Annotated in this window: 46 protein-coding genes and 1 tRNA gene (2 of these 47 cut by a window edge); 30 read left to right on the forward strand and 17 right to left on the reverse strand. The window is 68.9% G+C overall.

The features are described from left to right. Positions 1–176, reverse strand: partial view of an SGNH/GDSL hydrolase family protein gene (locus AC1RL8_RS11815; protein ID WP_492685409.1) — the start only. 1,093 nt of this gene lie to the left of the window's left edge; only the first 176 of its 1,269 coding nucleotides appear in the window; the start codon lies at positions 174–176; its stop codon lies beyond the left edge, outside the window. 110 nt (positions 177–286) lie between these two features. Here AC1RL8_RS11815 and AC1RL8_RS11820 point away from each other — a divergent pair, with 110 nt between their 5' ends. Continuing rightward, positions 287–1,198: a LysR family transcriptional regulator gene (locus AC1RL8_RS11820; protein WP_492685410.1), complete on the forward strand. Its 912-nt coding sequence runs from the start codon at positions 287–289 to the stop codon at positions 1,196–1,198. Here the strand turns inward: AC1RL8_RS11820 and ku are convergent, their stop codons facing one another. Together ku and ligD are read right to left on the reverse strand one after the other, a co-directional pair. Further along, positions 1,199–2,113 carry a non-homologous end joining protein Ku gene (ku, locus tag AC1RL8_RS11825; RefSeq protein WP_492685411.1) on the reverse strand — a complete coding sequence of 305 codons (915 nt, stop codon included), beginning with the start codon at positions 2,111–2,113 and terminating at the stop codon, positions 1,199–1,201. Positions 2,114–2,128: 15 nt separating this feature from the next. Continuing rightward, positions 2,129–4,666 (reverse strand): DNA ligase D, encoded by a 2,538-nt coding sequence (gene ligD, locus AC1RL8_RS11830; protein ID WP_492685412.1) that lies wholly within the window; start codon positions 4,664–4,666, stop codon positions 2,129–2,131. A 215-nt stretch (positions 4,667–4,881) separates the two neighbouring features. Between ligD and AC1RL8_RS11835 the strand changes: the two genes are divergently transcribed. From AC1RL8_RS11835 to AC1RL8_RS11845, 3 genes are all read left to right on the forward strand, one after another. Beyond that, the gene (locus AC1RL8_RS11835; protein ID WP_447743543.1) at positions 4,882–5,157 is read left to right on the forward strand and encodes a hypothetical protein; all 276 of its coding nucleotides are present in this window, start codon (positions 4,882–4,884) and stop codon (positions 5,155–5,157) included. Positions 5,158–5,309: 152 nt separating this feature from the next. Beyond that, positions 5,310–5,534, forward strand: a complete 225-nt coding sequence (locus AC1RL8_RS11840; protein ID WP_062472399.1) for a hypothetical protein — start codon at positions 5,310–5,312, stop codon at positions 5,532–5,534. Between the two features lie 46 nt (positions 5,535–5,580). Continuing rightward, positions 5,581–5,654, forward strand: a tRNA-Gly gene (locus tag AC1RL8_RS11845). 69 nt (positions 5,655–5,723) lie between these two features. On the opposite strand, the gene AC1RL8_RS11850 is transcribed toward AC1RL8_RS11845, so the two are convergent. Then, positions 5,724–6,089: a hypothetical protein gene (locus AC1RL8_RS11850; protein WP_492685413.1), complete on the reverse strand. Its 366-nt coding sequence runs from the start codon at positions 6,087–6,089 to the stop codon at positions 5,724–5,726. Positions 6,090–6,175: 86 nt separating this feature from the next. Here AC1RL8_RS11850 and AC1RL8_RS11855 point away from each other — a divergent pair, with 86 nt between their 5' ends. From AC1RL8_RS11855 to AC1RL8_RS11865, 3 genes are all read left to right on the forward strand, one after another. Further along, entirely contained in the window at positions 6,176–6,355 is a 180-nt protein-coding gene (locus AC1RL8_RS11855) for a hypothetical protein (RefSeq protein WP_492685414.1), read from the forward strand. A gap of 69 nt (positions 6,356–6,424) precedes the next feature. Beyond that, positions 6,425–6,946, forward strand: a complete 522-nt coding sequence (locus AC1RL8_RS11860) for a DUF6680 family protein (protein WP_492685415.1) — start codon at positions 6,425–6,427, stop codon at positions 6,944–6,946. 105 nt (positions 6,947–7,051) lie between these two features. After that, positions 7,052–7,495 carry a hypothetical protein gene (locus AC1RL8_RS11865; protein ID WP_492685416.1) on the forward strand — a complete coding sequence of 148 codons (444 nt, stop codon included), beginning with the start codon at positions 7,052–7,054 and terminating at the stop codon, positions 7,493–7,495. Positions 7,496–7,570: 75 nt separating this feature from the next. Here the strand turns inward: AC1RL8_RS11865 and AC1RL8_RS11870 are convergent, their stop codons facing one another. The 4 genes from AC1RL8_RS11870 to AC1RL8_RS11885 all read right to left on the reverse strand — a co-directional run bounded on the left by AC1RL8_RS11870 (position 7,571) and on the right by AC1RL8_RS11885 (position 9,483). Beyond that, positions 7,571–7,786, reverse strand: coding sequence for a hypothetical protein (locus tag AC1RL8_RS11870; RefSeq protein WP_492685417.1), 216 nt, complete (start codon positions 7,784–7,786; stop codon positions 7,571–7,573). 98 nt (positions 7,787–7,884) lie between these two features. Then, positions 7,885–8,340 carry a DUF6841 family protein gene (locus tag AC1RL8_RS11875; RefSeq protein ID WP_492685418.1) on the reverse strand — a complete coding sequence of 152 codons (456 nt, stop codon included), beginning with the start codon at positions 8,338–8,340 and terminating at the stop codon, positions 7,885–7,887. Between the two features lie 62 nt (positions 8,341–8,402). Next, positions 8,403–8,987 (reverse strand): BPSL1445 family SYLF domain-containing lipoprotein, encoded by a 585-nt coding sequence (locus AC1RL8_RS11880; RefSeq protein ID WP_095744962.1) that lies wholly within the window; start codon positions 8,985–8,987, stop codon positions 8,403–8,405. Between the two features lie 70 nt (positions 8,988–9,057). After that, positions 9,058–9,483, reverse strand: a complete 426-nt coding sequence (locus AC1RL8_RS11885) for a CBS domain-containing protein (protein ID WP_062480639.1) — start codon at positions 9,481–9,483, stop codon at positions 9,058–9,060. Positions 9,484–10,172: 689 nt separating this feature from the next. Between AC1RL8_RS11885 and AC1RL8_RS11890 the strand changes: the two genes are divergently transcribed. Genes AC1RL8_RS11890 through AC1RL8_RS11900 form a run of 3 tightly spaced genes read left to right on the forward strand, consistent with a single transcriptional unit; the run spans position 10,173 to position 16,209 of the window. Further along, positions 10,173–11,450 (forward strand): HlyD family secretion protein, encoded by a 1,278-nt coding sequence (locus AC1RL8_RS11890; RefSeq protein WP_492685419.1) that lies wholly within the window; start codon positions 10,173–10,175, stop codon positions 11,448–11,450. A gap of 32 nt (positions 11,451–11,482) precedes the next feature. Further along, positions 11,483–12,811, forward strand: a complete 1,329-nt coding sequence (locus AC1RL8_RS11895; protein WP_492685420.1) for a hypothetical protein — start codon at positions 11,483–11,485, stop codon at positions 12,809–12,811. Further along, a complete protein-coding gene (locus AC1RL8_RS11900; protein ID WP_492685421.1) occupies positions 12,799–16,209 on the forward strand; it encodes an efflux transporter outer membrane subunit in 3,411 nt (1,136 codons plus the stop codon). The genes AC1RL8_RS11895 and AC1RL8_RS11900 overlap by 13 nt, the downstream gene beginning before the upstream one ends. A gap of 32 nt (positions 16,210–16,241) precedes the next feature. Here the strand turns inward: AC1RL8_RS11900 and AC1RL8_RS11905 are convergent, their stop codons facing one another. The 3 genes from AC1RL8_RS11905 to AC1RL8_RS11915 all read right to left on the reverse strand — a co-directional run bounded on the left by AC1RL8_RS11905 (position 16,242) and on the right by AC1RL8_RS11915 (position 18,529). Continuing rightward, positions 16,242–17,069 carry a transglutaminase-like domain-containing protein gene (locus AC1RL8_RS11905; RefSeq protein WP_493196483.1) on the reverse strand — a complete coding sequence of 276 codons (828 nt, stop codon included), beginning with the start codon at positions 17,067–17,069 and terminating at the stop codon, positions 16,242–16,244. 48 nt (positions 17,070–17,117) lie between these two features. After that, positions 17,118–17,561, reverse strand: coding sequence for an SRPBCC family protein (locus AC1RL8_RS11910; RefSeq protein WP_492685423.1), 444 nt, complete (start codon positions 17,559–17,561; stop codon positions 17,118–17,120). A gap of 68 nt (positions 17,562–17,629) precedes the next feature. Continuing rightward, positions 17,630–18,529 carry a LysR family transcriptional regulator gene (locus tag AC1RL8_RS11915; RefSeq protein WP_492685424.1) on the reverse strand — a complete coding sequence of 300 codons (900 nt, stop codon included), beginning with the start codon at positions 18,527–18,529 and terminating at the stop codon, positions 17,630–17,632. A 100-nt stretch (positions 18,530–18,629) separates the two neighbouring features. Between AC1RL8_RS11915 and AC1RL8_RS11920 the strand changes: the two genes are divergently transcribed. Further along, positions 18,630–19,592: a Bug family tripartite tricarboxylate transporter substrate binding protein gene (locus tag AC1RL8_RS11920; RefSeq protein WP_492685425.1), complete on the forward strand. Its 963-nt coding sequence runs from the start codon at positions 18,630–18,632 to the stop codon at positions 19,590–19,592. Between the two features lie 4 nt (positions 19,593–19,596). Next, the gene (locus tag AC1RL8_RS11925; RefSeq protein ID WP_492685426.1) at positions 19,597–20,826 is read left to right on the forward strand and encodes a CaiB/BaiF CoA transferase family protein; all 1,230 of its coding nucleotides are present in this window, start codon (positions 19,597–19,599) and stop codon (positions 20,824–20,826) included. A gap of 220 nt (positions 20,827–21,046) precedes the next feature. Here the strand turns inward: AC1RL8_RS11925 and AC1RL8_RS11930 are convergent, their stop codons facing one another. Genes AC1RL8_RS11930 through AC1RL8_RS11940 form a run of 3 tightly spaced genes read right to left on the reverse strand, consistent with a single transcriptional unit; the run spans position 21,047 to position 25,476 of the window. Then, the gene (locus AC1RL8_RS11930) at positions 21,047–23,404 is read right to left on the reverse strand and encodes a CHASE2 domain-containing protein (protein WP_492685427.1); all 2,358 of its coding nucleotides are present in this window, start codon (positions 23,402–23,404) and stop codon (positions 21,047–21,049) included. Between the two features lie 15 nt (positions 23,405–23,419). Next, positions 23,420–24,730 carry a FecR family protein gene (locus AC1RL8_RS11935; RefSeq protein WP_492685428.1) on the reverse strand — a complete coding sequence of 437 codons (1,311 nt, stop codon included), beginning with the start codon at positions 24,728–24,730 and terminating at the stop codon, positions 23,420–23,422. Beyond that, a complete protein-coding gene (locus AC1RL8_RS11940) occupies positions 24,730–25,476 on the reverse strand; it encodes a response regulator transcription factor (RefSeq protein WP_062474555.1) in 747 nt (248 codons plus the stop codon). The genes AC1RL8_RS11935 and AC1RL8_RS11940 overlap by 1 nt, the downstream gene beginning before the upstream one ends. Positions 25,477–25,789: 313 nt before the next feature. On the opposite strand from AC1RL8_RS11940, the gene AC1RL8_RS11945 reads away from it, so the two are divergent. From AC1RL8_RS11945 to AC1RL8_RS11955, 3 genes are read left to right on the forward strand one after another with little or no spacing between them, the layout of a single operon-like run. Next, positions 25,790–35,392, forward strand: a complete 9,603-nt coding sequence (locus tag AC1RL8_RS11945) for an ESPR-type extended signal peptide-containing protein (RefSeq protein WP_492685429.1) — start codon at positions 25,790–25,792, stop codon at positions 35,390–35,392. A 26-nt stretch (positions 35,393–35,418) separates the two neighbouring features. Continuing rightward, a complete protein-coding gene (locus AC1RL8_RS11950; RefSeq protein ID WP_492685430.1) occupies positions 35,419–36,279 on the forward strand; it encodes an OmpA family protein in 861 nt (286 codons plus the stop codon). Between the two features lie 2 nt (positions 36,280–36,281). Then, entirely contained in the window at positions 36,282–36,719 is a 438-nt protein-coding gene (locus AC1RL8_RS11955; protein ID WP_095947536.1) for a hypothetical protein, read from the forward strand. A gap of 39 nt (positions 36,720–36,758) precedes the next feature. Here AC1RL8_RS11955 and AC1RL8_RS11960 read toward each other — a convergent pair whose 3' ends face one another. The 3 genes from AC1RL8_RS11960 to AC1RL8_RS11970 form a co-directional block, all read right to left on the reverse strand. Continuing rightward, positions 36,759–37,553, reverse strand: coding sequence for a winged helix-turn-helix domain-containing protein (locus AC1RL8_RS11960; protein ID WP_492685431.1), 795 nt, complete (start codon positions 37,551–37,553; stop codon positions 36,759–36,761). A gap of 3 nt (positions 37,554–37,556) precedes the next feature. Further along, positions 37,557–37,793 (reverse strand): hypothetical protein, encoded by a 237-nt coding sequence (locus tag AC1RL8_RS11965; RefSeq protein WP_095744972.1) that lies wholly within the window; start codon positions 37,791–37,793, stop codon positions 37,557–37,559. Between the two features lie 733 nt (positions 37,794–38,526). Next, positions 38,527–39,348 (reverse strand): ferritin-like domain-containing protein, encoded by an 822-nt coding sequence (locus tag AC1RL8_RS11970; RefSeq protein WP_070060322.1) that lies wholly within the window; start codon positions 39,346–39,348, stop codon positions 38,527–38,529. A gap of 261 nt (positions 39,349–39,609) precedes the next feature. On the opposite strand from AC1RL8_RS11970, the gene alaS reads away from it, so the two are divergent. From alaS to AC1RL8_RS12045, 15 genes are all read left to right on the forward strand, one after another. Then, positions 39,610–42,234, forward strand: coding sequence for an alanine--tRNA ligase (gene alaS / locus AC1RL8_RS11975; protein WP_354343347.1), 2,625 nt, complete (start codon positions 39,610–39,612; stop codon positions 42,232–42,234). Between the two features lie 33 nt (positions 42,235–42,267). After that, on the forward strand, positions 42,268–43,284 hold the full coding sequence (locus AC1RL8_RS11980) for a 2-dehydropantoate 2-reductase (RefSeq protein WP_492685432.1): 1,017 nt from the start codon (positions 42,268–42,270) through the stop codon (positions 43,282–43,284). Positions 43,285–43,337: 53 nt separating this feature from the next. Next, entirely contained in the window at positions 43,338–44,597 is a 1,260-nt protein-coding gene (locus tag AC1RL8_RS11985) for a D-amino acid dehydrogenase (protein WP_159272148.1), read from the forward strand. 191 nt (positions 44,598–44,788) lie between these two features. Beyond that, positions 44,789–45,772, forward strand: coding sequence for a Bug family tripartite tricarboxylate transporter substrate binding protein (locus tag AC1RL8_RS11990; protein ID WP_492685433.1), 984 nt, complete (start codon positions 44,789–44,791; stop codon positions 45,770–45,772). A gap of 20 nt (positions 45,773–45,792) precedes the next feature. Then, the gene (locus tag AC1RL8_RS11995; RefSeq protein ID WP_159272147.1) at positions 45,793–46,608 is read left to right on the forward strand and encodes an SDR family oxidoreductase; all 816 of its coding nucleotides are present in this window, start codon (positions 45,793–45,795) and stop codon (positions 46,606–46,608) included. 43 nt (positions 46,609–46,651) lie between these two features. Next, the gene (locus tag AC1RL8_RS12000; protein WP_095947543.1) at positions 46,652–47,200 is read left to right on the forward strand and encodes a cupin domain-containing protein; all 549 of its coding nucleotides are present in this window, start codon (positions 46,652–46,654) and stop codon (positions 47,198–47,200) included. A 19-nt stretch (positions 47,201–47,219) separates the two neighbouring features. Continuing rightward, positions 47,220–48,089 carry an alpha/beta fold hydrolase gene (locus AC1RL8_RS12005; RefSeq protein ID WP_492685434.1) on the forward strand — a complete coding sequence of 290 codons (870 nt, stop codon included), beginning with the start codon at positions 47,220–47,222 and terminating at the stop codon, positions 48,087–48,089. Positions 48,090–48,125: 36 nt separating this feature from the next. Next, the gene (locus AC1RL8_RS12010) at positions 48,126–48,959 is read left to right on the forward strand and encodes an IclR family transcriptional regulator (protein ID WP_070060330.1); all 834 of its coding nucleotides are present in this window, start codon (positions 48,126–48,128) and stop codon (positions 48,957–48,959) included. A 20-nt stretch (positions 48,960–48,979) separates the two neighbouring features. After that, positions 48,980–49,819: an SDR family oxidoreductase gene (locus tag AC1RL8_RS12015; protein WP_492685435.1), complete on the forward strand. Its 840-nt coding sequence runs from the start codon at positions 48,980–48,982 to the stop codon at positions 49,817–49,819. A 155-nt stretch (positions 49,820–49,974) separates the two neighbouring features. Beyond that, positions 49,975–51,666, forward strand: a complete 1,692-nt coding sequence (locus AC1RL8_RS12020; protein ID WP_492685436.1) for a thiamine pyrophosphate-binding protein — start codon at positions 49,975–49,977, stop codon at positions 51,664–51,666. A gap of 20 nt (positions 51,667–51,686) precedes the next feature. After that, complete coding sequence (locus tag AC1RL8_RS12025) at positions 51,687–52,487, forward strand: aspartate dehydrogenase (RefSeq protein WP_062474588.1); 801 nt, start codon at positions 51,687–51,689, stop codon at positions 52,485–52,487. A gap of 8 nt (positions 52,488–52,495) precedes the next feature. After that, positions 52,496–53,971: an aldehyde dehydrogenase gene (locus tag AC1RL8_RS12030; protein ID WP_062474590.1), complete on the forward strand. Its 1,476-nt coding sequence runs from the start codon at positions 52,496–52,498 to the stop codon at positions 53,969–53,971. A gap of 13 nt (positions 53,972–53,984) precedes the next feature. Further along, complete coding sequence (locus AC1RL8_RS12035) at positions 53,985–54,956, forward strand: VOC family protein (RefSeq protein WP_095947548.1); 972 nt, start codon at positions 53,985–53,987, stop codon at positions 54,954–54,956. A gap of 14 nt (positions 54,957–54,970) precedes the next feature. Continuing rightward, entirely contained in the window at positions 54,971–55,957 is a 987-nt protein-coding gene (locus AC1RL8_RS12040; protein ID WP_492685706.1) for a Bug family tripartite tricarboxylate transporter substrate binding protein, read from the forward strand. Between the two features lie 32 nt (positions 55,958–55,989). Further along, positions 55,990–56,848: the 5' portion of an FAD-dependent monooxygenase gene (locus tag AC1RL8_RS12045; protein ID WP_492685437.1), read on the forward strand. Its footprint extends 311 nt past the window's final position; only the first 859 of its 1,170 coding nucleotides appear in the window; the start codon lies at positions 55,990–55,992; its stop codon lies beyond the right edge, outside the window.

Here is a 56,848-nt window from a genome sequence, read left to right on the forward strand (position 1 = left end):
AAGCGGGCGGGGATGCCGATGGGCAGCACGAAGCTTGGGTCCCACAGTGGCTGGGTGGCGGCCATCCAGCTGGGGCTCCAGTGCGTGGGCGCGGCCATGGAAGCGGTGGCGGCGCCCGCGAGGGAAAGGGCGAGCGCGCCCTGGCGCAGGAGGGAGGTGAGTCGCGAAGCGGTCATATGAATGTCCTCAGGTGAAAGAAGTGTCGATGGGCGAACTTTCTTCCATTCGAATCACGAGGGGTAGAAGGCAGAATGGCATGCATCGCATTCCTGATTCGAATGACCCCATGGACACCCTTCGCGCACTCTCCGCCTTCGTGCACAGCGTCGAACTCGGCAGCCTCTCGGGCGCGGCCCGCGCGCTCGACACCACGCAGCCCACCGTGAGCAAGCTGGTCGCCGGGCTGGAGCGATCGCTCGGCGTGCGGCTGCTGCGGCGCGCGGCCACGGGCCTGAGCCTCACGGAGGAGGGCCAGCGCTTTCACGAACGCGCGCGCCGCATGCTCGAGGACTACGGCGACGCCGTGGCCGATGCGCGCGCCCAGGTGCAACAGCCGCGCGGCCTGTTGCGCGTGAGCGCGCCGGTCACGCTGGGGCAGCGGCACCTCAACGCGATGGCGGTCGAGTTCCTGCGGCTGTACCCCGACATCGAACTGGAGCTGGTGCTCGACGACCGCTTCGTCGATCCGCGCGAGGAGCGCATCGACGTCTCGCTGCGCGTCGGCGGCGCGCTGCCGCCCGACCTCGTCGCGCGCCACCTGGGCAGCTGGCCGCGCGTGCTTGTCGCTTCGCCGGACTACGTGGCCGCACGCGGCAAGCCGCGCACGCCGCAGGACCTGCTGGCGCACGACTACCTGCGCTATGCGGCGGGCGACGACGGCGTGCTGCTCACGGGCCCCGACGGCGCGGTGGCCGTGCCGGTGCGCAGCCGCTACCGCGTCAACAACGCCGTGGCGTTGCTCGACAGCGTGCTGGCCGGCGCCGGCGTGTCGCTGCAACCCACGTGGATGGTCGCGGACCTGCTGGCGCAGGGGCGGCTGGTGCGCGTGCTCGCGCGGCATATGGGGCCGGCGCAGGAGCTGCACCTGCTCTATGCGCCGCGCCGGCAGTTGCCGTTGCGGGTGCAGGTGCTGGTCGACTTCCTGGCGCAGCGCGTGGCGGCGCTGCCGGGGGCAGCGAAGAAAGCGCCGCGGCGTTAGTCAGGCCGCCTTGCGGGCCGCGCTCTTCGCGCGCTTGGCGGCCGCAGGCTTGTGCGCGGTTTTGCGTGCAGAAGCCGTCGACTTCGCCGCACGTTTCTTCGCCGCAGGCGGCGTGCGCTTGCCGCTGCGCAGGCTGCGCGCGAGCAGCTCGGTCAGGTCGATCACCTCGGCGCCGCCCTCAGGTGCTTCTTCTTCCGGTTGCACCACCGTCTCCGTGTCGCCCGCCTTGACCTTCTTCTCGACGATCTTCATCACGGCGTGCTTGAACTCGTCCTTGAACTCGTCGGGGTTCCACGGGCCCGACATGTCGCCGACCAGCTGCTCGGCCATCTTCATCTCGGCGGCCGACAGCTTCGCGCCCTTGATGCCGGCGGCCGGCAGGTCGAGCCCGTCGGCGTCCTTGATCTCGTCGCCCCAGCGCAGCAGGTTGAGCACCAGCACCTTGCCGAACGGAATCAGCAGTGCCAGGTGCTGCTTGGTGGCGATCACCACCTTGGCCAGGCCGACCTTGCCGGTCTTCACCAGCACCTCGCGCAGCAGCGCGTAGACCTTCTGGCCCTTGTTGATCGGCGCGAGGTAGTAGGGGCGCTCCAGGTACACGAAGGGAATCTCGCCCACGTCGAGAAAGCGCTGGATCTCGATGGTCTGCGTGGTGCGCGGGTAGATGGCCTCGATCTCCTTGGGCGAGATCACGACGTACTTGCCGTCTTCGTACTCGAAGCCCTTCACGATCTGCTCGCGCGCGATCTCCTTGCCCGTGCGCTTGTTGATGCGCTTGTAGCCCACGGGGTCCATGCTGCGCTTGTCGAGCCAGTCGAAGTCGATGCCCTGTTCGGTGCTGGCGGTGTGCAGGCCCACGGGGATGTGGACCAGCCCGAAGGTGATGGCGCCTTTCCAGAGGGTTCTCGTGGCCATGGTGTGTCTCCTTGGTTATTTCTTGAAGCCGAGCCGCTTCATCGCCTCGCCCAGCGGCTGCCGCGTGGTCCAGTAGTCGGCCCAGGGGTCTTCGGACTGGAACGACAGGTGCTCGCGCGCGGTGGCAATGGTCCAGTGCGCGCCGCTCTTGAGACCGGCGAGGTCGTCCCAGCGCACCGGCATCGACACGCCCATGCCGGGCCGCGCCCGCGCCGAGTAGGCCGTCACCGTGGTCGCGCCCACGCCGTTGCGCAGGTAGTCGGCAAAGAGCTTGCCGACGCGGTTCGAGGGCCCGCTCTTGGCCACGAACTTCGAGGGGATCACGTGGGCCATGTGCTGCACGATGGCGCGCGAGAAGGCCTTCACCGTGTCGTTGTCGTAGTGCATGCGCAGCGGCACGACCACGTGCAGGCCCTTGCCGCCGCTGGTCTTGAGCCACGACGCCAGTCCCAGTTCGGTGAGCAACGTGCGCATTAGCAGCGCGGCTTCCTGCACATGCGCCCACGGCGTGCCTTTGCCCGGGTCGAGGTCGAAGATCATGCGGTTGGGCCGGTCGAAGTGCGTCGAGGTCGCGTTCGAGGTGTGGAACTCGATCACGTTGAACTGCGCCGCGTTCAGCAAGGCCTCGCGCGTGCCGACCTCGAGCATCGACGGGTGACCGGGCCACAGGGCCGGGTCGAGCTGCTTCACGCCGGCGATGTGGACCTTCTCGGCATGCTTCTGGAAGAAGATCTCGCCGCCCACGCCCTGCGGCCCGCGCACCAGCGCACAGGGGCGGCCCTTCAGGTGCGGCAGCATGTCGTCGGCCACCGATTCGTAGAAGCGCACGAGGTCGAGCTTGGTGCGGCCCGAAGCCGCATCGATCACGCGCTCACCGTGGCTCACGGCGACGCCGCCGACGGTGGAGGCGGTTTTCTTCGATGAGGTCTTCATGGCCTTCGTGCCCTTTGCACGTGAAGCAGGGGCGATGTCGCGGGGTTCTTCATGCACGATCTCCGACGCCGGCTTGTCGTCGCGCATCGCCACGAAGGACGCGTGGCGGATCTGCCCGTCCGGCGTCCATGCGGCGAAGCGCACCTCGGCCACGAGCCTGGGCTTCACCCAGTGCCGCGTGCCGCCCGGCCGGCGGCGGCCGGGCTTGGCCTCGCCGCCGGTGAACGGCGCGTGGTCGGTGTCGAGCGCGGCGAGCTGGCGGCGGATGTCGCGCGCCTCGCGGTCGTTCCAGCCGGTGCCGACGCCGCCGACCGACACCAGCTCGCCGTTCTTCGCGTGCACGCCCAGCATCAGGCTGCCGATGCGCGTCGGGCTGTCGGTGCGCAGCGTGTAGCCGCACACCACGAACTCCTGGCGCCGGATGCACTTGAGCTTGAGCCAGGTGTCGCTGCGGCGCGAGACATACGGCGCGTCGGCGCGCTTGGCGATCACGCCCTCGAGGTTCATGCGGCAGGCCGATTGCAGGATCGAATCGACATCGGCCTCGAAGTCGCTGCTGAAGCGCAGGCGGCGCGTGGCGCGCGCGTCCATCAACTGCCTGAGCAGGCGGCGGCGCTCGGCGAGCGGCGTGTGGCGCAGGTCGAAGCCCTCGAAGAAGGGCACGTCGAACAGGAACATCACGATGGGGTCGGCGCGTTCGCGGTCGAGTGCGTTCTGCAGCGCGTTGAAGTCGGGCGTGCCGTCCTGGTCGGGCACGACGATCTCGCCGTCGAACCAGGCGTTGCCGATGCCCAGGCGCTCCAGCTCGGCCACCAGCTTCGGCAGCTTCGCGCTCCAGTCGTGGCCGCCGCGCGTGAGCAGGCGTGCCTTGCCGTTGCCGATGCGCGCCATGAGGCGGTAGCCGTCGAACTTGATCTCGAAGATCCAGTCGCCGGGGGCGCCTTCGGGCACGCCGGTGGCGAGTGTCGCGAGCTGCGGCGAAAGTTTGGCGGGCAGGCGTGCCTTCACCGCGCCCGTCGCGGGCAAGGCGGGCGATGTGGGCGCGGCCTTGGCCTTGGCGGTCTTGCGCGCCCCGGCCACGCTGTCGGGCAGCGCGGACACCACGTCGTACTCGGCATGCGAGCGCGCAAAGGCATCGCGCTTCTTGAACAGCAGCCAGGGCTCCTGCCGCTCGCCGCCCTTGGCGATCCTGACGAGTTCCCACAGCCCTTCGAGCTTCTGGCCATGCAGCCGGAACGCGAGCTTGCCCGCGGCCAAGCCCTTGCGCGGATCGCCCACGGGTTCCCAGGTGCCGTGGTCCCACACGATGACGTCGCCCGCGCCGTAGTGGCCTTCAGGAATGCTGCCCTCGAAGCCGGCGTACGACAGCGGGTGGTCTTCCACATGCACGGCCATGCGCTTGTGCGCGGGGTCGAGGCTCGGCCCCTTGGGCACGGCCCACGACACCAGCACGCCGTCGAGTTCGAGCCGGAAGTCGTAGTGCAGCCGCCGCGCCGCGTGCTTCTGGACCACGAACGCGGGCGCGTGCGGCCGGGCCTTGCCGCCTTCGGCGGGTTCGTCGGTGACGGCGAAGTCGCGCTTCGCCTGGTAGGTTGCGAGGGGCGTGTCGGAACGGGCCATGGCCTCTGGTGTGCCCGCATTCGGGACACGCCGCATCGGCCAGGTGTCCGGTCTTCGTGTGGGCCAAGGCCGCACGCGTGGGCGAGGCCGGGTGAGGGCCAGGCGCGCGGACCGCAGCTGTAGGCCGCTTCCTTCTTCAACATGCGTGCAAATCCATCACCACGCTGCGCAGCGCGCGCGCCGAATCCTTGCGCTGCGATGAAGGAGACAAGGCGATGGACTTCGAAGGCATCTACTGCTTCGATACGGCCACGGTGCGTTTCGCCGTGTACCCCGACGGTCCCGACGGCGCGCGCGTGCTGGCGCAGATTTCGCAAGACGTGCTGCACGATGCGCTCGGCGCGAAGGAAATCGGCGAGCACACGCTGCATGCCTGCAAGCGGCATTTCGACGTGATCTCGGCGGCGGCGGTGGCGCGCTTCAGGGCCGACCCGCACGGGCCTATCGTGCTGGCCTGCGCCGATTTCGCACGGATGCGTGCACCGCGCTGAGACGCGGGTGGCGAGGCGCTGTCGGGCGAAAGTTCTCGCACGACGCTCCCACCGTGCGACCTGTCGATTTGGTTACAAAAGCGACCTATCTGGACCCGCATTTCGGGGGCGCAACCACCTAGACTGCGCCTCGTTTCCTCAGGAGCCTTCCCATGCCCATGGACTTTCTGGAGCGCATCGAAGACGCGTCGTTCCCGATGGCGGTCCGCGACGAAGCCGACATCCACTGCGCGACGATGCTGGTCGCCGCGCACCTCATCGAAGCCGTGCTGCCACCGGCCGCCAGCGGCACGGGCCCGCGCGTCGCCGTCGTCCTGCTCATCACGCCGCAAGGGCGTGCGGCGCTGCGGCTGCGAAGGGATGCGCTGCAGACCTGAGCGTGCGCCGTGTGCGAGTGAACTGACGTTAGAATTCGCGCCTGCTGCGGGTGTAGTTCAATGGTAGAACGGCAGCTTCCCAAGCTTCATACGAGGGTTCGATTCCCTTCACCCGCTCCAGTTGGTCAATAACTTAGACCGATTTTTGGCGGCTACCCAACTACTGGCCCAACTACGGGCGCACCTAGTTCACTTTCTGGCTGCATAGGTAAGCAGACCCTCCAGCGCTCCCCTCGCTTCCGCAACGTTGTTTTGGTAGGTGCTACCGGAATCCGTTTGCGAGTAGTCAGCCTTGGCCGCTTCGTATCTCTCTTTCGCCCGCGTTAGACCTGCACGCTTCCACCAAGGTGACAACGCGCGTAGCTGATCGAACTCAAAGCCCGATGGGGAGGGGCACATGTAAAAGACTTCAGGACTTTCAGCCATAAGGTGCTCTCGCATCCGGTCGGCGATGTCATTGAACTCTTTTCGCTTTTCGCGCAGCAAGCTGAAGTAGTGGCCACCCCAGAGCCCAAGCAAAAACGTCAAGAGGGATACGGCGAGTGTGATTTCCATTTCAAAGATTGTGTTCTGGTTTCCACTGCGCTGATCAGGCTTGCTAGACCGCACAATCTCGGCGTTACAACTGATGGAGAGCACAAATGGATGTCGATTTGGCGGCTGGCAAGGCCGACGGTATTCTGCTGAAGATTCTTGAGAACTCGCCTGAGGCGATCTATAAAGGCGCGTTCGGCTCGGTACAAAGCGCCGAGGACGCTGCAGAAGCCGTCGCGGCCTTTCGCCGCCGATTGATTGTGAGATTAGCGGAGCAGGGTGAGTAGCTTCTGCTTGGTAGAAATTGTGGCGGCCCTAGCGGCCGCCTTTCTTTTGAAGCTTCGAGGATGGATGCGATGGATTGGACACTCAAACTTAGCGACATTCTGATCATTGCCGCTACTCTGATCAGCCCTTTCGTTGCCGTGCAGGCGTCGGAATATCTCAGAGCGAAAGCTGCGTTAAAGAACGCGCGAGAGAAGGTCTTTCACATTCTTATGAGCACTCGCGGGGCACGTATGTCACCCGAGCATGTGGCTGCGTTGAATCGGATTGACCTTGTCTATCCTGCGGCACAATTCGCTGCGGTCGCGGACGCTTGGAGCCTATATCTCAGAGAGCTATCGAAAGAAGAGCCAGCTTCCGAAGCGGCGCGCGAGGCGGCGTGGGCTGAACACAACCGACTGTTTTATGGCTTGCTGCGAGCAATGGCGGCAGCGTTAAACACGCCTTTTTCGGAAACCACGTTGCAGCACAACGCGTACTACCCCAAAGGCTATGTCTTCAGGGAAACTCAAAGCCAGGAATTTCAGGCTGCCGTGATCAAGGTGCTCAAGGGTGAGCAAGCCATAGCCGTTAGGCCATCGAACGAAGGCTGAAGTTAGCCTGCACCATCTGGTCGCGCTTGAAGATCGCGGATAACTCGCGCGTTCAGGTGTCCGTGTTCATCTATGCTGCCTCGCTTAACAACGGAGCGAGTCAAGATGACAACAGTCCAAAAAGTTCACCCAATAGACGCTCTGAAGCGCTCACTTGGGCGATATGCGGCACTGCAACGCGTGTTCAAAGGGTTTGCTGCGGAGACTGAGGCCGCAAACGATGCTGGTCTTTGGAGTGCCAGCCCGCTCTCAGCCGATGGCCAAAGCTTCGAAATAGCGTTTGCAGGGAGGCGTCTTCGTTGCATCTTTTCAGCGCGACTGCTACAGGACACTGGAGGCGAACTGCAGTTCTTTTTATGTGATCGAGACGAGGGAAAAAAACTCCATCCACTCGGTGCAACAGCCTTCGACGCAAACGGCCAAACGTCGCTCAAGCACTTTGCGGATAGTGAGCGTGCAGACCCGAACCCAATCAACGTAAAGAGCGATGCGGGTGTGCGCGAATTGGTTGCTCACTACATACTGCTGGCACTGGAAGTGGCGCAGTAGGCCGAAAAAAAGCCCGCCAAAGCGGGCCTGTTCGTGGTGCGGCGCATGGACCGTTATCGGTCTATCGGCACCCTGCTAGATAGCGTCCAGCGTATGCCGCACATTCACAAGCGGCGGCATCCTGCTGGTGAGCGCCTGGAACACATCCGCAGCAAGCGCTGTACGTGCGTCGTCGCCGATAGGCTGCCCCGCATGTGGCTCCAGCGCATCGGCCGCCACGCTGGAAAGTTCATCGGCGAGGTTTTGCAGCATCGCAAAGCGAGCGCGGTCGGTATGGGTCAGGTTTTCCATGAGTTTCGTTCCTTGGCCGTGAAGGCATCAGGTAGGCGTGGTGGTAGGTGGGGCGGAGTCCCCGCTCCAGCCAACATCCCTCGGCCCCCAGCAGCCTCTCAACCGATGCCGTGCTGCCGCAGCACCTCGGCCTCATCGCCGGTGATCCAGCCGAACACCTTCGCGGTGCCGCCCTCAAGCCGCACCAGATAGACATTGGTGAAGTCGATCACCTTCTGCGCGCCCTCGACCTTGTAGATCGCTCTCCACGCCACGCGGGCGAGCCCGTGCAATTCGTCGATGGCCGAGATGTCCAGGTTGCGCACGGTCATCCGTTGCACGCCGGTGTCGCGGTAATGCTTGAACCCCTTCGCGGACACGCTCCTGAGTTCTTCATCGTTCCTGCCCGTGAAGACGCCGGCGGGCGAGGCGGCAATGAAGCACGCGGCATACAGCGCCGCCACGGCTTCGAGGTCGGCTTCGCCGGTCAGTCCCGCATTGAATTCCCGCTCATAGCGGTCGAACAACGCGCGCGTCGCAGATTGGATCGGGTGAGCTTCGGCTCCGTTGAGCATGATGACGGGCGCTCCTTGTCGATGGCGCTTCCGACCGGATGCCCGTCATCCGCTGACGGGCATCAAGGTCGAATTTCGGTGACCTTCGCACCCTGCACCGACGCACCCGCCTCCAGGCCCACATTGGTCATCACGAAAGCGACCACGGGCTGCCGGAAGGTGCTGCTGTCGACGACGCCGTTGGCACCGTAGCGTGCCAGCGCCACCGTCGCGTCGACGCCCACCGTCCAGCCCCGGCTCTGGCGGAATTTGTCCAGCGCCTCCCTGGAGGTGAACACGTAGAACACGGCCTTCGACTGCGCACCGGCCTGGAAGCCGATGGAGCCGGCGGTCGTGCTGTAGTAGCTCTGCGTGCGGCCGCCGCTGCGCAGGGCACCGCGACCATAGTCGGCGCCGATGCCGAAGCTTCCGCCCACCACGGACGGGAAGACCAGCACGCCCTGCGCGCCAGCGACGAGGGCGCGCGAACCGGCGACGGTGTCATAGAGGCGGGCCAGCGACGCGTCGACCTGGGCGTCGATGGCCGATGCCGACGACGCCGGGATGTCGTTCGCCGCGCCGGAGGGGCGGGTGACGGTGCAGCCGGTCACGGCGAGGCTCGCCGCGATGGCGGCGGCTGCGAGCAGGTGGAAAGGTGCGACGTGCATGGCAAGTCCTCCAGGAAGAAAGGGAAGGGACAGTGAATCGGGGTGAAGGACCTCGCCTGGTCAGACCTTCTCAGGCCTCGACGGGTTGCGAGATGCCGCACAGCGCCTCGGCGGCCGGCTTGACCTTGGGCTCCTTCACCGCGACGTCGGCCAGCGCCAGGATGCCCACCAGCCGCTTGTCGCGGTTGACGATGGGCAGGCGCCGGATCTGGTGCTCGGCCATGAGCTGCGCCGCATGATCGACGGCGTCGTCCTCGTAGGCCCAGCGGATGCCGTCCGACATGACGTCGCGCACCTTGGCGTTGCCGTCGTGTCCCTCGGCGATGCCGCGCACGGCAATGTCGCGGTCCGAGATCGCGCCGATCATGCGGTCGTTCTCGCCCACCGGCATCATCCCGAAGTCGCCGTCGCGCATGCGCCTGGCGGCCTCCGCGAGGGTGGCGTCGGGACTGATGACCTCGACATCGCGGGTCATCACAGCGTTGACTTTTCGCATCTGGAATCCTTTGAAGAAAAAGTAAGTTGGGCGGCCGTGGTCCACGGCAGGAAATGGGGTGTGCACGGCACTGAACCGGCGCAGCTACAGGTCTAGTCTTCTGCGCGGCCCAAGGTGTAGGACAACCGCCGAAAAGCCGGTGGTGCAAAGGAAGAACGCGCGCATGCCGCAGCCTGGGCGGGCCCTGATGTCGCGCAGGGCATAGAGCTCGCCGGGGTTGATGACCGTCGCTGATGCGTGCCCGCCACAGCGCCCCCGCGGCGGCTGTGACCAATCGCGGCAATATCGTTACGGCCTGTTGAACCCGACGCCGAAGCCGCGTTCTCGACGCCGCGCGCGCAGCGGGCCGCTTCATCGGACCTTGCCCCGTGCGATGCCCGTGGACCTTCGAGACAAACGCGATCACGCGCTGTTCCGCGCGTGCCGACACGCCCAGCCCGTGTCAACCCCCACCGCCGCAACACCTATGTAGGACTTCGCCCGGTCCGCGGCCGAAAAGTAGATGTGAAGTTCGCACATCTTGTTTCTCCCGGAAGCAGGACGGGCCGCGCTTTGGGCGTACCTTTATTGCACCGCAGCACGAAAAATCGAGGCGCGGACCGAGGGGTCGGGAGGTTGATTCGAGTCTCTTTCTTCACCAGACGGCATGCCGTTCGCCGGCATGCCGTCGATGTTTCCAAGAGGTGGTTATGCGAGTGTCCAGACCCATTCCTTTTCCGTCGGAACCGGGCCGACCGCGCGCCCCGGGTGCCGGACGTGCCCGGCGCCAGCGGGGCGCCTTCGTTCCCAAGCTGGCAGCCTATGCGCTGCTGGCCTTCGTGCTGTGGCTGATGGTCGCCACGCTGGTCGAGCCACTCCTGTCCTCGCAGGCCACGCGGGCCGTGTTGCAGGCCCCGGTCGGCATCGTCACCTCGCCGATCAACGGCGTGGTGACGCAGATGGCGGTGCGCACGCGCGATGCGGTGGCGCCCGGCACGCTGGTGGCCACGGTGCGCAACCCGACCGTCAGCCAGGAGATCCTCACCACGCTGACCACGCAGCGCCTGGCCCTGCAAAGCCAGCTGTCGCAGCTGGGCAACCAGTACAAGTCCGACAGCCAGGAGATGCGCTCCATCGGCCAGCAGGCGCAGGTGACCCGCCAGGCCTCGCTGGCGCAGACCTGGGACGCCTGGGAGATCGCACAGCGCCAGCGCGACGTGGCGCACAGCGTGGTCGCCGAGCAGGAAAACAAGGTGCGCACCAACGAAGCGCTGCTGAAAGAAGGCGCCATCAGCGAACAGGTGATGAACGCGTCCGAGGCCCAGCTGAGCACCGCGCGTGCCAATGCAGCGGTGGCCGAGCAGGCCTTCGCGGGACAGGCGCAGACGGTGGCGAGCGCGGGGCAGGGCGCCTTCGTGGGCACCAGCGGCAACAGCCTGTTCCAGACGCTCGCGAGCCGGCGTGAAGCGCTGCGCAACAGCAGCGACCGCGCGCGCCAGGACGGCACCGCGATCGTCAAGCAGCTCGCGCAGATCACGCAGCTCGAGGACGAAGAGCGCCGCCGCGTCGACAAGCTCGCCGCCTACGAGGTCAAGGCGAGCCAGCCCGGCATGGTGCACACGGTGCTTGCGCCCGAGGGCGCGTATGTCACGGCGGGCTCCTCGCTGGTGCGCGTGACCGACTGCAGCCGGATCGGCGTGGTCGCCGTGTTTCCCGCGCGGCTCGCCAAGCGGCTGAGCGTTGGCTCCAAGCTCGACGTGAAGGTGGCGCAGAACGTCGACGTGCCGGCGCGCGTCGAGCAGCTGCTGCCCGTGGCCTCCGACGCACTGCAGAGCACGTACAGCGTGCCCTTCCCCTTTGCCGAGCAGGGCTCGATCTATGCGGTGGCGCGCATCGAGGCGCCCGAGCCGCCGCCCTCGGAAGACGGCAGCCGCCAGACCCTGTGCGTGCCGGGCAAGGTGGTCTCGGCCAGCCTCGCCAAGGCGTGAGAAAGCATGTCGCGCAGCCCACCGAGAACGCCATGTCGATCCCTTTTTCTTTCCGTGCCGTGGCACGGTGCGCCGCCGCATCGATGGCGCTCGCCGGCATCGCTGCTGCAGCTGCTCCTTCACCTTCACCCGGCGCCACGCAGAAGGCCCTTGCGCGCGAGAGCTGCGACGGGTTGCGCCGCGCCGTCGCGCGCGACCAGGGCGGCGCGACGTCGGGGCCGCTGTTCCTGACCAGCTACCGCCCGGCGAATGCACAGGGCGAGCCGCCGTTCGAGCCTGCGCTGGCGGGTGCCGCCTTCACCTACGACAACGCGCTGGCCGGCATCGCGCTCTTGGCGTGCGGCGAGCGCGCCGCCGCGCGGCGCATCGGCGACGCCGTGGTGCGGGCCGTGGCGCACGACCAGACGATGCCCGACGGGCGCGTGCGCAATGCCTACCGCGCCGGCCCGGTCACCGAGGAAAAGCCCGCGCTGCCCGGCCGCTGGGACGCCGGGCGCAAGCAGTGGATCGCCGACGCCTACCAGGTCAGCACCGCCACCGGCAACGTGGCCTGGGCCGCGCTGCTGCTGCTGAACCTGCACCAGGCCGAACCCACGCCCGCCTACCTGGCGACCGCGCGACGGCTGCTGGCCTGGACCGAACAGAACACGCGCGCCCGGAACGGCCCCGACGGCTACAACGGCGGGCGCCACGGCTGGGACAACGCCCAGCGCGCGCAGACCTGGAAGTCGACCGAGCACAACCTGGACATCGCCGTGGCGGCGGCGTGGGCCGCACGCGCGGTGCGCGCCGACGGCCAGCCCGACGCGGCGGAGCAAAGGCAGGCGCGCACCGCGCTCGACTTCGTGGGCCGCATGTGGAACCCGTCGGAGCAGCGCTTTCACATCGGCACCAAGGAGGATGGCGCCACCCTCTCCACCGAAGGCTCCGGCCTCGATGCACAGCTGTGGCCTTTGCTCGCGGCGCCCGAAGGCTCCTGCGCCTGGGTGCGCAGCCTCGACTGGGTCGAGAAGCACCACCGCGTCGGTGCGGGCTACGGCTTCTCGCGCGAGCCCGACGGCATCTGGACCGAAGGCAGCGCGCAGGCGGCCGCCACGCTGGTGGCCCGCAAGGGCGCGGCGCCCGAGGCGCTGTGGCAGCTGCTGGCCTCGCAGCGCGCCGGCAACGGCCTGTACTACGCCACGCCGAGCACGCGCATTGCCACCGGCCTGGCCATCGGCCCCGATTCGACCGGTGCCGATTTCTTCTACTACCGCTGGCCGCACCTGGGCGCGACCGCCTGGATCGCCCTGGCCGCCACGGGTTTCAACCCCTTCACCGGCAAGACCGCCGCATCGGAAGTCCACTCATGTCCAGCCTGATCGCCACACCGGAATTCCAGCTCAACGCCCTGGTCGGGGGGCTCGCCTTGCTCCTCATGACCTGGGCCAGGGTCGAGCGCATCACCCACCGCGTGCTGTTCGGCGCGCTCACGGCGTTGCTGCTGCTGCGCTACGCCGTCTGGCGCGTGGTCGCCACGATGCCGCCCTCCGACCTGGGCTTCGAGACCCTGTTCGCCTGGGTGTTCCTGGGCTTCGAGCTCACGGCCATCGTCTACACGCTGATGTCGATCCACATGCTCATGCGGCGCCGCGACAACCGCGCGCAGGCCGACCGGGGCGAGGCCGCGTTGCGCGAACGCCATGCGCGCGGCGAGGAGGTGCCGGCCGTCGATGTCTTCATCTGCACCTACAACGAAGAGCTGGCCGTGCTCGAGAAGACCATCATCGCCGCGCAGGCCATCGACTACCCGCGGCTGAACGTCTGGGTGCTCGACGACACGCGGCGCGACTGGCTGCGCGCGTACTGCGAGCGCCGCGGCGTGCACTACGCGCGACGGCCCGACAACCGCCATGCCAAGGCCGGCAACCTCAACAACGGCCTGCGCCTGTCCGCGGGCGTGACCGACGCGCCGTTCATCCTCGTGCTCGACGCCGACTTCGCGCCGCAGCGCCAGATCGTCTATCGCATGCTGGGCCTGTTCGAGGACCGCCGCGTGGGGCTGGTGCAGACGCCGCAGTTCTATTACAACGCCGACCCCATCCAGCACAACCTGCGCGCCACCGACAGCTGGGTCGACGAGCAGCGCGTGTTCTTCGACGTGCTGCAGCCCGCCAAGGACGCGGTCGATTCGGCGTTCTGCGTGGGCACCTCGTTCATCGTGCGGCGCGACGCGATCACCGAGGCCGGCGGGTTCCCGGTCGGCAGCGTGTGCGAAGACATCCACACCACCTACCTGCTGCTGCGCCACGGCCGCATCACGCGCTGGCTGGGCGAGCGGCTGTCCAACGGGCTGTCGGCCGAGAGCATCATCGACTACATCAACCAGCGCAGCCGCTGGTGCCTGGGCACCGTGCAGCTCGCGCTGCTGCCCGACGGGCCCCTGCGCGGCCCGGGCTACAGCCTGTCGGCGCGGATGCACTTCCTGCACGGGCTGCTGCACTGGCTGGGCAAGCCCTTCATGGTGCTGGTGCTGCTGGCGCCGGCGCTGTACTGGTATGCCGGCGTCTCGGCCTTCCATGCCACGCCGCAGGCCTTTGCGGCCTACGGCCTGCCGTCGCTCGTGATGTTCTGGGCCTACAGCTACTGGGTCAGCCAGCGGCGCTGCCTGCCCGTGTTCAGCGAGGTGAGCCAGCTGGTGGCGGCGATGGCCGTGAGCGGCACGCTGGCGCGCGCGATGCTGAAGCCCTTCGGCCATCCGTTCAAGGTGACGGCCAAGGGGCTGGACCGCTCGCGCACCGTGGTGCACTGGAAGCTGGTGGCGGTCTTCGGCGGCCTGCTCGTCGCGCTGCAGGGCGCGGCCGCGATGGCGGCCCTGGGCGGCGAGGCGCTGACGCCGGGCGACCAGCTCAACCTCGTGTGGACCGGCATCGCCCTGGTGCTGTGCCTGAGCGCGCTCATGGCCTGCGTCGACCTGCCGCGCCCGCAGCAGGAAGAGCGCTTTCCCTGGCGTGCGCGGGCACGGGTGCGCACGGCCGCGGGCGAGGGCGAGTCGCGCTTCGTCAACATCGCGGCCGACGGCGCGCTGCTCGAAGGCCGGGGGCCGTTGAAGCGCCTGCGCGTCGGGCAGCCGCTGGAGGTGCATGTCGAGCCGGTCGGCTGGCTGCCGGCCCACCTCGCCGCGCGCGGCAGGGCGGGCGCCGAGCTGAAGTTCGCCGCCACCGAGGCGCAGCGCGAAGACCTGGTGCGCCACGTCTTCAACGTGCCGCCGAGCCACGTGGCCGTGCAGGTGCGGCCCTGGCAGGCGGCGTCGGCATTGTTCGCGAGTGCGGGCATGCGCGCGCCGGGCGCGGGCTTCGCGCGGCTGTCGCTGCGCCTGCTCTTCGCGGTGCTGGCCGTGTGCATCGTGCTGGTGACGACCGGGTGCAACCTCACGCCGCCGCTCAAAGACCCCGACCTGTCGGTGCCTTCGCAGTGGCCTGCGGGCGCGACGGCGCCGGGCGCGCAGCCCGTGGACTGGCGCAGCTTCGTGCAGGACGAGGAGCTGCGCGGCCTGATCGCCACCGCGCTCGAGCAGAACCGCGACCTGCGCGCCTATGCCGCGAAGGCCCGCGAGGCGCGCGCGAACTACGCGGGCAACCGCGCTTCGCTGTTCCCGGCGCTGGGCCTGTCGGCGCATGCCCAGCGCGCGCAGACCACGCCGCAGGGCTCGCTCAGCCCGGTCGGCAACCTGCCGTCGGACGGGCGCGTGTCCAACAGCTTCGACGTGCAGGCGGGCGTGATGTCGTACGAGCTCGATTTTTTCGGCCGGCAGCAGAGCACCGCGCAACAAAGCGGCGCGCTCGCCGAGGCCGGCGACAAGGACCACGCGGCCGCGCGCATGAACCTCGTGGGCGAGGTGTCGAACGCCTACCTCACGCTGCGCGCCGACCGTGCCCTGCTCGCGCTGGCCGAGTCCAACGAGGCCGCGCTGAACGCCAATGCCGACACGATCGGTCGCGCCCGCGCCGTGGGCGGCGCCGCGCAGCTCGATGTGTACCGCGTGCAGTCGCTGCTGCAGACCGCGCGCGTGCGGCAGGAGGAATACCGCATGCGTGTCGCACAGGACCTGCAGTGGCTCAACGTGCTGGTCGGGCGCCCCGTGCCGCCCGAGACGGGCGGCGCGCGGCCCTGGCCCGAGCGTTCCACCGCGCAGGTCGCGGCCGGCCTGCCGTCGAGCCTGCTGCAGCGCCGGCCCGACCTGCTCGCGGCCTACGCGCGCGTCGAGGCCGCCAACGCCGGCGTGGGCGCGGCCAAGGCCGCGATGCTGCCGACCATTTCGCTCACGGCGCTGGCCGGCGGTGTGAGCAAGGAGCTGTCGACCTTGCTCAGCAGCGGCAACAGCAGCTGGGCCGGCGTGCTGGGCGTGTCGCTGCCGATCTTCGACTGGGGTCGCCGGTCGGCCAATGTGAGCGCCGGCGAAGAGCGGCTGGCCGCCGCGATGGCCGGCTACGAATCGGCGGCGCAGGTCGCCTTTCGCGAGGTGGCCCACGCGCTGATCGCCAGCGACCACCTGCAGCCGCAGCTGGAGGCGCAACAGGCGCGCGTGCAGGTGCTTGAGAAGGTGGCCGGCATCTCGCGCACGCGCTTTCGCAGCGGCATGGAAGACTACTTCTCGAGCCAGGACGCGCAGCGCGAGCTCTACACCGGGCAGCAGCAGCTGATCGAACTGCAGCTCAAGGCGGCGGTGAACACCGTGAACCTGTACAAGGCCCTGGGCGGGGGCTGGGGCAGCGCGTAGTGCGTGGCGTCGGCGAAGAGCGGCGATTCAGTTCACTGCACCTCGTCGCACCACACCCTGAACCCATCCAGTTCGTTGGGCCCGAAGGTGTTGGACAGTGCGACGTCGCTGGCGTCGCGCCCTTGCGCGATCAGCACGCGGCCGATGCGGGGCACGTTGTTGCGCGCGTCGAAGGTGTACCAGCGGTCACCCAGGAAGGCCTCGAACCAGCCCGCGAAGTCCATCGTGCCGTGCGGCGGCGGCGTGCCGACATCGCCGAGGTAGCCGCTGCAATAGCGGGCCGGAATGTTCAGGCAGCGGCACAGCGTGATGGCCAGGTGCGCGTAGTCGCGGCACACGCCTTGCCCTTCCTTGAAGGCTTCGAACGCCGAGCGGGTGCGCCGCGCATGCTCGTAGCCGAACTCGATGTGCTGGTGCACGAAGTCGCACACCGCCTGCACGCGGCCCCAGCCGGTCGGGCCGTTGCCGAAACGCTGCCAGGCGAAGTCGGACAGCAGGTCGGTTTCGCAGTACCGGCTGCCCAGCAGGTAGAGCAGGGTGGACTCGGGCAGGTACTCCACCGGCACCTGCGGCGCCGAGGGCACGACGATGTCGGGTGTGCCGCTGTCGTGGACCACGGTGTCCGTGCTCAGCACGAAGCGGCCCGCGGGGGCGACCAGGCGTGTGCACCAGTTCCCGAACAGGTCACGGTACGCGGTGGTGGGAACGGCCGGTTTCGTGAGCAGATGGTCCGGGCGCAGGAGGTCCGAGGCGCGCGAGTAGTGAATGCTGAGGGCCAGGATCATCGGCGTCGGCCGGGGAAACTGGTAGGCGATCTCGAAACCGAGCTGGATGTTCATCGGCCCATGATGCGCCTTCATTCGCCAGCGCGCGGGAATTCGCGGTGCGATGCCAGCGCGCGGCGGCTTTCAGGGGGCGTCGGCGGGCCCCGACGTGGCGTGGCGCTGCTCGGCATAGGCCTTCAGCGACCGCATGGTCCGGGGCAGTCCGTGTCGAACCTGCTTGGCGACGCCCGGCCCGAACAGGAAGGCCAGGGCGCCGGTGAACCACACGCGGTGCACCACGTCCGAGCCGCTGTCTGTTGGGGACACCGTGTGCTTGAAGTGCATGCGGAACAAGGGGATGTAGCCCTGCGCGGTGAACGATTGGCCCTCGGAGCGCTCCGTGACCACCATCGGAACACCCATGCCTTTTTGCGGAACGATCCGGCCCTTGGTGCCCACGGCGAAGGGGCCGTCGAGCCGGGCCTGCTTGGTGTCCGGGTCCCACAGGTGCCATCGGTCGACCTCGCTCCAGATGCGGTCGATGACCCGGGGCGGGACGGCGATGTGGATGCGTTCTTCGATGTGCATGGGAGGAGGGGTTGAGGAGGTGGTGGAGCCTAACGCACGCGGCGCGCCATGCCTTGCGCCTGCGGTCGTCAGCGCTCCTTGCGCAGGATGGCTTCCAGCGCCTCCATCGCTTGCGATGCCGAGGGGCTCAGGTAGCCGCCGGCGCGCCGCACGATGCCCACGCGGCGGGTCGATCGCCATCCGCCGACGGGGCTGACCGGCACGAACTGCGCCGCGACCGGCGGCTCTTTCAGGACCGAACGCGGCACGGGCATCAAGGCGCCCAGCGAGCGCACCAACGCCAGCTCGCGCTGGGACGAACGCGACGTGCCCACCGGCGCGGGCGGGTCGAGCCGGTGCGCGCGGAAGTTCGCTTCGAACTCGGTGTGCGTCGAGGTGCCGGGCGCCATGACGATCCACCGCGCCTGCGCGAGCTGGTCCCAGCCCACCTCGCGTCTGGTGCGTGCCAGCGGATGGCCGATCGGCGCCATGGGCAGCAACGGGTCGTCCCGCAGGCCTTCCCATGCCAGCGCGGCCGTCGGCTTCTTGTGCAGGCCGGTCAGGGCGAACTCCAGCTCGCCCATGGCGACGGCCCGCGTGAGCGAGTCGGAGTTGCCACCCGACAGGTCCACGCGGATCCCGCGCTCGATGAGCGCGGCCACCACCGGCAGCACCCAGCGGTCGGGAATGCCGTCGCCGACACCGCAGCGCAGCACGCCGGCGCGCGCCTGCCGCAGGTCGCGCAGTTCCGCATGCAGGTCGGTGGCGTCCAGGTCGATGCGCTGCGCTCGCTTCAGGAAGGCCTGGCCCAGCTCGGTGGGGCGCATGCCCCGGGCCAGCCGTTCGAACAGCTTGACCTTGGTGGCGCGCTCGAGCCGCGTCACGGCCTTGCTCAGGGTGCCCGGTGAAATGCCGAGGCAGGCCGAGGCATGGCTCAGGCCGCCTTCGCGCGCGATCACCACGGCCAGATGGAGGTCGTTCAAGTTCATGGTTTTCCAAAGTGGAAAAGGTCGCCACGGAATGTAGGTTGCTGCGCGCCGGGCGGCAACCTATCGTTCAGCCCGGACACCACCAGGAGACACACCCATCATGCTTCGCAGTTCTTTCTTCCTGGGCGCCCTGTGGGCCCTGGGGACTGCTTCGGCCTGCGCGCAAGCGGCCTATCCTTCGCGCCCCATCACGCTGGTGGTTCCGTTCGCCGCGGGCAGCGGCACCGACATCGGCGCGCGCGTGCTGGCCAAGGACCTGACGGACATCCTGAAGACGCCCGTCATCGTCGACAACAGGCAAGGCGCCAACGGCGCGCTGGGAACGGCGACCGCAGCGCGCGCGAAGCCCGACGGGTACACATTGCTGATCGGCTCGGCCACGACCAACGCCGTCAATTTCTCGTTCTTCCCGGCCAGGCTCGGCTATGAACCCGGGTCGTTCGAGATGGTGGCGGGCCTGGGCACCAGCCCGATCTCGCTGTACGTCGCGGCCAACGCCAAGTGGCGCAACCTGGCCGACCTGATGGCCTACGGCAAGGCCCATCCGAACGCGCTCAGGTGCGGCAGCGGCAACGCGGTGACGCAGGTGGCCTGCGAGATCTTTCGCAAGTCGGCGGGCATCGACGCCGTGACGGTTCCCTACAAGTCGAACCCGCAATCTCTGGCGGACCTGGCCGGCGGGCACATCGACTTCGCGTTTTCCGACGCGTCGGTGGCCAAGGTCTTCATCGACGGGAACAAGCTGAAGCCGCTGGCCGTGGCCGCCGCGCGGCGCTATCCGGCTACGCCGGAGGTCGGCACGTTCCGCGAACAAGGCATTGCCGATTTCGAGATCACCGGATGGACTGCCGTGTTCGTGCCCGCGGGCACGCCCGCGCCCATCGTCGAGACGCTGCATGCGGCCATCCGCAAGTCGTCGGCGTCGCCCGAGTCGGTGCAACTGCGCGCCAGCAGCGGAACGCAGCCACTGGCGTTCAATCTCGAAGAGGGCCGCCGCTTCGCCCGGGAAGAGATCGCCCGCTGGGCGCGCTATGTGAAGAACAGCGGCGTCAAGCCGGAGTGACGCGATGACATCGACCCCCACACCCCTGGCCGGCTTGCGCGTCATCGACTGGACCCATGTGCTGGCCGGCCCCTTCGCCGGCTACCAGCTCGGCCTGCTCGGCGCCGAGGTGATCCGCATCGAGCGCGCCGACGGCGACGACATGATTCGCGCCAAGGGCCTGGACGCCGAACTGACCGCCCTCGGACTGGGCGAGACCTTCGTGACGCAGGGCGCGGGCAAGCGCTCGCTGGCCATCGATGCGCGCGACCCGCGGGCCAAAGAGGCGCTGAGCGAACTGATCGGCGGCGCGGATGTGCTGCTGGAGAACTTCCGGCCCGGCAAGCTGGCGGCGCTCGGCTTCGATCCGCAGCAACTGATCGCGCGCCATCCGCAGCTGGTCGTCTGCTCGATCACCGGCTTCGGCCCCGCATCGGACCGGCGCGCCTACGACCACGTGATCCAGGCCGCGAGCGGGCTCATGGCGGCCAACGCCGACCGCGACGGCAAGCCGCAGCGCGTGGGTTTCCCGCTCGTCGACTACGCCGTGGGCCAGCAGGCGGCGCTGGCGGTGATGAGCGCGCTCTACCGGCGCGACCGGCCGAACGGCGAGGCACGCACGCGCGGCGAATGGCTCCAGGTGTCGATGATGGGCGCGGCGCTCACGCTGATGGCGCCCACCTACGCCGGGCCGCTGGTCAGTGGCATGGAGATGCCGCGCAGCGCATCGACCGCGTTTTCCGGCAGCCCGCTGTCGGGCACTTTCGAGGTGGCCGACGGCCAGCTGGCCATCGTCTGCAATGCGGCCGACCAGGCGAGGGGGCTGCTGAACGCGCTGCGCGAAACCGGCACGGCCGCCTCGCTGCTGTCGTCACTGCACGAGGCCGCCGAACTGCGCGATGTGCCGCGCGCGCAGGCGCTGCTGGGCCAGGCGCTGGGTGGAAGGAGCACGGCCGAATGGGATGCGCAGCTGACCCGCCACGGCGTGCCCGCCACGCCGGTGATGCGCCCCGCACAGGCGGCGGCACAAGTGGCGCGCGACTGGCCGCACGTGGAGCTTCCGTTGCCGAACGGCGCGCGACGGGTGCCGGTGCCAGGCATCGGCTTCACGTCCAGCGAGCCGCTGACACCTTCGCTGCGCGCGCCGGTGCGTCGCGGCGCGGACACCCGCCGCCTCCTGGCCGAAGCCGGGTTGGAGGCGCCGACCATCGCGGCCATGCTTGCCGACGGCGCGGCGAGCGAGCCCTCGGACTGAGCGCCGCGGTGGTTCCGCCGGTGCTGCGGCGCGTCCCGATTCGGCGCCGAAAGTGTGGCGAAAACGCCGAGAAAAATATTTCTCCAGGTTTTTCAGCGTCGCTGCCTGTTTCGCAGGCACCGTGTTGCAGGCCCCGCCAGGCAAGGGTTTCGCGCGCTGCGCACACGGTTTTCCACAACATTGTCCCCATCGGGATTGGAAAACCCGTCACTTCGATGTGCTAGGGGCGAGAACCGGGCAGGGGCAGCCGCAGCCAGACGGTCGTGCCGGCACCGGGCGTGCTGTCCGCGCCCAGGGTGCCGTTGTGTTTCTGGACCACCACGCGCACGACGGAAAAGCCCAGCCCCATGCGCCGCGTGCCCGTGCCTTTCGTCTCGCCGGGGGCGGCTTCCGGGGCGGTGGGCGCGCGCCGGCCGCGCGGCGCGTGGAGCAGGGCGTCGAGCTGTCCGGGCGTCATGCCCGAGCCCTGGTCGCTGACGGAAATCCGCACGCTGGCCGCGTCCGCGCCGTCGGCGCCGGGTTCGATGGCCATGCCCAATTCCACGCGGCGGCCGGACGGGCTGTGGCGGATGGCGTTGTTCAGCAGGTTGACGATGGCGCGGGTCAGCAAGGCCCCGTCGGCGCGCAGGATCGTGTCGCCGGCGTCGTCGTCGATGCGTGCTTCGACGCGCACGCCATGGGACTGCGCGTAGTGCCACACCTGGTCTCTGGCATCGAGCAGCACGGCGCCGACGTGCGTGTCCGCAAAGCGGTAGTCGTCCGATTCGGCGAGCGCGAAATCCATGAAGCCCTCGGCCATCGCGAGGGTGCGCTCGGCTTCGCGGCCGATGGCCGAACGCATGTCGGCATCGGCCGTGGGATGCATCGACAGGATGCTGAGGATCGTGACCTGCGGGCTGCGCAGGTCGTGCGACAGGAACTGGCGCCACTCGTCGCGCTGGCGCTGCGCTTCGCGCTCGGCCGTGAGCTCGGGCAGCATCACGACCCAGCCCCGGTCTTCGGGCGCGTCGCCGCTGAAGGCCGCGGCCTCCAGGCGGAACACGCGCGCGTCGGGGGTCGCGTACTCGCCCTGCAGCCGGTCGGTCCAGTGGGCGGCGTCCGTGCGGGGCGGCGCGCCGCTGGCGGGCGGCACGGCCAGCGGCGCGATCAGCTCGGGCAGGCGCACGCCGCGCAACGCGGGCGGTGCAATGCCATCGTCGTCGTCGTGCGATGGCATGGCACCGCCGCCCAGCAGCCGGAAGGCCGCGGCGTTGCCCGACCCGATGCGCCCCTCTTCGTCGCAGATCAGCATGGCCACGGGCATCGCCTGCATGGCCTTGTCCATGAGTTGCTGCATGCGCCGCAGGCGTGCAATGGCGCGGTCGAGCGCCTGCTTGGGATGCTCCGCCGGGTCGGCGGGCGCCGGCGAGCGGGCCGGCATGACTTCGAAGGTGCCGCCGGGGAGGGCGTCGAGCACCTGCGCGCGCTTGCGCAGGTAGACGAACTGCGATTCGAGACGGCGCCAGCTCCACAGCAGGTAGAGGATGGCCAGGCCGAGCATCGGCGCCACAGGCGGCAGCCAGTGGTGCCACGCCAGCATGGCGACGCCGCTGATCAGCAGGCACGCGCTCGCGAGGCCGGCGGCGATCGGCAGCGCGTGTCGGCCCCGCCGGACCAGCAGCCACAGCGCGAGCCACAGCGGCACCACCGTCCAGGCGGCGTGCCACAGCGGCGGCGACACGCTCACGTTGCGGCCGTGCATCAGGTTGTCGATGGCATTGGCATGCACCTCCACGCCGGGCAGCACGCCGCGGATGCCGGCGTTGGGCGTGAGCGTCTGGTCGCCGAGGCCGGGCGCGGTGGCGCCCACGAGCAACAGCTTGTCGCGCAGCAGCTCGGCGGGCACTTCGCCACGCAGCACGCTCACGTAGGGCACGGTGCGGTAGCTGCCGCGCGGGCCGGCGAACAGCAGGCGCAGCGGGCTCTGGCGCAACCAGTCGACCGGCGTCGCCTCGGGGTCGACCACGGCCGGCGGGACGCGCTGCGCCATCAACGCGCCCACGTAGGGCTGCAGCTGGTTCGGATAGCCCTCCAGCAGGTACAGCGTGCGCGCCACGCCGTCGGTGTCGGGCGCGAGGCCGGCATGCCCCACGCCGCGGGCCTGGGCGGCAAAGTCCGGCAGCGGCGGCAGGAAGCCCGGCCATTCGTGGCTCGTGAAGGCCAGGGGGCTCGCGTGCAGCAGCGGCAGGTACACGGGCAGCAGGCCCATGGCCCGCGCCAGGTGCGCGTCTTCGCGCGGGTCGGCGCTCGGCTCGGTCAGGAAGAGATCGAGCAGCACCGCACGCGGCGCCGCCGGGGCGAGCCGTTCGAGCAGGCGCGCGTGGGTCGCGCGGCTCCAGGGCCAGCGCCCGAGTTCGCGCAGGCTGTGCTCGTCGATGGCGATGATCAGGATGTCGGCCGACGCCCGGTGCGAGGCCAGGATCAGCAGGCGATCGTGGATGTACGCATCCATCTGCAGCAGGCCCGGGCGGTGCGCCAGGCCGAGCATGGCCAGCGGCAGCAGCAGCGCCATCAGCAGGCGTTCGACGACGAGGCGCATGCGCGTGGCCCCGCTTCAGCGCACCGGGATGTCGAAGCTTCCGCCGAAACCGGTCGCTGCGGACGCAGCACCGTCGGGGGTGGCCTGGCGCGCACGCCAGTGGTAGCGCCCGCCGAGCGCGAAGGGGCCGACCGTCATGCCGGTGGCGTAGACCGCGGGCTCGTTGACCAGCAACACGGCGAAGTCGGGGCTGCGCGAGAGTTCGAAGGTGTAGCGCTGGCCCGCGATGCCCGGCCAGCGGACCTCCACGCGCCCGTCGGGCAGTGCGGTCGACGTGCTCTGGCCGCCCGCGCCGCCTTCGACCGTGGGCAGGTAGACCGTGCCGTCGCCCGGCAGCCCTTCGAGCCGGGCGGCATCGAAGGCCGTGAGGCGCAGCTGGTACAGGCCCGATGGCAGTTCCGCCGGCACCGTGAAGGAAGGTCTTGGGCCGCGTTGTTCGTACACCGGCAGCAGGAAGCGCTCGTCGCGCGCCAATTGCAGGCGGTAGGTTTGCGCGCCCGCAACGGGCGTGAAGCGGAACGTGCGGTCGTTGCGCGCCGTCGTTTCGGGCACCAGCTGGGGCGCCGGCAGCAGGCCCTGCGCTTGCGACGGGCCGCTCTCCAGCAGCACCGCGCCGCGGCCTTCGCGCAGCACGAGCGGCGGTTCGGCCTGCGCGGTGCGCTGCACCACCACTTCGCCCGAAATCACTTCGCCGGTCAGCACGCCGTCTTCGTCGCGCACGCGAAAGTGGGTGCCGCGCACGCCCAGGCCCATCGACCGCGCGCGGATCTCGAACTGCTGGTTCGGCTGCTGCTTGTGCACCTGCGATTCGACGCGGCCTTCGATGAGCCGCAGCCGCACGGTATTGGCATCGATGGCCAGCACCTCCAGCGCGCTGCGCGAGGGCAGCACGACGCGGCTGCCGCCCGCCACCCCGAGGGTCACGAAGGCATCCGTGCCGGTGATGAGCGTGTCGCCGGCCTGGATCGGCAGGCCGGGCGTGAGGACCTGTTCAGGCACACCCGCGCGCTTGCGCGAGGCCCGACCCTCGACCGCGGTGACCACCGCCGCGCCCTCGGGCACAAGCCGGCCATCGGCAAAGTACAGCACCGTGCCCGGCTGCAGCAGGCGCGGCTCGCCCACCTGGTTGCGTTGCTGCACTTCGGGCCAGCGCAGCGGCGTGTCCAGCTGCTGGCCCGAGATGCCCCACAGGGTTTCGCCGGGCTTCACCACGTGCGGCGACTGCGCGCCCGCCGCCGTGGCGACGAGCAGCGCGGCGCAGGCCAGGAGGCGGTGCGGGCGGAACGGGCGGAACGGGCGGAACGGGGTTGGGTGCGTCGTCGCCATCAGGAATCCGCCTGCGGTGCGTGTTGCGTGGCCTCGAGCCGGTAGCCGCGGCCGTACACCGTGCGCAGGCTCAGTCCGCTTTCGGCTTCGAGGCCGAGCTTGCTGCGCAGCCGGTAGATGTGGCTGTCCAGCGTGCGCGAAGGCAGTTCTTCGTTGCTGTAGCCGGCGCTTTCGAGCAGATGCGCGCGCGACACCGTGTCGCCCATGTGCTGGAACAGCGTCAGCGCGAGCTTGAATTCGCGGTCGGTGAGGGCGTGCCGCTGCGGCGCGGCGTCGTCGCCCGGGGCCGGGTGGATCAGGACGCTTTGCGACACCCGTTCGAACTCCCAGCGGCCGAAGCGCTCGCCGTCGGACGGCGCCAGCGGCACGCGCCGGGCCATCAGGCGTTGCACGCGGGCGCGCAGTTCGAGCGGTCGGAAGGGTTTGACGATGTAGTCGTCGGCGCCGAGGTTCAGCGCCTGCACCACGTCGTGCTCGGAAGCGCGCGAACTCAGCATGAGCACCGGCACCTTGTCGGTCTGCCACTTGCGCAGCCACTGCAGCAATTCGACGCCGGCCAGGCCGGGCACGTTCCAGTCGAGCACCAGCAGATCGAAGCTTTCGCGCCGCAGTGCCTGTTGCAAGGTCGACCCGTTCGAAAACGTGATGCACGTCACATTCGTCTCGCCAATTGTTAACAGCTGCTCGAGTGTCCGCACGAGATGCGAGAGCTGGTTCGGGTCGTCTTCAAGGATGGCGATGCGCATGGACTCCAGGGGTGGCGGCGGCAATTTTGACAGTGAATCCACACCCGAAATCTGACGAATTCCGTAGCGTGAACGTTAGCAACATTGTTGGCGATGGTTATGAAGTAGTAAAGAAATTCACAAATGCAGACTAAAGCTGGCTGCAAATCTGACCAAACCTCACGCTGGCCCTTCGACCCTCGAAGGCCCTCGACATCATCCGCCCCCTGTAGCGCCACCCGGCGCTCCGATCACTCCACATCTCCGGTCATCTCCGCTCGCCATGTCGCGATCCTGCGGGGTACAGCCGGCTTGCATCCGAGGAACAGGGGAAATGAACAAGTCTTATCGATCCATCTGGAATGAGGCGCTGGGCGCTTGGGTTGCCGCGTCGGAAACGACGCGGGCGCGCGGCAAGCGTGGCAGCGTGGTGCGCGCGGTTGTCACGGCCGGTGTGGTGGGCGCGGCACTGCTGGGCGGTGGCCAGGCGGGGTCGCAGACGATGATCAACGAAGCCGTCCCCACGGGGCACCCGGGCCCTGACGCGGTGCCGGGAGCCATCCTCGACATCAACTCGTACACCCGCGGCGTGATGATGCCGCGCGTGGCGCTCACCGACGCCACCACCTGGGGCCTGCCTGGCGGCGTGCCGGCCGACGGGATGATGCTCTTCAACACCACGCCCGGCACCACCACCAACGGCCTCACGCAAGGCCTGGTGACCTGGAAGGGCGGGCGCTGGGTGAGCGTCGACGAGACGCCGTACCTGCATGTGAATTCGACGGCTGTCGGCAATTCGACCCAGGCCAACTCGGGCGCCATCGGCGTCAACAGCGTGGCGATCGGCCCCGATGCCAAGGCGCTCGCGAACGACACCGTGGCCATGGGCAACGGCGCCGAGGCGCACAAGCTCGGCGACATCGCCATCGGCCGCGCCGCCATTGCGAGCGGTGGCGATCGCCTGACCGGACCGACCGAGAACTGGAGTTCCGTGGCGGTGGGCACCTATGCCTCCGCGACCGAAGGCAACTCCGTGGCCCTGGGGGGCTCGGCGAAGGCCGAGGGACGCGGCACGGCGCTGGGTTCGCGCGCCGAAGCCGGCTACGACACCGTCGCGATCGGCACGTTCGCGGGCACGGGCCGCCCCGCCAAGGCCGACCCCAACGATTTCAGCAACTCGCTCAACACCTTTGTCGGCAGCGGCTCGGGTGCGAGCGGCAATGGCGCCCGCAATTCCTACGTTGGCAACCAGGCGGGCCTTGTGGTGCAGGGCGACGAGAACGCCGGCATGGGCTACGGCGCGGGCGGGCTGTCGAGCGGCAACCGCAACGTCGCGGTGGGCCAGCGCGCCGGCCAGTTCGTGACGGGCGACCAGAACATCAACCAGGGCACGATGGCGGGCTTGCAGTCCAAGGGCAGCAACAACATCGCGCTCGGCACCCTCGCCAGCGCCAACCTGGCGCTGGCCGCGCAGGACCCGAATGCCCCGATCTCCCAGGCCGCTGTGCAGGCGGCGAGCCTGGCGGCGCAGACCGAATACATGGGCTTTCTGGCCACGCGCGGCGTGACCGAAGCCGGCCTGGCCGACGGCACCTACACCCTGGACGCCAGCGGCAACGTCGTCGAGGCCAGCAGCGGCAACGTGCTGGTCACCGCCGCCGAGCTGCAGACCTCGGTCACCCAGGCGTTCCAGCGCAACGGTGTGGCCGGCATCGACGCCAGCCGCACGACGGCCATCGGCCACCTGTCGCGCGCCACCGGCGACGACGCCGTGGCGCTGGGCTCGTCGGCGGTCGCCGGCGACAAGGCCGCCGTGGCCATCGGCAACGCGAGCAAGGCTTTCGGTGTGTCCAGCGTGGCGGTGGGCGACAGCGCCTTTGCGAAGGGCGAAGCCTCCATTGCCATGGGCAAGGGTGCCCAGGCCAACGGCACGCAGTCGATCAGCATCGGCACGGGCAACGTCGTCAACGGCAACAACAGCGGCGCCATCGGCGACCCGAGCACGATCGACGGCGCCAACAGCTACAGCGTGGGCAACAACAACACGTTGGGCGCTGCGGCGAACAACACCTTCGTGCTGGGCAACAACGTCAACGTCAACGTGGCCAACGCGACTGCGCTGGGCGACTCGACCAGCGTGACGGTGGCTGACGGCGCTGCGTTGGGCAGCAAGTCGGTGGCGAGCACGGACAAGGGCGTGGCGGGCTTCGACCCGGCCGCGGGCAAGGCCTCGACGGACACCTCGGCCACGTGGAAGAGCACGTTGGGCGCGGTGAGCGTCGGCGGCAACGGCCAGACGCGGCAGATCACGAACGTGGCAGCGGGCACGCAAGCCACCGACGCGGTGAACGTGGCGCAGCTGAAAGCGGGCCAGACGCACTACTACAGCGTGAACGACAACGGCGTGCAGGGCGGCAACTACGCCAACGACGGCGCCACCGGCATCAACGCACTGGCGGCGGGCGTGGGCGCCCAAGCCAACGGCGAGCGCAGCGTGTCCATCGGCTACCAGGCCGGCGTGGGCGCCAGCGCCGGCCTGGCCGGCCAGAACAACGTGGGCATCGGCACCGAAGCGGGTGGTGGTGTCGTGGGTTCCAGCAACACCGCCGTGGGTTCCGCTGCGGGCAAGGACGTGGCCGGCAGCTCGAACGCGGCGTTCGGCATCGCGGCGGGCCAAGGCGTCCAGGGCGACTACAACCTCGCGATGGGCGTCTACAGCGGCATCGGGACCAAGGGCACCTACAACACCGCGATCGGCGGCAGCGCGGGCCAGGCCGTGAACGGCAACGACAACATCGCCATGGGCGACCTGTCGGGCTCCTCCGTCGTCGGCGACACGAACGTCGGCATCGGCGCGGCGGCGGGCGCCGGCACCAAGGGCAACAGCAACATCGCCATCGGCACCCTGGCGGGCGTGGTCGATCCCGCGACGTTGAGTGGCATCACCGCCGACAACACGGTGAGCATCGGCAACAGCGCCGTGGCCAGCAAGAACGACGGCGTTGCCATCGGCCGCCAGGCGCAGGCCAGTGCGGCCAACGGTGTCGCGCTCGGCGCGGATTCGAAGGCGACGCAGGACGCAACCGCACTGGCGCTCAAGAACGCCTATGTGCCGGCAGGCGCGACGGCCGTGGCCGGCACCGCGCCGGTGGGCGAGGTGTCGGTGGGCAGCGCGGGCAAGGAGCGGCGCATCACCAACGTGGCGGCGGGCTCGGACGATACGGATGCCGTCAACGTGAGCCAGCTCAAGGGCGCGCAGACGCACTACTACAGCGTGAACGACAACGGCACGCAGGGCGGCAACTACGACAACAAGGGCGCGACCGGCATCAATGCGATCGCGGCAGGCGTGGATGCCGTGGCCGCGGGCGTGGGCACCGTGGCGGTCGGCAACATGGCCGGCTCGGGCAGCACGGCGGCTGGCAACTCGCACAACACCTTCGTCGGGTACGCCGCGGGCCGGCAGGTTGCGGGAGCGGACAACACGGCCGTCGGCAACAGCGCCGGTGTGTCGGTGACGGGCGGGAACAACACCGCGCTCGGGTTGAGCGCGGGCGCCCGCGTCACCGGTGACTCCAACATTGGCATCGGCGTGAATGGCGGGGCGGTCACGACCGGTTTCTCCAACGTGGGCATCGGAAGTTCCGCGGGGCAGGGCACCAACGGCGCCTTCAACGTGGCGCTGGGCGGTCTTTCCGGCGGCGGGGTCCAGGGCAGCGCCAACGTCGCGATCGGCTTGAACGCAGGCGAGAACATCAGCGCCAGCAACACCGTTGCCATCGGCACCCGTGCCAAGGCCACGGGCGACAGCGGCGTCAGCATCGGCACCGATGCCAGCGCCACCTACGCGAACGCGGTGGCGCTCGGTGCCAACAGCACCACGGCCACGGACCTGGCGACGTTGAACGCGAACGCGGCCTACGTGCCGCCGGGCGCAACGTCGGTCGCCGGAGCGGTGCCGGTGGGCGAAGTGTCGGTAGGCGGCGTGGGTGCCGAGCGGCGCATCACCAACGTGGCGGCCGGCGCGGTCGATACGGATGCGGTGAACGTGAGCCAGCTCAAGGCCGTCGATGCGACCGCCAACGCGGGTTGGAACGTGGCGGCCAACGGCGAAGCCACGGGGGGCAACGTCGCACCGGGCGCCAAGGTCGACTTCAGCAACTCGGACAGCAACATCGCGATCACGCGCACCGGCACGGATCTCGACTTCAAGCTCGCTGACGATGTGAAGGTCAACAACAGTGTGACGGTGGGCCAGAGCGTGCTGAACACCACGGGCCTGACCGTGAACGACGGCGCGGGCAACGTCACGACAACGTCGGCGACAGGCACCACCGTGACCAACGGCGCGACCACGACGGCGATGGCTGCCGGTGGCGTGACCAGCGGAACGGTCAACCTGAGTGGCGTGACGAACGACATCCAGGGGCTGAGCAACAAGACGCTGACCGATCCGAGCTTCGCGACGGTGGGCCGTGCAGCGACTGAAGAGCAGCTCAAGATCGTCAATGACACGGCCAGCGCAGGTTGGAACGTGGCGGCCAACGGCGAGGCCACGGGTGGCAATGTGGCGACTGGCGGCAAGGTGGACTTCAGTAACTCCGACAGCAACGTCACGATCACCCGCAGCGGTACGAACCTTGACTTCAAGCTCGCTGACGACGTGAAGGTCAACAACAGCGTGACGGTGGGCCAGAGCGTTCTCAACACCACGGGTCTGACGGTCAACAACGGCACGACCACCACCGCGGTTGCGGCAGGCGGCGTGACCAGCGGGACGGTCAACCTGAGTGGCGTGACCAACGACATCCAGGGTTTGAGCAACAAGACGCTGACTGATCCAAGCTTTGCGACGGTGGGCCGTGGGGCTACGGAAGAACAGCTCAAGATCGTCAATGACACGGCCAGCGCAGGCTGGAACGTGGCGGCGAACGGTGAGGCCACGGGTGGCAATGTGGCGCCTGGCGGCAAGGTCGACTTCAGCAACTCCGACAGCAACGTCAGGATCACCCGCAGCGGTACGAACCTCGACTTCAAGCTCGCTGACGACGTGAAGGTCAACAACAGCGTGACCGTGGGCCAGAGCGTGCTGAACACCACCGGTCTGACGGTCAACAACGGAACGACCACCACCGCGGTCGCGGCAGGCGGCGTGACCAGTGGCTCGGTCAACCTGAGCGGCGTGACCAACGACATCCAAGGCCTGAGCAACAAGACGCTGACCGACCCGAGCTTTGCGACCGTGGGCCGTGGGGCCACGGAAGAACAGCTCAAGATCGTCAATGACACGGCCAGCGCAGGCTGGAACGTGGCGGCGAACGGCGAAGCCTCGGGAGGCAACGTCGCACCGGGCGGCAAGGTGGACTTCAGCAATTCGGACAGCAATATCGCGATCACGCGAAGCGGTACGAACCTCGACTTCAAGCTGGCAGATGACGTGAAGGTCAACAACAGTGTGACCGTGGGCCAGAGCGTGCTGAACACGACGGGCCTGACGGTGAACGACGGCGCGGGCAATGTCACGACGACGTCGGCGACAGGCACGACCGTGACCAACGGCGCGACCACGACGGCGATGGCTGCCGGTGGCGTGACCAGTGGAACGGTCAGCCTGAGCGGCGTGACCAACGACATCCAAGGGCTGAGCAACAAGACGTTGACCGACCCGAGCTTCGCGACGGTGGGCCGCGCAGCGACTGAAGAGCAGCTCAAGATCGTCAACGACACGGCCAGCGCAGGCTGGAACGTGGCAGCGAACGGTGAGGCCACGGGCGGCAATGTGGCGCCTGGCGGCAAGGTGGACTTCAGCAACTCCGACAGCAACATCGCGATCACCCGCACGGGCACGAGTCTCGACTTCAAGCTGGCGGACGACGTCAAGGTCAACAACAGCGTGACCGTGGGCCAGAGCGTGCTCAACACCACGGGCCTGACTGTGAACAACGGCACCACGACCACGGCGGTTGCCGCCGGCGGCGTGACCAGCGGCAGCGTGAACCTCAGCGGTGTCACCAACGACATCCAGGGTCTCAGCAACACGACATTGACCGACCCGAGCTTTGCGACGGTGGGCCGTGCGGCCACCGAAGAGCAACTGAAGAAGGTCAACGACACCGCCGGCGCAGGCTGGAATGTCGCGGCCAACGGCGAGGCCACGGGCGGCAACGTTGCGCCGGGCGGCAAGGTGGACTTCAGCAACTCGGACAGCAACATCGCGATCACGCGCACCGGCACGAACCTCGACTTCAAGCTGGCGGACAACGTCAAGGTCAACAACAGCGTGACCGTGGGTCAGAGCGTGCTCAACACCACCGGCCTGACGGTCAACAACGGCACCACGACCACTGCGGTGGCCGCAGGCGGCGTGACCAGCGGCAGCGTGAACCTCAGCGGTGTCACCAACGACATCAAGGGTCTCAGCAACACGACGCTGACCGATCCGAGCTTCGCGACGGTGGGGCGTGCGGCCACTGAAGAGCAGCTGAAGAAGGTCAACGACACCGCCAGCGCAGGCTGGAATGTCGCGGCCAACGGCGAAGCCACGGGCGGCAACGTCGCGCCTGGCGGCAAGGTCGACTTCAGCAATTCGGACAGCAACATCGCGATCACCCGCAGCGGTACGAACCTCGACTTCAAGCTGGCTGACGATGTGAAGGTCAACAACAGCGTGACGGTGGGACAGAGCGTGCTCAACACCACGGGTCTGACGGTGAACGATGGCACGACCACCACGGCTGTTGCAGCCGGCGGCGTCACCAGCGGCACCGTCAAGCTCAGCGGCGTCAGCAATGACATCCAAGGCCTGAGCAACAAGACACTGACCGACCCGAGCTTCGCGACCGTGGGCCGCGGGGCCACGGAAGAACAGCTCAAGATCGTCAACGACACGGCCAGCGCGGGTTGGAATGTCGCAGCCAACGGCGAAGCCACGGGCGGCAACGTCGCACCGGGTGGCAAGGTCGACTTCAGCAACTCGGACAGCAATATCGCCATCACGCGCACCGGCACTAACCTCGACTTCAAGCTGGCCAACGACGTGAAAGTCAACAACAGCGTGACCGTGGGCCAGAGCGTGCTCAACACCACGGGCCTGGCCGTGAACGACGGCACGACCACCACGGCCGTCGCGGCGGGTGGCGTCACCAGCGGCACCGTCAAGCTCAGCGGCGTCAGCAATGACATCCAGGGCCTGAGCAACAAGACGCTGACCGACCCGAGCTTCGCGACTGTGGGCCGTGCTGCGACGGAAGAGCAACTGAAGCAGGTCAACGACACGGCCAGCGCAGGCTGGAATGTCGCAGCCAATGGCGAAGCCACCGGCGGCAATGTCGCTCCAGGCGGCAAGGTCGACTTCAGCAACTCGGACAGCAACATCGCGATCACGCGCACCGGCACGAACCTCGACTTCAAGCTCGCCGACGACGTGAAGGTCAACAACAGCGTGACCGTGGGCCAGAGCGTGCTGAACACCACGGGCCTGACGGTGAACAACGGCACGACCACCACGGCCGTCGCGGCGGGTGGCGTGACCAGCGGCACCGTCAAGCTCAGCGGTGTCAGCAACGACATCCAGGGCCTGAGCAACAAGACGCTGACCGACCCGAGCTTCGCGACCGTGGGCCGCGCGGCCACCGAAGAGCAGCTCAAGCTGGTCGACGCCACGGCCAGCAAGGGCTGGAACCTGAGCGCGAACGGCGAGGCAACCCCGCAGAACATCGCGCCCGGCGGCACGGCCAACTTCGCCAGTGGCGACAACATGGTCGTCACCCGCAACGGCAACACGCTGACCGTGGCCACGGCCAAGGACGTGAAGTTCGACAGCGTGACCACCGGCGACACGGTGATGAACAACGCCGGCGTGACCGTGGGCCCGAACGTCACCCTCGGCGCCACCGGCCTGACCATCGTCGGCGGTCCGAGCGTGACCACGGCGGGCGTCGACGCGGGCGGCAAGGTGATCACTAACGTGGCGCCTGGCGTGGCCGGCACCGATGCGGTGAACGTCAGCCAGCTCAAGGACACGGTCGCCGAGAGCAAGACCAAGTACTACAGCGTGAACTCGACTGGCGGCGGCAACGAGAACAACGACGGGGCCACGGGCGCCGACGCTATCGCCGCAGGCAAGGACGCGCAGGCAACGGCCGTCAACGCGGTGGCGATGGGCACGGCGGCGCAGGCCGCGGGCATCAGCGCCACGTCGATCGGCAATGCCGCCTGGGCGATGGGCGACCGCAGCACGGCGGTGGGCTACTTCTCGACGGCCGACGGCATCGACAGCGCGGCCTTTGGCGCCTGGGCGCGGGCTGCGGGCAACGGCAGCGTGGCCGCGGGCGCGGCCTCGAACGCCTCGGGCGTGGCAAGCGTCGCGATGGGCGCGGCGAGCGCCGCTGTCGGCGATGTGAGCGTGGCAGTGGGTGCAGGCAGCACGGCCACCGCGACGGGTGGTGCGGCATTGGGCGCAGGCTCGGTGGCAGACCGCGCAGCGGGCGTGAAGGGCTATGTGCCGCCGGAGGCGACCGCGGCACAAGCGGATGCCATCGCGGCCACCACCAGCACGACGGGGGCGGTGGGCGTGGGCGACGCCGCCCACGGCGTGTTCCGCCAGATCACCGGCGTGGCCGCCGGCTCCGCACCGAGCGACGCCGTGAACGTGGCGCAGCTGCAGGCGGTGGCCAGCCAGGCCGCGGCGGCGGGCAGCAAGTGGATCACCGGTTCGCCGACGACCTACGTGGCGCCCACGTCCACGGGCACCGACAGCACGGCGGTGGGCTCGGGCGCGGCCGTCAAGGCCGACCGGGGCGTGGCGATCGGCACGGGCGCCGTGGTCACGACGAAGAACAGCGTCGCGCTGGGCAACGACGCGACCACGGCGGAGGCCAAGCCCACTGAGAGCGTCACGCTCCAGGGCACGACCTACCAGTTCGCCGGCACCAAGCCGGTGGGCGTGGTCAGCGTCGGTTCGAAGGATGCCGAGCGCCAGCTCACCAACGTCGCGGCCGGCGAGATCAGCGCCACCAGCACCGACGCGGTGAACGGCAGCCAGCTGTACGCGACGAACCAGGCGATCAACAACATGACCACCGGTGGCGGCGGCATCAAGTACTTCCACGCCAACTCGAAGGCGGCCGACTCGAACGCCGCCGGCGCCGAGAGCGTGGCCATCGGCCCGAACGCGGTCGCGCTGGGCAACAACGCCATCGCCACCGGCAACAACGCACAGGCCAAGGCGGCCGGCAGCATCGCGCTGGGTGCCAACAGCACGGCCAGCACGGCCAACAGCGTGGCGCTGGGCGACGGCGCGGTGGCCAACCGCGCGGGCATGAACGGGCAGCGCGAGATGTTCTCGAACACCGTGGTGCAGTCGGCGCAGGGTGCGGTGTCGGTCGGTTCGGCCGGCAACGAACGCCAGATCACCAACGTGGCCGGCGGCACGCAGGCCACCGACGCGGTGAACGTGCGCCAGCTGCAGGCCGTGCAGCAAAGCGCGGTGCGCTACGACACGAACGTGGACGGCAGCGTCAACTACAACAGCGTGACCATGGGCAACGGCGCCTCCACCGGCCCGGTCACGGTGCAGAACGTGGCGCCGGGCGTGGCGCCCACCGACGCGGTCAACGTGCAGCAGCTGAACCAGGCCGGCGCCGCCGGCATGGCCTACACCGACGCGCGCACCAACGCGCTGGGCAACGAGCTGCGCAACACCGCCAAGAACGCCTATGCCGGCGTGGCCGCCGCCATGGCCGTGCAGATGCCGGGCACCTCGGTGCCGGGCAAGACGGTGATGCGCGTGGGCTACGGCACGTTCAAGGGCGAGAGCGCGGTGGGCATCAGCTTCCGCCGCACGGCCGAGAACAACGGCTGGAGCGTGACCGGCGGCGTGGGCATGAGCCGCGCCGGCGCCGCGGCCACGGTCGGTGCCGAGTGGGTCTTCAATTGAAGCGGGAGAGAAAAAGAATGAAGCAGATGAACCGAACCCTGCCCGCCGTCGCACTGGCGGCCTTGCTTGCGGCCCTGCAGGGCTGCGCCTCGCCCGGCGCCGCCATCGACAAGGACGCGCAGGCGCGCGCAGCGGCCGAGAAGCCCGCAGCGCCCAGGCCCGAGGAGTTTCCGGCGCTGGACAGCGCCAAGTGGAAGCAGGGCGCCTTCCCGGGCACCGAGAAGTTCCAGCGCGTGCGCCCCGGCATGGGCAAGGACCAGCTGCGCGAGCTGCTGGGTTGGCCGCACTTCAGCGAAGGCCTGTGGGGCGTGCGCGAGTGGAACTACATCTTCCACTTCTACACGGGCAAGGGCAGCGAGCACGTCACCTGCCAGTACATGGTGCGTTTCAACGGCAGCGAGCTGATGACCGGCGGCTGGTGGAAGAACCCCGACTGCGCCTTGCTCGCGCAGCCGCCGGCGGCCACGCCGATCCCGGCCAGCACCAAGCTGGCGCCGCCGCAGAAGGTCACGCTCAATGCAGATGGCCTGTTCCGCTTCGACGGCGCCTCGCTCACCGACCTGCAGCCCGCAGGGCGCACGCGGCTGGAGCACCTGGCGGTCGAGCTGCGCAACAACTTCCGCTCGCTGCACTACATCGTGGTGACGGGCCACACCGACCGGCTGGGCGGCGACGCCTACAACGAGGCGCTGTCGCTGGAGCGCGCCAACACCGTGCGCGACCTGCTGGTGCAGCAGGGGCTGGACCGCAAGCTGATCCGCACCGCGGGCATGGGCAAGCGCCAGCCGGTGGTGTCCGACTGCGAAGGCAGCCGCAGCACGCCGGCGCTGCTGCAGTGCCTGCAGCCCAACCGGCGCGTCGAGCTCGACATCGCAGGGGAGCAGTGACGATGAACGCGCCTGCTCCCTCGGGGTACCGGATCGCGCTGGTCGATTCCGACGCCTTGCAGCGCGCCTGCACCGGCAACTCGCTGACGGCGCTGGGGGCCGACTTCATTCCCTTCGTGCGCATCGCCGACCTGATCCAGGTGCTGGAGGTGGGCCAGCGCTTCGACGGGGTGATCGTGGGGCTGCACGCCGACGCGCAGAAGACGGTGGCGCGCGTGCCCGCGATGCACCAGGCGGCCGACTGGATGCTGCCGCTGCTGTACCTCACGCACCGCTCGGAGCTGGAGAGCGTGGAGTCGGTGCCGGTCGCGGTGCGCGCGCAGCGTTCCTTCGAGCTGCTGCTGACGCCCGTGTCGAACGAGGACCTGGGCGCCTGGCTGGCGTCGCTGGACGGCCGGCTGAAGCCGGCGCGTCTGATTCGCGTGGGGGCGGACGCCTGACGCGCGCCCGGGGCCCGGCCCGATGCAGGGCCGGGCCTGTCAGCAATTCACGGCAAGGGCGGCATGGCGTGGCCGGCCTCTTCGCGTGAACTCCCTCTCCTTGGTCGGTTCGCGCCCGGGCAACACCGACACCAGCCGGTAGCCCTGCTTGTAGACCGCGCGCAGCTCGTAGCCGTTCTCGGCGCACAGGTCCAGGCGCTTGCGGATGTTGGCCGCGCACACGTCGAGCACGCGCGTGCCTTCATACGGCGTGGTCTTGTCCCAGATCGACTGCCACAGCCACTCGCGCGTGATCACCTGGCCGGCGTTGCGGAAGAGCGTGACGGCGAAGGCGTACTGGCGCGGCTGCAGGCGGATGCGCCGCTCGTGCAGCAGCACCGTGTGGGCCATGTCGAGAAAGCGGTAGGGGCCCCAGCTCGCCGCGCCGAGGCTGGCGGTCTGCGCGGCCTGCCGGGCGCGCAGCAGCAGGGTGCGCATGCGCCAGGCCAGCTCGTTGATGGCGTCGTCGATGCTGGCGCCGTGCAGCTCGATGAAGTCGTCCCAGCCCGGCGCGTCGCGCCAGGGCATGAGCTGCTCCCAGCGCCTGTCGCGCACGATGAGCAGCGTCGGAATGTTCAGCGCCCGGCAGGCGGCGAAGAGGCTGCGCGAAGCCAGCTCGTTCTCGACCACCAGGAGCAGCAGGTCGATCGGCTGGCCGCTGTCCAGCAACGCAAAGAAGTCGCCCGCACTCGAGAACCGCAGGGTGTCGTAGCCCAGGCGGGGCAGGCTGTGCAGCAGTTGGGGTCCGGTGGTGCCTTGCGGGTCGAGCAGGGCCACGCGCGTGGTCACCGGCATGGCTCAGGACGCCTTCTTGCCGTCCCGGACCGCCAGCACCACGATGCCCACGGCGCACGCCGCGAACAGCACGCCCGTCGGCACGGCGCCCAGGGTGCCCATCAGCCAGCCGTACAGGTCGGTCAGCATGGCGATGAGCCGGTTGCCGCGGGTCTGGCGGCTCAGGTCGTTGGCAATGAATGCGTTGAACGACAGCACTGAGAAAACCAGCGCCACAAAGCCAGCCACGATCCACTTCACGATGTTTTGCTCCCTTGGGTCCCCGGCGCGGCGCAGGCTGGCCGCCCGGGTCGTTCGATGCTAGCGGGGGCTTCGGGGTGGGAGTCTGATGAATTCTTTCAGCGCCGTTCGGGGACGGCGGCGGGCGGGTCTCGGCGGGGAAAACGGGCGGGAAAAATATTTTTCCGGGTTTTTTACCTTCACTGCCTCTTTCGCAGGCACCGCGTTGCAGGCCCCGCCAGGCAAGGGTTTCGCGCGCTGCGCACACGGTTTTCCACAACATTGTCCCCATCGGATTGGGAAAACCCGTCATGGCGATGTGGTAGGGCGATGGGCGGCCCGGCGGCGGGCAAAAAAATACCCGCCGGAGCGGGTATCTCGAGGGGCCCCCGAAGGGGCGCGCTCTAAGGCAAACAGAGAGCTCTTCTTTTGCGGCCCTGTTGCGTGACAGCAAGTGCATCCTCGGCGAGGACGCGCGCCCAGCATGTCAGCTGAAAAATGTCGTAACCGTAGGACAAGTTAAAAAGTGTGAAGAATTTGGCACTTTTTCGAGCTTCCGGGGATACCCGCGGATCGCACGATCGTGCAGAACTGTCGGTGTTGTCCGACAAGCCGGGGGCGGCCCGGGCCCTAAATTTTGCGGACTCGCTTCAAGTGCGGGTTCTCTGTGCGTGACAGCAATCCAGAGATTCAGCCCAGCATCGTGCTGGGTTTTTTTTGCGCGTTTCCTGGCGTTTTCTGGGTTTTTGGCTCGTCAGCGCAGGAAGACATGCTCCATGAACTGCCGGATCGGGTACTGGATCACCGTCTGCACCCGGGCCGGCAGCTCCAGCGGGCGCATCAGCATCTTCAGCGTGGCGGCGGGGCTCAGGTGGGTGCGGATGGTGCGGTTCATGTGCGCGCTCAGCTGCTGCACGTAGGCCGCGTCGCCGGCGCGGTGCGGGGCGCGGGCCTGCAGCACGTGGCGGACGGCGCAGTCGGCGTCCTCACTTTTCAGCTCCAGCGTGCGCCGGCCGATGGTGCCCATCACGCGGAAGCGGTTCAGCCGCTCCTGCGCGCGGTAGCGGCGAAAGAACCGGTAGAAGTGCTTGTAGTGGTTGACCTCGTCGGTCGCGATGCGGGTGGCGAGGTCGCGCAGCACCGGCTCGGTGGTGCTGCGGGCCATGGCCCGGTAGTAGGTGGCGGTGCCGGTCTCGACCACGCAGCGGGCGGTCATTTCCAGGGCGCGGGTCGGGGCCAGCAGCTCGACCTTGCAGTAGGTGGCGTATTCGTCGAGAAAGCCGCGGTAGGCGGTTTCCCAGGGAAATTCGGGCCAGACGTGGTCCACGTAGGCGCGCAGGGCCCGGCCGTGCTGCAGCTCTTCCTGCTCCCAGTGGTTCGACAGCCACTCGGTGACCTCGTCGTCGCCCCGGAAGAAATCGACCAGGTTCTGCGTGTACAGGTCGGAGCCGCTCTCGATGAAGGAGGCCGACGCCACCAGGTAGAAGAGGTTCTCGTCCGTGCGCACCTGCTCGCGTGCGATGCGGGAGAAATCGAGGTCTTCGATCTTCCAGTGTTCCGACGCCTGACCCGCCATGCGTGCTCCTTGATTCATGTTGCCGATGAAAACAGGGAAGAAACAGGCTGCAGCCGGGGAGGGCGCGCACCGCTTCAGCCGTCCATATTAGCCCCGGCTCCCGGATCGCGCGTGCGCAAGGCCCGCGGCGGGCCCGGGCACCATGCGCAAACCTATAATCGATTGTTCAAGCAAATCAAGCAGTTAGGCCGGTTCAACGCAGTGGTTTCGACGCAGGGTCGCCATCGCCAGGCCGCCCCCGACAGCAGACGAAATCCAAAGATGAGCCAGCCCACATTCACGGTCGCGGACATCCGCAAGACCTTTCTCGATTTCTTCGCCTCCAAGGGCCACACGGTGGTGCCTTCGAGCTCGCTGGTGCCGGGCAACGACCCGACGCTCATGTTCACGAACTCGGGCATGGTCCAGTTCAAGGACGTGTTCCTCGGCGAAGACAAGCGCCCCTACGTGCGCGCCGCCTCGGTGCAGGCCTGCCTGCGTGCCGGCGGCAAGCACAACGACCTCGAGAACGTGGGCTACACCGCGCGCCACCACACCTTCTTCGAGATGCTGGGCAACTGGAGCTTCGGCGACTACTTCAAGCGCGACTCGCTGAAGTGGGCCTTCGAGCTGCTGACCCAGGTCTACAAGCTGCCGGCCGAGAAGCTCTGGGCCACCGTCTACATCGAGGACGACGAGGCCTACGACATCTGGACCAAGGAAATCGGCCTGCCGCCCGAGCGCGTCGTGCGCATCGGCGACAACAAGGGCGGACGCTACATGTCCGACAACTTCTGGATGATGGCCGACACGGGCCCCTGCGGCCCGTGCTCCGAGATCTTCTACGACCACGGCCCCGAGATCCCCGGCGGCCCGCCCGGCTCGCCCGATGAAGACGGCGACCGCTACATCGAGATCTGGAACAACGTGTTCATGCAGTTTGACATGCAGCCCGACGGCTCGGTCAAGAAGCTGCCCGCACCCTGCGTCGACACCGGCATGGGCCTGGAGCGCCTGGCGGCGATCCTGCAGCACGTGCACAGCAACTACGAGATCGACATCTTCGACGCGCTCATCAAGGCCGCCGGCCGCGAGACCGGCACGCAAGACCTGTCGAACAACTCGCTGCGCGTGATCGCCGACCACATCCGCGCCACCTCCTTCCTGGTGGCCGACGGCGTCATTCCCTCGAACGAAGGCCGCGGCTACGTGCAACGGCGCATCGTGCGCCGCGCCATCCGCCACGGCTACAAGCTGGGCCAGAAGAAGCCCTTCTTCCACAAGCTGGTGCCCGACCTCGTGAAGCTCATGGGCGACGCGTACCCCAAGCTGGTGGCCGACGAGAAACGCATCATCGACACGCTGAAGGCCGAAGAAGAACGCTTCTTCGAAACGCTGGCCAACGGCATGGAAATCCTCGACGCGGCGCTGGCCGGCGATGCCAAGGTGCTGCCGGGCGACGTCGCCTTCAAGCTGCACGACACCTACGGCTTCCCGCTCGACCTGTCGGCCGACGTGTGCCGCGAGCGCGGCCTGAGCGTCGACGAAGCGGGCTTTCACGCCGCGATGGAAAAGCAGAAGGCCGCGGGCCGTGCCGCCGGCAAGTTCAAGATGGACCGCAACGTCGAGTACGCCGGCGCGGGCAACACCTTCACCGGCTACGACCACCTGGAAGAAAACGCCAAGGTCGTCGCGCTGTACCTCGACGGCGTGGCCGTCGACGCGCTGAAAGAAGGCCAGAGCGGCATCGTGGTGCTCGACACCACGCCCTTCTATTCGGAAAGCGGCGGCCAGGTCGGCGACCAGGGCGTGCTCGTGGCCGAAGGCGTGCAGTTCGGTGTCGACGACACGCAGAAGATCAAGGCCGACGTGTTCGGCCACCACGGCACGCAAACGCAAGGCACGCTGAAGGTCGGCGACGCGGTCAAGGCCGCCGTCGACACCGCGCGCCGCGCCGCCACCATGCGCAACCACTCGGTCACCCACCTGATGCACAAGGCCCTGCGCGAAGTGCTGGGCGACCACGTGCAGCAGAAGGGCTCGCTGGTCGACGCCGACAAGACGCGCTTCGACTTCGCGCACAACGCCCCGGTCACGCGCGAGCAGATCCTCGAGATCGAAAAGCGCGTCAACGCCGAGATCCTGGACAACGCGCCCACGCAGGCGCGCGTGATGGACCTCGAATCGGCCCAGAAGACCGGCGCCATGATGCTGTTCGGCGAGAAGTACGGCGAGACCGTGCGCGTGCTCGACATCGGCACCAGCCGCGAACTGTGCGGCGGCACCCACGTGGGCCGCACGGGCGACATCGGCCTGTTCAAGATCGTCAGCGAAGGCGGCGTGGCCGCCGGCGTGCGCCGCATCGAAGCCGTCACGGGCGCCAATGCGCTGTCGTACCTGCAGGACCTCGAGTCGACCGTGCACAGCGTGGCCGCCACGCTCAAGTCGCCGGCCGCCGAGCTGCAGGGCCGTCTCTCGCAGGTGCTGGAGCAGGTCAAGACGCTCGAACGCGAAGTGGGCGCGCTCAAGGGCAAGCTCGCGTCGTCCAAGGGTGACGAGCTCATCGCGCAGGCGGTGGACGTCAACGGCATCAAGGTGCTCGCGGCCAAGCTCGACGGCGCCGACGCCAAGACGCTGCGCGACACCATGGACAAGCTGAAGGACAAGCTGAAGACCGCCGCCATCGTGCTGGCCGCCGTGGACGGCGACAAGGTGCAGATCGCGGCCGGTGTCACGGCCGACAGCATCGCCAAGGTCAAGGCCGGCGAGCTGGTCAACTTCGTGGCCCAGCAGGTCGGTGGCAAGGGCGGCGGCAAGCCCGACATGGCCATGGCCGGCGGCACCGACGCCGCGGGCCTGCCGGCCGCGCTGCAATCGGTGCAGGCCTGGGTTGCCCAACGGACCTGAGGTCCTTTCCGCTCACTACCCACACAGCACTTCATGTCCGACGCGATCCCCGGTGAAGTGCTCGTGATGGGGGCGGGCACCATCGGTTGCTTCATCGGCGGCAGCCTGGCGGCGGCGGGCGTGCCCGTCACCTTCGTTGGCCGTCCGCGCGTGCTCGACAAGCTCGCGCGCCACGGCCTCACGCTCACCGACCTCGACGGCGCCCGGCACAAGCTGGCGGCGCCCACGTTGCGCCTGTGCGAGCAGGTGCCGGTGGGCGCGCGGCCTGCGCTGGTGCTGCTGTGCGTGAAAAGCGGCGCCACCGCCGAGGCGGCGCGCGAACTGGCCTTTGCGCTGCCGGCCGGCACCACGGTGGTTTCGCTGCAGAACGGCATCTCGAACTGCGCCGCCGCCGGGCAGGCCGGCCCGTCGCTCAACATCCGCGCCGGCATGGTGCCGTACAACGTGGCCGAGATCGGCGACGGCGCCTTCCACCGCGGCACGCCCGGCCGGCTGGCCGCGGAAGACGACCCCGCGCTGCGCGACTGGCTGCCCGTGTTCGAGCGCGCCGGCGTGCCGCTCGACTTGCATGCGGACCTGCTGCCGGTGCAGTGGGGCAAGCTGCTGCTCAACCTCAACAACCCGGTCAATGCGCTGTCGGGCCTGCCGCTGCGCGACGAGCTCATGCAGCGCGGCTACCGCCGCTGCTTCGCGGCGCTCATCGATGAAACGCTGGGTGTGCTGCGCACGGGCGGCATCGTGCCCGCGCAGGTGGCGGCCGTGCCGGCGCGGCGCTTGCCGGGCCTGCTGCGGTTGCCCGACTGGCTGTTTCGCATCGTCGCGGCACGCATGCTGCGCATCGATGCCAAGGCGCGCTCGAGCATGGCCGACGACCTGGCCCTGGGCCGCCGCACCGAGATCGACGCGCTCAGCGGCGAGGTGGTGCGGCTCGCGCAGGAGCACGGCCTGAGCGCACCGCGCAACGCGCGCATGGTCGCGCTGCTCGAGGCCTGGCCGCAACAGCCGAAGCGCTGGACGGCGCGCGAACTGCAGGACTCGCTGGGTCTCTGAGCGCCAAGCCTGTACCCTCAGGCCATGGCGGCTTTCAAGAGGGAGGGGTTGTCATGCAGGTCCTGATTCTCGGCAGCGGTGTCATCGGCACCTCGGTGGCGTACTACCTGGCGCGCGCCGGGCACGCGGTGACGGTGCTGGAGCGCCAGCCGGCGCCCGCGCTCGAAACCAGCTTCGGCAACGCGGGCGAAGTCTCGCCCGGCTACTCGGCGCCCTGGGCCGGGCCCGGCGTGCCGGTCAAGGCGATCAAGTGGATGCTCATGCAGCACAGTCCGCTGGTCATCAAGCCGATGCTCGATCCGGCGATGTGGCGTTGGGGCTTGTCGATGCTGCGCAACTGCACGCAGGCGCGCTACGAACTCAACAAGGGCCGCATGGTGCGGCTGGCCGAATACAGCCGCGACTGCCTGAAGGCGCTGCGCGCGGACACCGGCATCCGCTACGACGAGCGCATGCAGGGCACGTTGCAGCTCTTTCGCACGCAGGCACAACTCGACGGCACCGCGAAAGACGTGGAAGTGCTGAAGGCGTCGGGCGTGCCCTACCAGGTGCTCGACCGCGACGGCTGCGTGTTGCATGAGCCCGCGCTCGGCGCCGTGAAGGACAAGTTCGTCGGCGGCCTGCGCCTGCCGGGCGACGAGACCGGCGACTGCTTCAAGTTCACGCAGGCACTGGCCAAGCTCGCGGAGGCCGAGGGCGTGCAATTCAGATTCGGCGTGAACATCCAGGCCATCGAACACGAAGCGGGCAAGGGCGTGACCGCGGTACGCACCGACCAGGGCCCCTTCACCGCCGACCGCTACGTGGTCGCGCTCGGCAGCTACTCGCCCGCGCTGGTGCGCCCGCTGGGCATCGACCTGCCGGTGTACCCGGTCAAGGGCTTCTCGATCACGGTGCCCATCACCGACGCGAGCGGCGCGCCCGAATCCACCGTGATGGACGAGACCTTCAAGGTCGCCGTCACGCGCCTGGGCGATCGCATCCGCGTGGGCGGCACGGCGCAGCTCTCGGGCTTCGACCTGGCGCTCGACGCGCGGCGGCGCGACACGCTCGAACACGTCGTGACCGACCTGTTTCCGCGCGGCGGCCCGGTGCGCGACGCGTCCTTCTGGACCGGCCTGCGCCCCATGACGCCCGACGGCACGCCGGTGATCGGCGCCACCCGCGTGCCCAACCTGCTGCTGAGCACCGGCCACGGCACGCTCGGCTGGACCATGGCGGCCGGCACCGGCCGCGTGATGGCCGACCTGGTTGCGGGCAGGGCGCCCGAAATCGACATGGAAGGCCTGACCGTCGCGCGCTACGGCGGGTAGCCCAACCCCGCTTCCTCCCTCGAAGGGCGGCCCGAAACGGCCGCCCTTTTTCGTGGGCCGCGCACCCCGGCGTCACCTCAACTAGGGTTTTTACCTAGTCATGAAGTTGTCTTCGTCGGTATTCTTGCGGTGTTCCATTAATAAATCGTTGTTTCTTTAGTGAAACAAACCACCGATTCCACGGACCCCCGATGACACACACTCGCCGCCTCGCCATCGCCGCTGCCGTCTCCCTGGCCGCCGCTTGCGCTTCCGGACTCGCCTGGGCAGACACCTACCCCAGCAAGCCGATCACGCTGGTCGTTGCCTATCCGGCGGGTGGCGACACCGACGCCCTGGCGCGCCTGTATGCCGAAAAGCTCTCGGCCCGCGTCGGCCAGCCCGTGGTGGTCGACAACCGCCCCGGTGCTAGCGGCATCATCGGCAGCGCTTTCGTGTCGAAGGCCGCGCCCGATGGCTACACGCTGCTGCTCGCGCCCAGCACCTTCTCGATCGCGCAGCTGGTGCTCAAGACCGGCAGCACCTCGGGCTACGACGTGCTCAACGGCTTCACGCCGATCGTGCAGACCGGCAACCTGCCGCTCTTCCTCGTGGCCAGCGGTGCCAAGGGCTACACCGGCCTGAAGGACGCGGTGGCCGCGGCCAAGGGCGGCAAGTCGCTGAGCTACGCCAGCCCGGGCAGCGGCTCGCCGATGCACATCCTGGGCGAGATGTTCGCCCGCGCCTCGGGCACCAGCCTGGCACACGTGCCCTACAAGGGCGTGGCGCCCGCCGTCAACGACGTGCTCGGCGGCCACGTGCCGGTGACCTTCGTCACGCTCGGCCCGGTGGCGCCGTACATGCCCAACGGCAAGATGGTGCCGCTGGCCGTGGCCTCGCGCGAGCGTTCGCCGCTCGCGCCCAAGGTGCCGACCTTCGCCGAGCTGGGCTACAAGGACGTCGAGCTCACCGCCTGGAACGGCCTGTGGGGCCCGCGCAATCTGCCGCCCGAGATCGTGAAGACGCTCAACGGCCACTTCAACGAGATCCTGAAGATGCCCGACATCGTCGCGCGCATGGCCGTGCTGGGCACCACGCCCGTGGGCGGCGACGCCGACGTGCTGGCCAAGACCAATGCCGCCGACTTCGCGCGCTTCGGCAAGGTCATCAAGGAACTCGGCATCCAGGCCGACTGAACCTCACGGAGACGCCCGTCATGACCGACCTCAAAGCCATCGTCGATCCCTCCAGCCTGCAGGCCCTGCTGGCCGAGATGCCCGCCAACCTGCTGGCCGGCCGCCGCGTGCTCGTGACCGGCGGCGCGCGTGGCCTGGGCCTGGCGTTCGCGCAGTGCGTGGCCGCGGCGGGTGCGAGCGTGGTGCTGGCCGACATCCTCGGCGAGCTGGCCGAGACCGAAGCCCAGGCGCTGCGCGAGGCCGGCCGCACGGCGCACGCGCTGGCCATCGACCTGTCGGACCCGGCCTCCATCGAGGTGGGCGCGGCCGAGGCGGTGCGCCTGCTCGGCGGCCTGGACGGCCTCGTCAACAACGCCGCCATCACCAACTCGGGCGGTCGCGACGCGCACCAGCTCGAGATCGACATGTGGGACCGCGTGATGAACGTCAACGTGCGCGGCAGCTGGCTCATGGGCCGCGCCTGCCGCCCCGCGCTGGCCGCCAGCGGCCGTGGCGCCATCGTCAACCTGGCGTCGGATACGGCGCTGTGGGGCGCGCCCAACCTGCTGGCCTATGCCTCGAGCAAGGGCGCCGTCATCTCCATGACGCGCTCGCTGGCGCGCGAATGGGGCGGCGACAACATCACGGTGAACGCCGTGGCGCCCGGCCTCACGCTGGTCGAGGCCACCGAGTACGTGCCGATGGCGCGCCACCAGAAATACCTCGAAGGCCGCGCCATCCCGCGCGAGCAGCAGGCGGCCGACGTCTGCGGCGCGACCGTGTTCCTGCTGTCCGGCCTGGCGCGCTTCGTCACCGGCCAGCTGCTCGCCGTCAACGGCGGCTTCGCGATGCACTGAACGAGTCACCACCGACCGAATTTCCCGACCAAGGAGTAGACCCATGAGCGATTTGTCCGAACAGCAGAAGATCAACAACAGCGCCGCCAACACCCTGGCGCAGCCCGAGGGCAGCAGCCTGGCCGAGTGGATGAACACCCGCATCGCCCGCTACGAAACCCGCAAGTACGACTGGGACGCGCTGAAGTTCCAGGCCGACTTCGACCCCAAGTTCCGCCGTGCGCAGATGCGCTACGTGGGCACCGGCGGCACCGGTGTCGCGGCCGACACCAACACCGTGCCCTCGGAGCACTTCACCTTCTCGACCATGGTGATCCCGGCCGGCCACGAAGGCCCGCCGCACATCCACACCGACGTGGAAGAGGTGTTCTTCCTGATCCGCGGCAAGCTCAAGGTCGTGATCGAGAAGGACGGCGAGCGCTTCGAAACCATCATGACCGACCGCGACCTGATCTCGGTGCCGCCCGGCGTGTACCGCGAAGAGATCAACATCGGCGACGAAGACGCGCTGATGTGCGTGATGCTCGGCGCCAAGAAGCCCGTCACGCCGACGTACCCCGCCGACCACCCGCTGGCCAAGATCAAGCGCTGAGCGAGCGAGCGAACAGGCCATGAGCACCGTCGACATCTCCGCGCAGACCCTGCCGGCTTCCGAGCTGGCGCGGCTCGACGCGCGCTTTCCGGCCCGCGACGTCGCGGTGGGCGGCGGCGCGGTGGTGTCGGTGCGCGAATGCGGACAGGGCCCGGTCATCGTGTGCCTGCACGGCATCGGCTCGGGCGCGGCCTCGTGGCTCGACACCGCGGCGCTGCTGGCGCCACAGGCGTGCCTCATCGCGTGGGACGCACCGGGCTATGGCCGCTCGACGCCGCTGGCCTCGGCCGCGCCCACCGCCGCCGACTACGCCGCACGCCTTGAAGAAATGCTCGATGCGCTGTCGATCCGCTCCTGCGTGCTTGTCGGCCATTCGCTGGGCGCCATCGTCGCCGCGTCGGCTGCGCGCAGCGAGTCGAGCGCCAGTGAGCGCATCCGCCGCCTCGTGCTCGTGAGCCCCGCCATCGGCTACGGCGCCGCCGCGCGCATCGACGCCCGCGCCAAGGTGCGCGCCGAACGCCTGGCCACGCTCGACGACCTCGGCATTGCCGGCATGGCCGCCAAGCGCGCGGGCCGGCTCGTGTCCGACGGTGCCTCTGAGCACGCCCGCCAGTGGGTGCGCTGGAACATGGCGCGCCTGAACGACCACGGCTACCGCCAGGCCGTCGAGCTGCTGTGCAACGCCGACCTGCTGGCCGACCTGCCGCCGCCGATGCCCGTGCGCGTGGCCTGCGGCGCGCTCGACGTCGTCACGCCGCCCACCGCCTGCGAAGAAGTCGCGCGCCGCTGCGGCGTGCCCCTCGAATTGGTGGACGATGCGGGTCACGCCGGCTATGTGGAACAACCGCAGGCCGTCGCCGCCTTGCTGCGCGAATCGCTCGCCGGCTGACCCGACACGAACAAGACAACCGAGAGGAATTCCAAGATGGCCACCGACAACGAAGTGATGGAAGAGGGCGCGGACCGCTACAACGTGCCCGCGCTGGAGCGCGGCCTGCGCGTGCTGTGCGAGTTCAGCCGCGAGAGCCGCACGCTCTCCGCGCCCGAGCTGGCGCGCCGCTTCGACCTGCCGCGCTCGACCGTCTTCCGCCTGCTCACCACGCTGGAGAACATGGGTTTTCTCGAGCGCGCCGAGGGCGGCCGCGACTACCGCCTGGGCCTGGCCGTGCTGCGCCTGGGCTTCGAATACCTGGCCTCGCTGGAGCTCACGCAGCTGGGCACGCCGCTGCTGAACCGCCTGTGCGACGAGCTGCGCACGCCCTGCAACCTGGTGGTGCGCGACGGCCGCTCGATCGTCTACGTCGCCAAGGTGGCACCGGCCACGCCCTTCGCCAGCTCGGTCACGGTGGGCACGCGCCTGCCGGCCCACGCGACGGTGCTGGGCCGCATCCTGCTCGAAGACCTCACGCTGCCGCAGCTGCGCGCGCTGTACCCCGAAGACAAGCTCGAGACCTTCTCGCCGAGCACGCCCAAGACCGTGAACGAACTCTTCGACATGGTGCAGGCCGACCGCCAGCGCGGCTACGTGCTGGGCGAGGGCTTCTTCGAATCGAACATCTCGACCATCGCCGCGCCGGTGCGCGACCACAGCGGCCACATCGTGGCGGCGCTGGGCGCCACCATCACCTCGGGCCACATCGACGAGAACCGCATGGACGAGATGGTGCAGCGCGTGCGCGGCACCGCCGACGAGATCTCGGGCCTGCTCAATTACTCGCCCGCACGCACCAGCAAGGTGGTACCGCTGCGCAGCGCCTGACGACTGATTTCAGATCGACCATGACGACCTTCGCCCCTTCCTCCTCCTTCTTCGCCGCCGACGCACTGGCCGGCCGCGTGGCCGTGGTCACGGGCGGGTCGTCGGGCATCGGCCTGGCCACCGTCGAGCTGCTGCTGGGCTGCGGCGCCGCCGTGGCGCTGTGCGGTCGCAACGCCGAACGGCTCGATGCCGCCGTGGCCGGCCTGCGCGCGCAGTATCCGGATGCCAAGCTGTTCGCGCAGACCTGCGACGTGCTCGACGCCGCCTCGGTGCGCGCCTTCGCCGCCGCCAGCGAGGCCGCGCTCGGCTCGGCCTCGATGCTGGTCAACAACGCAGGGCAGGGGCGTGTCTCCACCTTCGCCGACACCGACGACGCGGCCTGGATGCAAGAGCTGAACCTGAAGTTCTTCTCGGTCATCCACCCGACGCGCGCTTTCCTGCCGCAGCTCACGGCGCAGCGCGCGGTGCTGGGCGATGCCGCCATCGTCTGCGCCAACTCGCTGCTGGCACGCCAGCCCGAGCCGCACATGGTCGCCACCTCGGCCGCGCGCGCGGGCCTGTTGAACCTCGTGCGCTCCATGGCCACCGAGTTCGCGCCGCAGGGTGTGCGCGTCAACGGCATCCTGATCGGCCTGGTCGAGTCGGGCCAGTGGCGCCGCCGCTTCGAGGCACGCGAAGACAAGTCGCAGGACTGGGCCGCCTGGAGCCGCCAGCTCGCCACCACCAAACACATCCCGCTGGGTCGCCTGGGGCTTCCGACCGAAGCCGCGCGCGCGATCCTTTTCCTTGCTTCACCGCTCGCGTCGTACACGACCGGCAGCCACATCGACATCTCCGGAGGCCATTCCCGCCATGCGTGAGCCCACCCCCAGCCTTGCCCACTTCGTGTGGCTTCTGCACCCCCTCAAGGGGGCAACACCAGCGGCCCGGCAAAGCCGGTTCCGCGGTGTTCCCCGCCTCGGCTGCGCTGATATCCGCGAGTGCGCCATCCAATCAAGTTACAGGGCTATCTGAAATGAAAACGAACCAAGTTACGGTCGGCGCCGTCGTCGCCGCGTTCCTCGAGCAGTGCGGCGTCAAGGCAGCCTTCGGCGTGATCTCGATCCACAACATGCCGATCCTCGATGCCTTCGCGCAGCGCGGCACGGTGCGCTTCATCTCGGCGCGCGGCGAAGCCGGCGCGGGCAACATGGCGGACGCCTATGCACGCTCCACCGCCAGCCTGGGCGTGTGCATCACCAGCACCGGCCCGGCCGCGGGCAACATCGCGGGCAGCATGGTCGAGGCACTGACGGCCGGCGCGCCGCTTTTGCACATCACCGGCCAGATCGAGACGCCGTACCTGGACAAGGGCATGTCGTACATCCACGAAGCGCCCGACCAGCTCACCATGCTCAAGGCGGTGTCGAAGGCCGCGCTGCGCGTGCGCAGCGTCGAGACGGTGCTGGGCACGCTCAAGCGCGCGGTGCAGCTCGCCATGACGGCGCCGACCGGCCCGGTGAGCGTGGAGATTCCGATCGACATCCAGTCGGCGCTCACGACCATGCCGGCCGACCTGTCGCCGCTGCCCATCGAGCGCCCCGTGCCTTCGGCCGCCGGCCTCGATGCACTGGCCGCGCGCCTGGCCACGGCCAAGCGTCCGCTGCTGTGGGTCGGTGGCGGTGCCCGCCATGCGCGCAGTGCGATCCAGCGCCTGCAGAAGCTGGGCTTCGGCGTGGTCACGACCACGCAGGGCCGCGGCACGGTGCCCGAGGACGACGCCGGCTCGCTCGGCGCCTACAACATCCAGAAGCCCGTCGAGGCCTTCTATCAAACCTGCGACGCGATGCTCGTGGTCGGTTCGCGCCTGCGTGGCAACGAGACGCTCAAGTACGAACTGAAGCTGCCGCGCCCGCTGTACCGCATCGACGCCGATGCCGCCGCCGAAGGCCGCTGCTACGCGTCCGAGGCCTTTGTCTGCGGCGATTCCGCGCTGGCCCTCGACGGCCTGGCCGACCGCCTCGAAGCCGCGAAGTACCAGGCCGACCCGCAGCTGCTGGTCGACCTGCGCGCCGCGCACGACCAGGCCGTGGCCACGCTGCGCGACGGCCTCGGCCCGTACGCCGAACTCGTGCGCCAGCTGCAGTCGGTGGCCGGCCGCAAGTTCAACTGGGTGCGCGACGTCACGGTGTCCAACAGCACCTGGGGCAACCGCGAGCTGCGCGTGTTCGAACCCAGCGCCGGCGTGCACGCCACGGGCGGCGGCATCGGCCAGGGCATGCCCATGGCCATCGGCGCGGCCATCGGCGCGGCGGTTACGGGCTCGGGCCGCAAGACCTTCTGCCTGGCCGGCGACGGCGGCTTCATCCTGAACCTGGGCGAGCTGGCCTGCATGGTGCAGGAGAAGGCGCCCATGGTCATCGTGCTCATGAACGACAAGAGCTACGGCGTGATCAAGAACATCCAGGACGCGCAGTACGGCGGCCGCCAGTGCTACGCCGAGCTGCACACGCCCGACTACGACCTGCTGTGCAAGTCGATCGCGCTGCCGCACGCCCGCGTGAAAGACCTGGCCGACCTGCCGGCCCAGCTCGACCAGGCGCTCGCCGCCGACGGCCCGTTCCTGCTGGAGATCGACATGCTGTCGATCGGCGGCTTCAAGACCAGCTTCGCCGGCCCGCCGACCAACACGGTCACGCAGATTCCCGCGCTCGGCGCGGCCAAGTGAGTGAACGCGGAGCCCCACGCATGACCACCGCCATCACGCGCATCGCCCTTGTCGGCTGCGGAGCCATCGGCACCTCGGTGCTCGAACTGCTGCGCGGCGACCCCGCCCTGAAGGTGGTGGCCATCGTCGTGCCGGCCGAAGGCATCGCTGCCGCGCAGAAGGTCGCCCCCGACGCGCAGGTGGGCAGCGCCGTGCCCGCCGACGGCATCGACCTCGTGGTCGAGACCGCCGGCCATGCCGCCATCGAAGAGCACGTGCTGCCCGCGCTGGCGCGCGGCACGCCTTGCGTGGTGGCCTCGGTGGGCGCGCTGTCGGCCACGGGCTTCGCCGAGAAGCTCGAAGCCGCCGCCGTCGCCGGCCGCACGCAGGTGCAGCTGATTCCCGGCGCCATCGGCGGCATCGACGCGCTGGCCGCGGCCCGCATCGGCGGCCTGGACAGCGTGCGCTACACGGGCCGCAAGCCGCCGCAGGCCTGGAAGGGCACACCGGCCGAGCAGGGCCGCAACCTGGACACGCTGGCCCACGAAACCGTGATCTTCGAAGGCAGCGCGCGCGAAGCGGCCTTGCTCTATCCGAAGAACGCCAACGTGGCGGCCACCGTGTCGCTCGCGGGCCTGGGCCTGGACCAGACGCTGGTGCGCCTCATTGCCGACCCGGCCACCACCGAGAACGTGCACACCGTCGAAGCCGAAGGCGCCTTCGGCAGCTTCGCGCTGACCATGCGCAACAAGCCGCTCGCGGCCAACCCCAAGACCTCGGCCCTGACCGTGTACAGCGCCGTGCGCGCGCTGCGCAACCGCGTCGCGGCCCTTGCCATCTGAGCCACCCCATGATCTCCACCGAACTCCTTCCGATCTGCATCGCCGGCGAATGGCGCCTGGGCGGCGGCGACGTCTACGAAAGCCTGTACCCGGCCACCGGCGAGCCCATCGCGCGCCTGAAGGCCGCGAGCCTGGCCGATGTCGAAGAAGCCATCACGCGCGCCGACCACGCCTTTCGCACCAGCGGCTGGGCCCAGCGCCTGCCGCACGAGCGCGCCGCCGTGCTGCACCGCGTGGCCCAGCTGATCCGCGAAGAGGGCGAGTCGCTCGCGCAGAAGCAGCGCCTGGACAACGGCAAGCCGATCAGCGAAACCCGCAACCTCGTGGCCAGCGCCGCGGGCACCTTCCAGTTCTTCGCCGCCGCGCTCGAGACGCTCGAAGAAACCATCACCCCCTCGCGCGGTGCCTTCGTCACGATGAGCGTGCACGAGCCCATGGGCGTGGTCGCGGCCATCACGCCGTGGAACTCGCCGATTGCGAGCGAAGCCCAGAAGTTGGCGCCCGCGCTGGCCGCCGGCAACGCGGTGGTCGTGAAGCCCGCCGAAGTCACGCCGCTCATGGCGCTGGAACTGGCGCGCATCTGCGAGCTGGCCGGCGTGCCCAAGGGCATCGTGAGCGTGCTGCCGGGCAAGGGCTCGGTGATCGGCGACGCGATCACCAAGCACCCGCTGGTCAAGCGCGTGTCGTTCACCGGCGGCACCACCACCGGCAAGCACATCGCCCACATCGCGGCCGACAAGATGATGCCGGTGTCGCTCGAGCTCGGCGGCAAGTCGCCCACCATGGTGCTCGACGACGCCGACCTCGACCATGCGGTGAACGGCGTGCTGTACGGCATCTTCAGTTCGTCGGGCGAGTCGTGCATCGCGGGCTCGCGCCTGTTCGTGGCGCGCGGCATCTACGACGAGTTCCTGACGCGGCTGGCCGAAGGCGCCAATGCGCTGCGCGTGGGCGACCCGGCCTCGGAGCGCACGCAGATGGGCCCGCTCATCACGGCCAAGCACCGCGAAGGCATTGAGCGTTACGTGGACCTGGGCGTGTCCGAGGGCGGGCGCATCCGCACGGGCGGCGTGCGCCCGCACGGCGCCGACTACGACAAGGGCTACTTCTACCAGCCGACCATCCTCGAAGGCCTGACCAACAACGCCCGCATCAGCCAGGAAGAAATCTTCGGCCCGGTGCTGGTCGCGATGCCCTTCGACAACGAAGAAGAACTGATCGCGCAGGCCAACGACAGCGTCTACGCGCTGGCCGCCGGCGTGTGGAGCCGCGACTTCAAGCGCGCCTGGAAGCTGGGCCGCGCGGTGCAGGCCGGCACGGTCTGGGTCAACACCTACAAGCAGTTCTCGGTCTCGACGCCGTTCGGCGGCTGGCGCGACAGCGGCCTGGGCCGCGAGAAAGGCCGCGAAGGCATCTTCCAGTACATGGAGCAAAAGAGCATGTACTGGGGCACCAATGAACAACCGCTCCCGTGGGCGAACTGAACAGGAGCACACGATGAGCGTACTTGGCATCGACCAGATCACCTACGGCGCGGACGACCTGCCCGCCTGCCGCCAGTTCTTCCAGGACTGGGGCCTTTCACTCGTGTCCGAAGCCGCCGATGAACTCGTCTTCGAGTGCCTCAACGGCTGCAAGGTGGTCGTTGCGGCGTGGGACAAGCCCGGCCTGCCGCCCGCGATGGAAGAGGGCCCGACGCTGCGCGAAGTGGTGTGGGGCGTGGAAAGCGACGCCGACCTGGACCGCTACGCCGCCGCCATCGCGCAAGACCCGGCCTTCACCGACACCACGGTCGACGGCGCGCGCCGCATCGGCTGCACCGACCCCAACGGCCTGGCCGTGCGTCTGCAGGTGAGCCGCAAGCGCGCGGTCGAGGTCGACTGCGGCGCCATGAACACCTGGAACGCCAAGCCGCGCGTGAACCAGCCTGCACCCATTTACGAACGCGCCACGCCGATCGAGGTGGGCCACGTCGTGTTCTTCGTGAGCGACGTGAAGGGCACGAGCGCGTTCTATGCGCAGCGCTTCGGCTTCGTGTCGTCCGACGGCTATCCGAACCGCGGCGCCTTCATGCGCTGCGCGCCCGAAGGCGGCCACCACGACCTGTTCCTGCTGCAGATCCCGTCGGGCAAGCGCGGGCTCAACCACGTGGCCTTCACCGTGCGCGACATCCACGAGGTGTTCGGCGGCGGCCTGCATTTCTCGCGCTGCGGCTGGGACACCCAGCTGGGCCCGGGCCGTCACCCGGTGTCTTCCGCGTACTTCTGGTACTTCAAGAACCCGGCCGGCGGCCTCATCGAGTACTACGCCGACGAAGACCAGCTCACCGCCGACTGGCAGCCGCGCGAGTTCGAACCCGGCCCGACCGTGTTCGCCGAATGGGCCGTCGATGGCGGCCTCGATGGCCACACGCGTCGCCAGAAGAACGCGGAAGGCCCGAAAGGTGCTTTCCTGACCGAGAAGAAATGAACCCGGTGACCCTCATGCAACGACGTTTTTCTTTCTCCCTGCTGGCCGCCGCGGCGCTGGCCATCGCCTTGCCCGCGCACGCACAGAGCGATGCGCACAAGCAGCTGTCGAGCGACCGCTTCACCATCGTCTCGCCGTTCCCGCCCGGCGGCCCGGTCGACACGCTGGCCCGCATCCTGTCGGACGGCCTGGCCAAGCGCTACGGCCAGGCGGCCGTGGTCGAGAACATGGTGGGCGCGGCCGGCAACATCGGCATCGACAAGGTCAAGCGTGCGAAGGGCGACGGCCACACGCTGCTCGTGGTGCCGGCCGGCAACCTCACGATCAACCCGACGCTGATGCCGAACTTCCCGTTCAACATCGAGAAGGACTTCGTGCCCGTCACCATGCTCGCCAAGGCGCCCAACGTGCTGGTGGCCGCGCCGGCCTCGGGCATCAAGAGCGCGAAGGAACTCGTGGCGATGGCCAAGGCCAAGCCCAACACGCTGTCGTATGCCTCGCCGGGCGTGGGCAGCGGCCTGCACCTGGCGGGCGAGCTGTTCAAGCAGCAGGCCGGCATCGACCTGCTGCACGTGCCCTACAAGGGCACGGCACCCGCGCTCAACGACGTGCTCGGCGGCTCGGTGCCGCTGATGTTCAGCAACCTGCCCGCGACCATGCCGTTCATCAAGAACGGCAAGCTCATTGCGCTGGGCGTGACCGAGGCCAAGCGCAGCGCCGCCGCACCCGACATTCCCACGCTGGCGGAGCAGGGCATCCAGGGCGTCGCCGTGACCTCGTGGTATGGCCTGCTGGCCCCCAAGGGCACGCCGCCCGCGGTGGTCGAGCAGCTCGCCAAGGACGCGGCCGAGATGCTGGCCCAGCCCGACGTGCGCGAACGCCTGAAGGCGCAGGGCATGACCGATGCGGCCATGAAGCCCGCCGAGTTCGCTGCCCACATCCGCGATGAGACGGCCGTCTGGGCCCGGATCATCAAGGCCCGCAACATCGTGGCCGAGTGAGCCATCCCCAAGAACAAAGAGAGACAGAGACCATGCAGACAAGCGAATCCACCATCGGCATCGTCGGTGCCGGCATCGGCGGCCTGGTCGCCGCCATCGCACTGCGCCGCGCGGGGCACGACGTGGTCGTGTTCGAACAGGCCAAGCAGTTCGCCCGCGTCGGCGCCGACATCAACCTCACGCCGAACGCCGTGCGCGCACTCGACGGCCTGGGCGTGGGCGACGCCGCCCGCGTGACGGCGGCCCGCCCGTCGCACCGCATCAGCCGCACCTACGACAGCGGCGAAGAAACCTCGCGCCTCGAAATGGCCGACTCGGCCGAGCAGCGCTACGGCGCGCCGCAGCTCACCATCCACCGCGCCGACCTGCTGGCCGCGCTGGCCGACATGTTCCCGGCCGAGCGCGTGGCGCTGGGCAAGCGCGCCGAGGCCATCGCGGCCGACGGCCAGGGCGTGACCCTGTCGTTCAGCGACGGCACCAGCGCTCGCGTGGGCGCGCTCATCGGTGCCGACGGCATCCACTCGGGTGTGCGCACCGCGATGTTCGGCGCCGAGAGCCCGCGCTTCACGGGCATCGTCGCCTACCGCGCCGTGGTGCCCGCCGAGCGCGTGGCCGGAGTGCCCAACCTGGGCGCCTTCACCAAGTGGTGGGGCCCGAACCCGCAGAGCCAGATCGTCACCTTCCCGCTGAACCGCGGCAAGGACATCTTCATCTTCGCGACCACACCGCAGGACACCTGGCACCTCGAGTCGTGGACCGCGCCGGGCAGCGTCGACGAGTTGCGCGAGCAGTACGTGGCCTACCACCCCGAGGCGCGCGCGCTGCTCGACGCCTGCGACACGGTGCTGAAGACCGCGCTGTACGAGCGCGACCCCATGCCCGCCTGGGCGC

The sequence above is a fragment of the Variovorax sp. GW822-FHT04E09 genome, from assembly GCF_058800845.1.

What these genes read in the sequence shown, in the direction of transcription:
- AC1RL8_RS11990 (WP_492685433.1), top strand. Translation starts at nt 44,789, where the DNA reads ATGACACACACTCGCCGCCTCGCCATCGCCGCTGCCGTCTCCCTGGCC.
- AC1RL8_RS11850 (WP_492685413.1), bottom strand. Translation starts at nt 6,089, where the DNA reads ATGGAAATCACACTCGCCGTATCCCTCTTGACGTTTTTGCTTGGGCTC.
- AC1RL8_RS11950 (WP_492685430.1), top strand. Translation starts at nt 35,419, where the DNA reads ATGAACCGAACCCTGCCCGCCGTCGCACTGGCGGCCTTGCTTGCGGCC.
- AC1RL8_RS11985 (WP_159272148.1), top strand. Translation starts at nt 43,338, where the DNA reads ATGCAGGTCCTGATTCTCGGCAGCGGTGTCATCGGCACCTCGGTGGCG.
- AC1RL8_RS11885 (WP_062480639.1), bottom strand. Translation starts at nt 9,483, where the DNA reads ATGCGAAAAGTCAACGCTGTGATGACCCGCGATGTCGAGGTCATCAGT.
- AC1RL8_RS11980 (WP_492685432.1), top strand. Translation starts at nt 42,268, where the DNA reads ATGTCCGACGCGATCCCCGGTGAAGTGCTCGTGATGGGGGCGGGCACC.
- AC1RL8_RS11945 (WP_492685429.1), top strand. Translation starts at nt 25,790, where the DNA reads ATGAACAAGTCTTATCGATCCATCTGGAATGAGGCGCTGGGCGCTTGG.
- AC1RL8_RS11910 (WP_492685423.1), bottom strand. Translation starts at nt 17,561, where the DNA reads ATGCACATCGAAGAACGCATCCACATCGCCGTCCCGCCCCGGGTCATC.
- AC1RL8_RS11925 (WP_492685426.1), top strand. Translation starts at nt 19,597, where the DNA reads ATGACATCGACCCCCACACCCCTGGCCGGCTTGCGCGTCATCGACTGG.
- AC1RL8_RS11870 (WP_492685417.1), bottom strand. Translation starts at nt 7,786, where the DNA reads ATGGAAAACCTGACCCATACCGACCGCGCTCGCTTTGCGATGCTGCAA.
- AC1RL8_RS11880 (WP_095744962.1), bottom strand. Translation starts at nt 8,987, where the DNA reads ATGCACGTCGCACCTTTCCACCTGCTCGCAGCCGCCGCCATCGCGGCG.
- AC1RL8_RS11915 (WP_492685424.1), bottom strand. Translation starts at nt 18,529, where the DNA reads ATGAACTTGAACGACCTCCATCTGGCCGTGGTGATCGCGCGCGAAGGC.
- AC1RL8_RS12025 (WP_062474588.1), top strand. Translation starts at nt 51,687, where the DNA reads ATGACCACCGCCATCACGCGCATCGCCCTTGTCGGCTGCGGAGCCATC.
- AC1RL8_RS11970 (WP_070060322.1), bottom strand. Translation starts at nt 39,348, where the DNA reads ATGGCGGGTCAGGCGTCGGAACACTGGAAGATCGAAGACCTCGATTTC.
- AC1RL8_RS12020 (WP_492685436.1), top strand. Translation starts at nt 49,975, where the DNA reads ATGAAAACGAACCAAGTTACGGTCGGCGCCGTCGTCGCCGCGTTCCTC.
- AC1RL8_RS11920 (WP_492685425.1), top strand. Translation starts at nt 18,630, where the DNA reads ATGCTTCGCAGTTCTTTCTTCCTGGGCGCCCTGTGGGCCCTGGGGACT.
- AC1RL8_RS11905 (WP_493196483.1), bottom strand. Translation starts at nt 17,069, where the DNA reads ATGAAGGCGCATCATGGGCCGATGAACATCCAGCTCGGTTTCGAGATC.
- AC1RL8_RS11955 (WP_095947536.1), top strand. Translation starts at nt 36,282, where the DNA reads ATGAACGCGCCTGCTCCCTCGGGGTACCGGATCGCGCTGGTCGATTCC.
- AC1RL8_RS11855 (WP_492685414.1), top strand. Translation starts at nt 6,176, where the DNA reads ATGGATGTCGATTTGGCGGCTGGCAAGGCCGACGGTATTCTGCTGAAG.
- AC1RL8_RS12010 (WP_070060330.1), top strand. Translation starts at nt 48,126, where the DNA reads ATGGCCACCGACAACGAAGTGATGGAAGAGGGCGCGGACCGCTACAAC.
- ku (WP_492685411.1), bottom strand. Translation starts at nt 2,113, where the DNA reads ATGGCCACGAGAACCCTCTGGAAAGGCGCCATCACCTTCGGGCTGGTC.
- AC1RL8_RS11865 (WP_492685416.1), top strand. Translation starts at nt 7,052, where the DNA reads ATGACAACAGTCCAAAAAGTTCACCCAATAGACGCTCTGAAGCGCTCA.
- AC1RL8_RS11895 (WP_492685420.1), top strand. Translation starts at nt 11,483, where the DNA reads ATGTCGATCCCTTTTTCTTTCCGTGCCGTGGCACGGTGCGCCGCCGCA.
- AC1RL8_RS11820 (WP_492685410.1), top strand. Translation starts at nt 287, where the DNA reads ATGGACACCCTTCGCGCACTCTCCGCCTTCGTGCACAGCGTCGAACTC.
- AC1RL8_RS11960 (WP_492685431.1), bottom strand. Translation starts at nt 37,553, where the DNA reads ATGCCGGTGACCACGCGCGTGGCCCTGCTCGACCCGCAAGGCACCACC.
- AC1RL8_RS12040 (WP_492685706.1), top strand. Translation starts at nt 54,971, where the DNA reads ATGCAACGACGTTTTTCTTTCTCCCTGCTGGCCGCCGCGGCGCTGGCC.
- AC1RL8_RS11875 (WP_492685418.1), bottom strand. Translation starts at nt 8,340, where the DNA reads ATGCTCAACGGAGCCGAAGCTCACCCGATCCAATCTGCGACGCGCGCG.
- alaS (WP_354343347.1), top strand. Translation starts at nt 39,610, where the DNA reads ATGAGCCAGCCCACATTCACGGTCGCGGACATCCGCAAGACCTTTCTC.
- AC1RL8_RS11860 (WP_492685415.1), top strand. Translation starts at nt 6,425, where the DNA reads ATGGATTGGACACTCAAACTTAGCGACATTCTGATCATTGCCGCTACT.
- AC1RL8_RS11930 (WP_492685427.1), bottom strand. Translation starts at nt 23,404, where the DNA reads ATGCGCCTCGTCGTCGAACGCCTGCTGATGGCGCTGCTGCTGCCGCTG.
- AC1RL8_RS11840 (WP_062472399.1), top strand. Translation starts at nt 5,310, where the DNA reads ATGCCCATGGACTTTCTGGAGCGCATCGAAGACGCGTCGTTCCCGATG.
- AC1RL8_RS11835 (WP_447743543.1), top strand. Translation starts at nt 4,882, where the DNA reads ATGGACTTCGAAGGCATCTACTGCTTCGATACGGCCACGGTGCGTTTC.
- AC1RL8_RS12030 (WP_062474590.1), top strand. Translation starts at nt 52,496, where the DNA reads ATGATCTCCACCGAACTCCTTCCGATCTGCATCGCCGGCGAATGGCGC.
- AC1RL8_RS12000 (WP_095947543.1), top strand. Translation starts at nt 46,652, where the DNA reads ATGAGCGATTTGTCCGAACAGCAGAAGATCAACAACAGCGCCGCCAAC.
- AC1RL8_RS11995 (WP_159272147.1), top strand. Translation starts at nt 45,793, where the DNA reads ATGACCGACCTCAAAGCCATCGTCGATCCCTCCAGCCTGCAGGCCCTG.
- AC1RL8_RS11935 (WP_492685428.1), bottom strand. Translation starts at nt 24,730, where the DNA reads ATGGCGACGACGCACCCAACCCCGTTCCGCCCGTTCCGCCCGTTCCGC.
- AC1RL8_RS12035 (WP_095947548.1), top strand. Translation starts at nt 53,985, where the DNA reads ATGAGCGTACTTGGCATCGACCAGATCACCTACGGCGCGGACGACCTG.
- AC1RL8_RS12015 (WP_492685435.1), top strand. Translation starts at nt 48,980, where the DNA reads ATGACGACCTTCGCCCCTTCCTCCTCCTTCTTCGCCGCCGACGCACTG.
- AC1RL8_RS11900 (WP_492685421.1), top strand. Translation starts at nt 12,799, where the DNA reads ATGTCCAGCCTGATCGCCACACCGGAATTCCAGCTCAACGCCCTGGTC.
- AC1RL8_RS11940 (WP_062474555.1), bottom strand. Translation starts at nt 25,476, where the DNA reads ATGCGCATCGCCATCCTTGAAGACGACCCGAACCAGCTCTCGCATCTC.
- ligD (WP_492685412.1), bottom strand. Translation starts at nt 4,666, where the DNA reads ATGGCCCGTTCCGACACGCCCCTCGCAACCTACCAGGCGAAGCGCGAC.
- AC1RL8_RS12005 (WP_492685434.1), top strand. Translation starts at nt 47,220, where the DNA reads ATGAGCACCGTCGACATCTCCGCGCAGACCCTGCCGGCTTCCGAGCTG.
- AC1RL8_RS11890 (WP_492685419.1), top strand. Translation starts at nt 10,173, where the DNA reads ATGCGAGTGTCCAGACCCATTCCTTTTCCGTCGGAACCGGGCCGACCG.